Annotated in this window: 36 protein-coding genes and 19 pseudogenes; 26 read left to right on the plus strand and 29 right to left on the minus strand. The window is 71.7% G+C overall.

The genetic code is table 11. The annotated features are described in order from the left end of the window. From UG55_RS29090 to UG55_RS09150, 3 genes and pseudogenes are all read right to left on the minus strand, one after another. Positions 1 to 1,145, minus strand: a 1,145-nt coding sequence (locus UG55_RS29090; protein ID WP_066065744.1) for a hypothetical protein, incomplete at its 3' end; no start/stop codon positions are given. Between the two features lie 1,165 nt (positions 1,146 to 2,310). Next, a partial coding sequence (locus tag UG55_RS45230; protein ID WP_255360454.1) for a hypothetical protein occupies positions 2,311 to 2,399 on the minus strand: 89 nt, incomplete at its 5' end. A 1-nt stretch (position 2,400) separates the two neighbouring features. After that, positions 2,401 to 3,654: pseudogene (locus tag UG55_RS09150) on the minus strand (BadF/BadG/BcrA/BcrD ATPase family protein); the annotation flags it as partial. Between the two features lie 616 nt (positions 3,655 to 4,270). On the opposite strand from UG55_RS09150, the gene UG55_RS09160 reads away from it, so the two are divergent. The 9 genes and pseudogenes from UG55_RS09160 (at position 4,271) to UG55_RS09185 (ending at position 13,810) form a co-directional block, all read left to right on the plus strand. Continuing rightward, positions 4,271 to 5,680 carry a DUF5925 domain-containing protein gene (locus UG55_RS09160; RefSeq protein ID WP_396230849.1) on the plus strand — a complete coding sequence of 470 codons (1,410 nt, stop codon included), beginning with the start codon at positions 4,271 to 4,273 and terminating at the stop codon, positions 5,678 to 5,680. Positions 5,681 to 6,493: 813 nt separating this feature from the next. Next, on the plus strand, positions 6,494 to 7,627 hold the full coding sequence (locus tag UG55_RS09165) for a UDP-glucose/GDP-mannose dehydrogenase family protein (protein WP_066065753.1): 1,134 nt from the start codon (positions 6,494 to 6,496) through the stop codon (positions 7,625 to 7,627). A 347-nt stretch (positions 7,628 to 7,974) separates the two neighbouring features. Then, positions 7,975 to 8,982 (plus strand): glycosyltransferase family 2 protein, encoded by a 1,008-nt coding sequence (locus UG55_RS09170; protein ID WP_242424063.1) that lies wholly within the window; start codon positions 7,975 to 7,977, stop codon positions 8,980 to 8,982. A 728-nt stretch (positions 8,983 to 9,710) separates the two neighbouring features. After that, a pseudogene (locus UG55_RS45235) lies at positions 9,711 to 9,997 on the plus strand (hypothetical protein); the annotation flags it as partial. A gap of 1 nt (position 9,998) precedes the next feature. Further along, positions 9,999 to 10,065 (plus strand): annotated as a pseudogene (locus UG55_RS34390) (hypothetical protein); the annotation flags it as partial. A 1-nt stretch (position 10,066) separates the two neighbouring features. After that, positions 10,067 to 10,181, plus strand: a pseudogene (locus UG55_RS34395) (hypothetical protein); the annotation flags it as partial. 1 nt (position 10,182) lies between these two features. Beyond that, positions 10,183 to 10,604: pseudogene (locus UG55_RS34400) on the plus strand (right-handed parallel beta-helix repeat-containing protein); the annotation flags it as partial. 1 nt (position 10,605) lies between these two features. After that, entirely contained in the window at positions 10,606 to 12,726 is a 2,121-nt protein-coding gene (locus UG55_RS09180; protein WP_066065760.1) for an acyltransferase family protein, read from the plus strand. Between the two features lie 382 nt (positions 12,727 to 13,108). Further along, the gene (locus tag UG55_RS09185; RefSeq protein WP_242424053.1) at positions 13,109 to 13,810 is read left to right on the plus strand and encodes a polysaccharide lyase; all 702 of its coding nucleotides are present in this window, start codon (positions 13,109 to 13,111) and stop codon (positions 13,808 to 13,810) included. A 42-nt stretch (positions 13,811 to 13,852) separates the two neighbouring features. Here the strand turns inward: UG55_RS09185 and UG55_RS09190 are convergent. Beyond that, a partial coding sequence (locus UG55_RS09190) for a Tex family protein (RefSeq protein ID WP_242424054.1) occupies positions 13,853 to 16,317 on the minus strand: 2,465 nt, incomplete at its 5' end. 1 nt (position 16,318) lies between these two features. After that, positions 16,319 to 16,450: pseudogene (locus UG55_RS34405) on the minus strand (Tex-like N-terminal domain-containing protein); the annotation flags it as partial. A gap of 439 nt (positions 16,451 to 16,889) precedes the next feature. On the opposite strand from UG55_RS34405, the gene UG55_RS09195 reads away from it, so the two are divergent. Further along, complete coding sequence (locus UG55_RS09195; RefSeq protein WP_083986609.1) at positions 16,890 to 17,864, plus strand: sensor histidine kinase; 975 nt, start codon at positions 16,890 to 16,892, stop codon at positions 17,862 to 17,864. A gap of 84 nt (positions 17,865 to 17,948) precedes the next feature. Here UG55_RS09195 and UG55_RS09200 read toward each other — a convergent pair whose 3' ends face one another. After that, entirely contained in the window at positions 17,949 to 18,389 is a 441-nt protein-coding gene (locus tag UG55_RS09200; protein ID WP_066065769.1) for an SRPBCC family protein, read from the minus strand. A gap of 241 nt (positions 18,390 to 18,630) precedes the next feature. Here UG55_RS09200 and UG55_RS34410 point away from each other — a divergent pair. After that, positions 18,631 to 19,431 (plus strand): DUF4407 domain-containing protein (locus UG55_RS34410; RefSeq protein ID WP_242424055.1); only part of this gene is annotated, 801 nt, incomplete at its 3' end. A 41-nt stretch (positions 19,432 to 19,472) separates the two neighbouring features. Beyond that, positions 19,473 to 20,043: pseudogene (locus tag UG55_RS34420) on the plus strand (DUF4407 domain-containing protein); the annotation flags it as partial. 2 nt (positions 20,044 to 20,045) lie between these two features. Here UG55_RS34420 and UG55_RS09210 read toward each other — a convergent pair. From UG55_RS09210 to UG55_RS46915, 15 genes and pseudogenes are all read right to left on the minus strand, one after another. Continuing rightward, a partial coding sequence (locus UG55_RS09210) for a DUF3618 domain-containing protein (protein WP_242424056.1) occupies positions 20,046 to 20,380 on the minus strand: 335 nt, incomplete at its 5' end. A gap of 1 nt (position 20,381) precedes the next feature. Beyond that, positions 20,382 to 20,468: pseudogene (locus UG55_RS45240) on the minus strand (hypothetical protein); the annotation flags it as partial. Between the two features lie 46 nt (positions 20,469 to 20,514). Further along, positions 20,515 to 21,129: a phage holin family protein gene (locus UG55_RS09215; RefSeq protein WP_083986610.1), complete on the minus strand. Its 615-nt coding sequence runs from the start codon at positions 21,127 to 21,129 to the stop codon at positions 20,515 to 20,517. A gap of 103 nt (positions 21,130 to 21,232) precedes the next feature. After that, positions 21,233 to 22,117 (minus strand): alpha/beta fold hydrolase, encoded by an 885-nt coding sequence (locus tag UG55_RS09220; protein WP_066065777.1) that lies wholly within the window; start codon positions 22,115 to 22,117, stop codon positions 21,233 to 21,235. Then, positions 22,110 to 23,387 (minus strand): MSMEG_0565 family glycosyltransferase, encoded by a 1,278-nt coding sequence (locus UG55_RS09225; protein ID WP_083986611.1) that lies wholly within the window; start codon positions 23,385 to 23,387, stop codon positions 22,110 to 22,112. Before UG55_RS09225 ends, UG55_RS09220 begins: the two co-directional genes overlap by 8 nt. Further along, the gene (locus UG55_RS09230; RefSeq protein WP_066065780.1) at positions 23,384 to 24,961 is read right to left on the minus strand and encodes an NAD(P)/FAD-dependent oxidoreductase; all 1,578 of its coding nucleotides are present in this window, start codon (positions 24,959 to 24,961) and stop codon (positions 23,384 to 23,386) included. Before UG55_RS09230 ends, UG55_RS09225 begins: the two co-directional genes overlap by 4 nt. Further along, a partial coding sequence (locus UG55_RS34425) for a nitrilase-related carbon-nitrogen hydrolase (RefSeq protein WP_396230850.1) occupies positions 24,961 to 25,366 on the minus strand: 406 nt, incomplete at its 5' end. The genes UG55_RS09230 and UG55_RS34425, both read right to left, overlap by 1 nt. A gap of 1 nt (position 25,367) precedes the next feature. Continuing rightward, a pseudogene (locus UG55_RS34430) lies at positions 25,368 to 25,884 on the minus strand (carbon-nitrogen hydrolase family protein); the annotation flags it as partial. 56 nt (positions 25,885 to 25,940) lie between these two features. Beyond that, a partial coding sequence (locus UG55_RS09240) for an MSMEG_0567/sll0787 family protein (protein WP_242424057.1) occupies positions 25,941 to 27,268 on the minus strand: 1,328 nt, incomplete at its 5' end. Between the two features lies 1 nt (position 27,269). Next, positions 27,270 to 27,410, minus strand: a pseudogene (locus UG55_RS45245) (hypothetical protein); the annotation flags it as partial. Then, positions 27,407 to 28,525, minus strand: a complete 1,119-nt coding sequence (locus UG55_RS09245) for an MSMEG_0568 family radical SAM protein (RefSeq protein ID WP_066065788.1) — start codon at positions 28,523 to 28,525, stop codon at positions 27,407 to 27,409. The pseudogene UG55_RS45245 and the gene UG55_RS09245, both read right to left, overlap by 4 nt. 246 nt (positions 28,526 to 28,771) lie before the next feature. Further along, positions 28,772 to 29,281 carry an MSMEG_0572/Sll0783 family nitrogen starvation response protein gene (locus tag UG55_RS09250; RefSeq protein ID WP_066065791.1) on the minus strand — a complete coding sequence of 170 codons (510 nt, stop codon included), beginning with the start codon at positions 29,279 to 29,281 and terminating at the stop codon, positions 28,772 to 28,774. A 78-nt stretch (positions 29,282 to 29,359) separates the two neighbouring features. Then, positions 29,360 to 29,667 (minus strand): annotated as a pseudogene (locus tag UG55_RS34435) (amidohydrolase); the annotation flags it as partial. Between the two features lies 1 nt (position 29,668). Beyond that, positions 29,669 to 29,807 (minus strand): annotated as a pseudogene (locus UG55_RS34440) (amidohydrolase); the annotation flags it as partial. A 1-nt stretch (position 29,808) separates the two neighbouring features. Further along, positions 29,809 to 30,223, minus strand: a pseudogene (locus tag UG55_RS46915) (amidohydrolase); the annotation flags it as partial. A gap of 204 nt (positions 30,224 to 30,427) precedes the next feature. Between UG55_RS46915 and UG55_RS34450 the strand changes: the two are divergent. The 9 genes and pseudogenes from UG55_RS34450 to UG55_RS34480 all read left to right on the plus strand — a co-directional run. Next, a partial coding sequence (locus UG55_RS34450; RefSeq protein WP_242424058.1) for a metallophosphoesterase family protein occupies positions 30,428 to 30,691 on the plus strand: 264 nt, incomplete at its 3' end. Between the two features lie 9 nt (positions 30,692 to 30,700). Continuing rightward, positions 30,701 to 31,153: a hypothetical protein gene (locus UG55_RS34455; protein ID WP_242424066.1), complete on the plus strand. Its 453-nt coding sequence runs from the start codon at positions 30,701 to 30,703 to the stop codon at positions 31,151 to 31,153. A gap of 879 nt (positions 31,154 to 32,032) precedes the next feature. Continuing rightward, a pseudogene (locus tag UG55_RS34460) lies at positions 32,033 to 32,532 on the plus strand (DegT/DnrJ/EryC1/StrS family aminotransferase); the annotation flags it as partial. Position 32,533: 1 nt separating this feature from the next. Then, positions 32,534 to 32,674 (plus strand): annotated as a pseudogene (locus UG55_RS34465) (DegT/DnrJ/EryC1/StrS family aminotransferase); the annotation flags it as partial. Between the two features lies 1 nt (position 32,675). Beyond that, positions 32,676 to 33,103, plus strand: a pseudogene (locus UG55_RS34470) (DegT/DnrJ/EryC1/StrS family aminotransferase); the annotation flags it as partial. Next, positions 33,100 to 34,104 (plus strand): NAD(P)-dependent oxidoreductase, encoded by a 1,005-nt coding sequence (locus UG55_RS09270; protein ID WP_066065803.1) that lies wholly within the window; start codon positions 33,100 to 33,102, stop codon positions 34,102 to 34,104. The pseudogene UG55_RS34470 and the gene UG55_RS09270, both read left to right, overlap by 4 nt. Further along, positions 34,101 to 35,273 (plus strand): glycosyl hydrolase, encoded by a 1,173-nt coding sequence (locus UG55_RS09275; RefSeq protein ID WP_066065806.1) that lies wholly within the window; start codon positions 34,101 to 34,103, stop codon positions 35,271 to 35,273. The genes UG55_RS09270 and UG55_RS09275 overlap by 4 nt, the downstream gene beginning before the upstream one ends. A 67-nt stretch (positions 35,274 to 35,340) precedes the next feature. After that, positions 35,341 to 35,718: EamA family transporter (locus UG55_RS34475; RefSeq protein ID WP_396230851.1), on the plus strand; the 378-nt coding region annotated here is incomplete at its 3' end. A gap of 1 nt (position 35,719) precedes the next feature. After that, positions 35,720 to 36,204: pseudogene (locus UG55_RS34480) on the plus strand (EamA/RhaT family transporter); the annotation flags it as partial. A 1,047-nt stretch (positions 36,205 to 37,251) separates the two neighbouring features. On the opposite strand, the gene UG55_RS29420 reads toward UG55_RS34480, so the two are convergent. The 3 genes from UG55_RS29420 to UG55_RS09295 form a co-directional block, all read right to left on the minus strand. Beyond that, a complete protein-coding gene (locus tag UG55_RS29420) occupies positions 37,252 to 37,419 on the minus strand; it encodes a hypothetical protein (RefSeq protein WP_199865088.1) in 168 nt (55 codons plus the stop codon). A 585-nt stretch (positions 37,420 to 38,004) separates the two neighbouring features. Further along, entirely contained in the window at positions 38,005 to 38,259 is a 255-nt protein-coding gene (locus UG55_RS09290) for a DUF397 domain-containing protein (RefSeq protein WP_066065817.1), read from the minus strand. Further along, positions 38,256 to 39,119: a helix-turn-helix transcriptional regulator gene (locus UG55_RS09295; protein WP_066065820.1), complete on the minus strand. Its 864-nt coding sequence runs from the start codon at positions 39,117 to 39,119 to the stop codon at positions 38,256 to 38,258. Before UG55_RS09295 ends, UG55_RS09290 begins: the two co-directional genes overlap by 4 nt. Positions 39,120 to 39,622: 503 nt before the next feature. On the opposite strand from UG55_RS09295, the gene UG55_RS29425 reads away from it, so the two are divergent. Further along, positions 39,623 to 39,793: a hypothetical protein gene (locus tag UG55_RS29425; RefSeq protein ID WP_199865089.1), complete on the plus strand. Its 171-nt coding sequence runs from the start codon at positions 39,623 to 39,625 to the stop codon at positions 39,791 to 39,793. A gap of 383 nt (positions 39,794 to 40,176) precedes the next feature. Here the strand turns inward: UG55_RS29425 and UG55_RS09305 are convergent. From UG55_RS09305 to UG55_RS09310, 3 genes and pseudogenes are all read right to left on the minus strand, one after another. Then, on the minus strand, positions 40,177 to 40,964 hold a 788-nt coding region (locus tag UG55_RS09305), incomplete at its 5' end, for a glycosyltransferase 87 family protein (protein ID WP_242424059.1). Between the two features lies 1 nt (position 40,965). Beyond that, positions 40,966 to 41,376, minus strand: a pseudogene (locus tag UG55_RS46190) (sugar transporter superfamily protein); the annotation flags it as partial. Between the two features lie 229 nt (positions 41,377 to 41,605). Beyond that, positions 41,606 to 42,088 carry a MarR family transcriptional regulator gene (locus UG55_RS09310; RefSeq protein WP_083986613.1) on the minus strand — a complete coding sequence of 161 codons (483 nt, stop codon included), beginning with the start codon at positions 42,086 to 42,088 and terminating at the stop codon, positions 41,606 to 41,608. A 65-nt stretch (positions 42,089 to 42,153) separates the two neighbouring features. On the opposite strand from UG55_RS09310, the gene UG55_RS34495 reads away from it, so the two are divergent. Continuing rightward, the coding region (locus UG55_RS34495; RefSeq protein WP_242424060.1) for an epoxide hydrolase family protein at positions 42,154 to 42,837 on the plus strand (684 nt) is incomplete at its 3' end. A 1-nt stretch (position 42,838) separates the two neighbouring features. Next, positions 42,839 to 43,242, plus strand: a pseudogene (locus UG55_RS34500) (alpha/beta fold hydrolase); the annotation flags it as partial. A 64-nt stretch (positions 43,243 to 43,306) separates the two neighbouring features. Here the strand turns inward: UG55_RS34500 and UG55_RS09320 are convergent. Together UG55_RS09320 and UG55_RS09325 are read right to left on the minus strand one after the other, a co-directional pair. After that, the gene (locus UG55_RS09320) at positions 43,307 to 43,879 is read right to left on the minus strand and encodes an RNA polymerase sigma factor (RefSeq protein ID WP_066065830.1); all 573 of its coding nucleotides are present in this window, start codon (positions 43,877 to 43,879) and stop codon (positions 43,307 to 43,309) included. Next, on the minus strand, positions 43,876 to 44,463 hold the full coding sequence (locus UG55_RS09325) for a hypothetical protein (protein WP_242424061.1): 588 nt from the start codon (positions 44,461 to 44,463) through the stop codon (positions 43,876 to 43,878). The genes UG55_RS09320 and UG55_RS09325 overlap by 4 nt, the downstream gene beginning before the upstream one ends. A 423-nt stretch (positions 44,464 to 44,886) precedes the next feature. Between UG55_RS09325 and UG55_RS09330 the strand changes: the two genes are divergently transcribed. Both UG55_RS09330 and UG55_RS09335 read left to right on the plus strand, forming a co-directional pair. After that, the gene (locus UG55_RS09330; protein ID WP_066065837.1) at positions 44,887 to 45,222 is read left to right on the plus strand and encodes a helix-turn-helix domain-containing protein; all 336 of its coding nucleotides are present in this window, start codon (positions 44,887 to 44,889) and stop codon (positions 45,220 to 45,222) included. Continuing rightward, on the plus strand, positions 45,219 to 45,608 hold the full coding sequence (locus UG55_RS09335; protein ID WP_066065840.1) for a VOC family protein: 390 nt from the start codon (positions 45,219 to 45,221) through the stop codon (positions 45,606 to 45,608). The genes UG55_RS09330 and UG55_RS09335 overlap by 4 nt, the downstream gene beginning before the upstream one ends. Positions 45,609 to 45,850 lie beyond the last annotated feature (242 nt).

Here is a 45,850-nt window from a genome sequence, read left to right on the forward strand (position 1 = left end):
CCGCCGCCTCCGCCGCCGCCTCCGCCACCGCCGCCTCCGCCACCGCCGGGCACTCCGCCGCCTCCGCCGCCGCCGGGCACTCCGCCTCCGCCGCTGGGTGTGCCGCCGCCGCCTGGCACTCCGCCGCCGCCTGGCACTCCGCCGCCGCCGGGCACTCCGCCGCCGCCGGGCACCCCGCCGCCCGGCACTTCGCCGCCGCCGCCGGGTGTGCCGCCGCCGGTCCCGCCGCCGCCGGGCGCTCCGGTCCCGCCGCCGGAGGTTCCGCCGCCGGTACCCCCGCCGTTACTGGTTCCGCCGCCACCGGCGGTGCCGCCCCCGCCGCCGTTGGAGCCGCCGCCCACCTCGCCGGGAGTGGGCGTTGCGCCGCCGCCGCCGACACCGCCGCCGGAGCCACCGGTTCCGCCGCCTGCCCCGCCCGCCCCGGGTGTGCTCGTGCTGACCCCGCCGCCAGCCGCGCCCCCGACGCCGGACTTCGTCGGTACCGGTAGCCCGCCGCCGCCGGTCCCGCCGGCGCAGTTGGCGATGCCGACCGCCGGCACCGTGACCAGCAGGCGGCCGGTGGACGCGTTCCACGGGGAGGCGATCACGGCGAGTGCGCGGGTCGGAAGGAGCATCGACTCGCCGGGTGCGATGGTGGAGATCCCGGAGCCCTGACTGGTGTCGAACCAGCCGAAGCCGAAGGTCTCGTCCGAGCGGTTCCTGATCTCCCAGAGCGGACCATGGGCGGTACAGGTGTAGCTGAGGGCCAGCGGGTTGGTCTCGAAATCCTCAATGCCGTTGATCTCCCGGTCGAAGGGAATCCTGAACGGCAGCAGAGAAAGAAACTGGTCGAGCGCCGCGTCACCAGTGCCGGTAGGTTTCGCCGCCGGGCTGGTGGTGGCGGCTCGCAGGCTGGGAACCGGGGTCGTCGGCAGTGCGCTCGCGCCGCGGCTGGGCGATGCGCTGGGGGACGCGCTCGGGTCCAGGTCGACGGTGACGCCACTGTCGGCGGGCCAGGTGGCCTCCGGACTCGCAAAAATGCCGCTGGTTATGTCGGTGGTCGCGGTTGCCGTCGGCGTGGGCTCGGCCGAGGCGGGTATCGCCGCCGCGGTCAGCGCCGCACCGAGAACGCCGGCCGTGACGGCCCGCATTCTGTTGATGCGCATGAATCCCTCTCCCTGACTTTGACGAGTCACCGTGGCACGCGCCGACGGCGCCCGTCGGTCCACCTGTCCGTGGAAGGTGGTGGTCGACGCGGGGTGCGGATCAGCGTTTGCCGGTCTGTCTCGACTGACACGGAAAGCTACCAATGTCCGGTTGATGGTGAAGTTTCGGGTACCGGTGGATGAAATCGGTCGAGTGTGGGTGCCGACGGTTCGCGTACTGCCCGATCGGCCCGCGGTCGGGAGGCGGTTCGTGCTGATCGCAGGGCCCGCGTCGATCTACCGAAAGATCGTTCCGGCGGCTTGTCGATCTTTCTCATCGACGGACCAGCAGGCATTTTTGCCGACTCTACGTGGGTGTTCGCCCGAAAATATCCCTTATCGGGGNGGCGCCGATCGGTGACTTGGTGCACCAGATCGACTCCCTCCCGTGAGGCTCGATCTGCCCGGTCCGACTCCCGGCCAGGAGCCGGCCCCTACTGGCGGGTGCGCGCGGAATGCCATTTGTCGACACCTTCGGGTAGGCCAGTTCGGGTAGGAGATGAAAGTGCCGCCACCGCCCTGGAAGCCGGTACGCCCGGGTCGGCCGCGAAACCGCCCGCGCCACCGACGGGCATCCCGTGAACGGGGGTGTCCGGGGTGTCACGATCCGTGTCGGGATTTGTTCGCGGATCATTTGCGGGCCGTTGGCCTGGTCCGATGAGGTGAGGTGCCCGCGCGGCGCTCGCGAAGCGGGTCTTCCGGCCGGTGGCCGCCGGATGCCCGACTCGGCCGGCTTCGAGGGAAAACCCGATTCTCGGCCAGGGAAACCCGCGCGGCTCTGACGGCAGGCCGAGAAGTTGTTCGCAGGTCCGGGCGCGCGGTGGTGCCGGTCCACCGACCCGGCCCGCCGCCTTCGGTGTATGGCGCCCACGGGTCGCGCTCCCGTCGCGCTCCCGTCGCGCTCCCGTCGCGCTCCGGCGGCGCCCGGTCGCCTTCCGCGGACCGAGGCTTTGTTTTCCGATTTCCCCGGGTCGAAATCCGTGGCGTGCCGAGCTCCCCGCCGCCCGTTCTCGGTGGCCGGTGGCCGGCCGGCCCCGGTGGCGGCTGCCCGAATGTCATGGATCGGCTCTGGTGGCGGGTGGCTCCCGGTTATGGCCGGCCGCCGCGAATTCTTACCCGAAATCTTCTACTGATCACCGGAGTCGAGTGCGGCCCAGTCCACCAGGTGCTCCGTGGAGGTGAGCCGGGCAGCGAGCAGAACAGCTCCGGCGGCCGNGGACATCCGTGGCCGGACGAACCGTACGAGTGGGCTGGTCGCCGTGATGTGGCTGGTGAAGGCGTCCAGGAAAGCGGGTCCCGACCGGAAGGCACCGCCGACCATCGAGATCGGGAAGTCGCCGGTCAGACCGGTCCGGCGGATGGCGGTCAGCGCCTGCTCGGCCAGCAACCGGCCGGCCTCCGCCAGGATCTCGCCGGCGACGTCGTCCCCGCCGCCGGCGGCCGCGGCGACCTCGGGGGCGAACGCGGCTATCCCCGGCTTGTCGAGCGTGCCGTAGACCAGATCGTCGACATCCTCGACCCGGTCGAGGCGGTAGAAGCCGAGCAGCCGCGGCACGAGGTCCGACCACGGTGCCCGCCCGTCGCGGAACGCCAACGCCGCCCGGATGCCCTGCAGTCCGATCCAGTAGCCCGAGCCCTCGTCGCCGAGGAGATGCCCCCAGCCGCCACAGCGCCACGTCCTGCCGTCGGCGGCGACGCCCAGGGTGTTGCTGCCCGTGCCGCTGATGACCGCGACTCCCGGCTGGCCCAGGGTGCCGGCGGCCCAGGCCGCGACGACGTCGTTGACGATCAGCAGGTCGCCCACCGGCGCCAGCTCGCCGAGCTCCGCCCGCAGTGCCGCCTGGTTCTCGTCGGTGTCGGCACTGGCGATCGCGAGCACCGCGCCGGCCAGGTCGACGACGGTCGCGCCCGCCGCGTCGAGGGCCCCGCGCACTGCTGCCATGATCGAGGCGGCGGCGGCTCCGACCCCGCCCACGTCGAGATTGCTCGGGCCGGCCGTGAAGGTGGCCAGCCTGCCCCGCCGCGGATCGAGAACCGCGGCGGTGGTCTTGGTGCCGCCACCGTCGACTCCCAGCAGGAGGGTGACTGAGCTGGCCGCCGCCGCATCCCGGCCGGTCGGCCGCAGCGCCGTCGGCAGACTGATCAGCGGCGTCTGGCTCGCTGGCTGTGGGCTGTGCACCCGCTTCCGCCTCTCATCCCGGTCATCCCGTTGCCCGGTCATTCCGTTGTGGTCCGGTGGTATCCCGCGGTGGCCGTGGTCGACACCCGACCGCGCCGGCCGGACGGTGCCAGCCCGCGCGGGCCCGCGCATCGCCGGCCGGTGTCCGGGCACCGCGCGCCCAGCCGGGCGTCCGAGCGCCCTCGCCGCCAGGGTGCCAGCCGCCGGCCTGCGGTGACGCGTCCCGGGCGGGCCGGCGGCCACGGAGCCGGGTGCCTGCCCCGCCCCGTTGTTCCTGCCCCGACGGGACATCTGTCTCCCTGTGCGACCGGACACTCCGCGTCCGGTGCCGGCTTCGCTGAGAGACGGTAGTGGGGTGACCGATGACGACGACGACTGGGCACCGCCGCCCGTGCCCGACGGGGACGGCGATCCGGTGGCCGCCGTGGACGAGGCCTTCACCGAAGCCGAGATCGCGTTGCACGCCGGCGCCTGGCGCCCGGACGCGGACGAGCTTGACGCGGCGGTGACGATCCTGCACCACACCGACCCGGCTCGCCGGCGGCCCGGGACGCCGTTGCGCAGGGTGCTCCACCAGGCGCTCGGTGAGACGTACCCGCAGCTCACCGCCTGGCGGATGCGGCCGCAGTACCTCTACGCGGTGGTGAAGACCATGCACCNGCTCGCCTCCGACCCGGTCGAGGGGGAGAACTCGGTGGCGCTGCTGATCGGATGGGACCGGCTCACCGCTCTGCTGCACGAGATAACCGGTGCGGACGGGGCCGCCGGGCCGGCTGCCTCCCCGGGCGGCGAGGGCCCCGGAGCCNGGTCGTAGGGCGGTCATGACGACCGCGCCGGCAGGTTGCTTCCACGACGGAAAAGAGAAACCAGGTGGTGTCGGGAGCAGTCGTCACCGAGTATCGGACACGTGTCCATTCCACGGCAGGAGTCCACGTCCAAGGGCGATCGTGTGAGGGGTGAGCTGCAGGGGCGCAAAGGCGCCGCCGAGCTTCCCTTCGTCGTCGCCCTCGATGACTCGGACACGCCCTACGACGTCGTCGACGCGCTCGCGCTCGCGCCGTTCACCAGCGGCCATCAGCCCTGGGCCCGCAGTGTCCGGATCGATCGTCTCCGGCCGGGAGCCAGCCTGCTGCCCGTGGGCGCCGAGATCGTGCGGACGGTCGTCGAGGACTCGCGTGACTCGCGCCTGGCCACCGGGGAGGGGTGGACGGTGCGTGCGGTGCGCTGGCGGGGCGGCAGCGCGGAGGTGCTGGTCACCGCGGTCAGTGAGGAACTGGCCCGCACGGTGCTGGACGGTGTGGTGCGCCAGGCGGCGGCGGAGTCCGCCAACGAGGGCACCGTGACCATGGGCTTCTGGTATCTGTCGGCGCAGCGGGGCCCGACGCGGATCATCCGCCGGGCCGCGACGACGGCGTGGCCCTCGATCCGGCGGAACTACCCGTCGACGTCGCTGGAACAACTGGACCGCCTGATGGTGATGCGCCCGGAGGCACTGGTCGGGCGACTGATCCTGCTGCACGGGCCCGCCGGGACGGGTAAGACGACGATCCTGCGCGCGCTGGCGCACGAGTGGCGGCGCTGGTGCCAGGTCGACTGCGTCCTCGACCCGGAGGCGCTCTTCGGCGATCCCGGGTATCTGATGGAGGTCGCGATCGGGTCGGACGACGACAGCGACGACGACGACACGGCGGACACGGGCAGCCTCGCGCTGGAGGTGCCGACCGCCGCCGGTGAGCCCGCCGGCCCCCTGGGCGCGGGCGAGACCGCGAACGGTTCCGGTGGCGTCGGGAGTGGCTCCAACGGCGTCGGGAGTGGCGCCGACAGTCCCGGGAGTGGCGCCGACAGCAAGGAGGCCACGGCGGCCACAGCCGCCACAGCCGCCACAGCCGCCACAGCGGCCACAGCGGCCACAGCGGGCGACCAGGATGCGGAGGAGCGGCCGCGGCGGCGCTGGCGGCTGCTCGTCGTCGAGGACTGCGACGAACTGCTGCGTGGTGATGCCCGCAGCGTGTCCGGCCAGGCGCTGTCCCGGCTGTTGAACCTCACCGACGGCCTGGTCGGCCAGGGCCGGGACGTGCTCGTGGCGCTGACGACCAACGAACCGCTGGCCCGCCTGCACCCGGCGATCGTGCGCCCGGGGCGCTGCCTGGCGCAGGTGGAGGTCGGGCCGCTCCCGCGGGAGGAGGCGGTGGCCTGGCTCGGCACCGGGACAGGTGTCGGCGGTTCCATGACGCTCGCGGAGTTGTTCGCGGCCCGGGACGGCCGCCTGCCCGCGGACCCGCCGGAGCGCGACGGCCACACCGGTCTCTATCTCTGACGGCTGTTCCGGTTGTTCCGGTTGTTCCGGCCGTCTCGGCCGGAGCAGCCGGAACAGGTCGGCCCGGCCTCCTCGCGCCGTGTGTGTCGTGACGTTCTCCCGGCCGCTATCGCGCAATCCTTTGGATGTGTTCACCGTCGTTCTTTTTTCGTAACACGCCTGCGGCCCTGCTTGTGAGACGCGTGGCGGGTGGATCGACTACTCTCCCGGCTTGGGGCGGGCATTTGGGGATGCCCTGTTCTCGTTCAATCATCGATCGATAACAGGCTGGGGGGTTGGTTCCGGGGTCTGACCGAGAACCACATGGGGGAACACATGGTACTGCTTCGCGTGGTGCCGCTTCGTGCCCACGGGCCGGCGTGCCCGGCTGCGGGCGTGCCCAGATGGGGCGGGGCGCAAGCGCGCCGTACGGGGTCGTGCCGTTGGCCGGGCGGGCCGCGCGCAACGAATCCCGGTCATCTGGCCGATAAATCATCTGGCCGATAAATTCGTCCGGCCCCTCGCGATTCATTCGATGAATCGCCGGCCCGGGAGTCAGCCATGCCGGTGTGCCCGGGTGGGGCGCCGGCGGGAGAACCAACGATCCGCAGAGCGGCGCGGCCTGCCGTGGTCTGCCGCGCGTCTTCTGCCGCGCACTGTCCCGGACATCGTCGAATCCGCCTCGGACGTCATCGAATCCGAAGTCACCGAATCGGACGTCACCGATCGGGCGCAGCCCCGTCGGACGCCGCCGATCGGCTTTCATCTGTCCGTCGTCGCTCGAGCGCCGCCGGGTTGTCGAGACCCGGAGCGGGCCCCAAGGAGCTTTAGAAGATGCGAATCTTTGTAGTTGGATCCGGAGTTGTGGGGACGGCCACCGGCCGCGGGTTCCTCGAAGCCGGGAACCAGGTGACGTTCATCGACGTCGCGCCGGAAAGGGTGGCCTTTCTGAAAGGGCTCGGCCTGGACGCCCGGACCGAGCTCGACCTGCACGCCCAGGAGGACTCCTTCATCTTCCTCACCCTGCCGACGCCCAACGTCGGCAGCCGCTACGACCTCTCCGCGTTCGTCGCGGGAACCCGCGGGGTCGGGCGGGCCCTGCGCCTGGCCGCGGGCCGCCACACCGTCGTCGTGCGCAGCACGGTCGACCCGGGTACCACCGAAGGGCTGGTCGGACCCCTGCTGGAGCAGGAATCCGGCCTTCGCCAGGGCGACGGGTTCCTGCTGGCCAGCAACCCGGAGTTCCTGCGGGCGGCCTCGGCGGCCGAGGACTTCCGCTGGCCGTGGATGACCGTCATCGGCGCGCGTAACCGGCGCGTCCAGGAGCGGCTCGCCGAGCTTCTCGCCCCCTTCGGGGGAAGCCTGCGGATCTTCGATGATCCGATGACGGCCGAGTTCGTCAAATGCGCGCACAACATCTTCAACGCGACGAAGATCTCGTTCTGGAACGAGATGCACACCGTCGCCGAGCGGCTCCGCCTCGACCTCGGCGCGATCGCCGACACCGTCTCGCGGTCGGCCGAGGCCTCCTTCAATCCCAGGTACGGAATCCGGGCCGGCGCCCCCTTCGGCGGGGTCTGCCTGCCCAAGGACACGATGGCCTTCCTCGGTTTCGCCGCGGGCGTGGGCGTCGACATGCCGATCCTGCGGTCCGTCATCGAGATGAACGCCAGGTTCGTCGACCGCGCCGCCGCCGCCGGTGCCGGTGGTTTCACCGGTGCGGACGGTTTCACCGTCGCCGGCGTCGACGGACTGGCCGGCCCCGACGGGATCGAGAGCACCGGGCGCGCCGAGACGACCGCCTCGACCGACCGCGGTGGCGGTCAGTACGGCCGACCGCTTGCCACCCGGGCCGCGGTGCTGGCGGCCGGCGCCGGCACGCCGAGCGCGCGCTGGGCGGCGGGCGAGGTTCCCAGACAGCCGACGGACACCTTCGGGCTGGAGCCGACGGAAGGCACACCGCGATGAGGACCCTGCTGCCGTGGCTGCTTCTCGTGGCCTTTCTCCGACCACTGATCGAAATCTTCATCCTGGCTGCCGGCGAATGGTGGTTCCACACGACCTTCCGGCAGAACCGGGACCTGTTCTCCCGCTACATCATCCAGATCACCACCGTCGGCCGGGAACAGGACCGGGTGAACGAGATCATCCGCGAGATCCGTTCGTTCCNGATGACGATGAACTACGAGATCTGGGTGACCAACGAGCCTGGCAACGGCGACATCTACCCGGAGGCCGACCGGGTCATAACCGTGCCCACCGACTTCACCTGCGTCNCCCAGTACAAGGCGCGCGCGCTGGAGTTCAGCCGTATCGTGCGCCAGCATCTCGGGTACGACACGGCGGAGACCAAGATTACCTTCCTGGACGACGACACCTCGCCGACCTGGGAATATCTTGAAACCGCCTACGCGGCCGACTACGACATCTGCCAGGGTGTGACGGCGCCGCGCATCGACTACGGCAGCGGGCCCTTCTCGCACTTCCTGCTGAGCCACATCGATGACCTTCGCTTCCACAACTGCATGACCTACTGCTCGTCGTTCCAGGGAATCCTGGGGCGGCCGCTGTTCGTGCACGGCGAGGGCCTGACCATCACCGGTCACACCGAGCGGACGGTCACCTGGAACTGGCGGATCTTCGCCTCCGAGGACCTCACCTTCGGCTGTAACGCCGCCGCGGCCGGCCTGCGCTGGGGATTCTTCCACGAGTACATCCAGCTGACCTCCCCGTGGACCTGGAAGGCGTACTTCAAGCAGCGCCGCCGGTGGATGTGGGGAAACATCCACGCCATCGTGAACCGGGACGTCCTGCCGCTGGGCGCCGCGATCAGGATCGCGGTGCGGTACTTCCTGAGCCTCTTCACCTTCGTCGCCTCGGGCACGGCGGTCGGGCTGATTCTCACCGACGTGATCGAGGTCTCCGGCTGGGCACACTCGCTCTTCTGGTGCTCGCTGGCGGTCTGGCTGGTGAACTTCGGGCTGAGCGGCTGGGTCAACGCCGGCCTGCGCCGGCCCGGGATGAGCAACGCGAAGTTCTGGACCAACCGCGTTCTGCAGACCCTGGCCGCGATCGTCCTGGCCCCGCTGACCGCCACCTTCACCATCGTCGCGCTCATCACGACGCTCTACATGGGCAACCCGCGCAGCTTCGAGGTCATCGCCAAGACCGCGGCGACGAGCAACCGGCGTGAGCGGGACGGGAACGGCGCAGAGCACGCCGACCAGGCCGGGCAGCCCGCCATTCCGGCGGCCCGGGACGGTTCCGCCCCGGCCGACACGGTCCCGGTACCCGCCTCCACCTTCGGGGAGCCCCCGCGATGACGACGAGATCACCCCGCCCGGCCGACCCGCCCGGCCCGCCCGGCCCGTCCGGACCCGTGACCGGGTTCGGCGGGGCCGCAGCGCGGGCGTCCGCCGGCACGGCCACCACCCACGGGCCGGGGAGCGCGGCGAGCGCCGGCCGTGCCGCCAACGCCGGCAGCGCCGCCAACGCCGGCAGCGCGACGTCCACAATGAGCGCGGCGAGCACCAGGAGCCTCCCGCGGCAGGCCGGCCCACCGGACGCCGCGCTCGTGGCGGCGCTGCGGCGCCGGGAGCTGTCCCGGCGCCGGGGCGTGCACCTGCTCCTCGCGGCGATGACGCTGCTGAGCGCGGTCGCGCTCAGCGTCACCGTCGGCCGGGAGTACCGCGATCTGACGTCCACCACCGAGTACTTCCACCGGCACGCGTACGTGCCGTCCTACGACCCGCTCAGCAACGTGATCCTCGGGCTGCCGCCCAACACCATCGACATCCACAGCAGCGTGCCGTCCCCGGACATCCGGGGCATCGCGTTGCGCTCGTCGGACATCACGCTCATGGCGGGCGGTGAGCTGGTGCGCACCATCCCGCTGGCGGGTCCGGTCGCCGGGCTTCNGGACGTCGTCCGCGCGGTCGACGACCCGTCCTGGATCGATACCGACGGGCGCGGGCGGGTCACCCTGTACGCGGCGCTCGTCGTGTCACCGGGGGCGACGCTGACCATCAGCGAACCGGTCCGGGAACTGGTGATGGCGGTGCGGCGCGGCGTGCTGCTCGGCGCCGACGGCGGGCGGCTCACGGTGGACGGCGTGCTGGTCCGGCCCGACACGATCGGCGGGGACCCGGCGCGGCACGCCGTGGACGAGCGGCGCCCGTTCGTCATCGCCACGAACGGGGCGCGCATGACCATCACCCGCAGCCACCTGACCTATCTGGGCCGGGACTGGAACAGCTCCTACGGTCTCTCCTGGTCGGACGGCGCCAGCGGCAGCCTGGTGCATTCCGAGGTGGACCACAGCTTCATCGGGACGTACACNGACCACGCCCGGGACGTGGCGATCGAGCGGAACTGGTTCCACGACAACACGCTGTACGGCGTCGACCNGCACAGCTACTCCACCAACATCTCCGTGCGGCACAACGTCAGCGAGGGCAACGGCCGGCACGGGATCATCTTCTCGGACTTCGTCACCGGCGGCGTCGTCGAGGGGAACATCACCNGGAACAACCGGCTCAACGGGATCATGATGGACGCGTCCAGCTCCGGAAACCGGATCATCGGCAACACGTCCACCCAGAACCGCGGCGACGGGATCGTGCTCGCCTCCTCGCCGGACAACGTGATCGCGAACAACAAGGTCACCGACAACCGGGTCGGTATCCACGCCCGGGGCGACCGCCGGGGCATCCAGGTTCGCGGCAACACGGTGGCGGACAACCAGCTCGCGGCGCAGGGTCTGGACCTGGGCGGGAACAACGGGAACACGCTGCGTGGCAACGGCGACCAGTGGCGGCTGCGGGTACTGGTCGGGATCTGGAGCTCGGTGCCGATGACCGCGCTGCTGCTGAGTGGCCTCACCGGGCTCGCGCGGCGCCGGCGGGACCGGGTGAGCGGCCGCCCCGTGCCCGGGCTCGGAACCTGACATGACGGCCGGGACAGCCGACGGCGGGCGGCCGCGGAAGTTCCGCCCGGACATCGAGGGCCTCCGCGCGGTCGCGGTGGTCCTGGTCGTCCTCGGGCACTCCGGGCTGGCCCTGCCCGGCGGCTTCGTCGGCGTGGACGTCTTCTTCGTGATCTCGGGCTTCCTCATCACCCGCCAACTGGTGACGGAACGGTCGACCCACGGACGGATCTCGCTGGTCGGCTTCTACGCCCGGCGGGCCCGACGCATCATCCCGGCCGCCACCGTCGTGATCGTGGCGACGATGCTGGCCGCCTGGCGGTGGATGTCGCCGCTGCGCATCCATTCCGCCGGGACGGACGCCGGGCTCGCCGCGGTGTCGCTGATCAACCTCCGGCTCGCCCAGGCGGGCACCGACTACCTGCGGGCGGACGGGCCGCCATCGCCGTTCCAGCACTTTTGGTCGCTGGCGGTCGAGGAGCAGTTCTACGCGGTGTGGCCGCTGCTGCTGGTCGTGGCGGCCGCGCTCGCCGGCCCGGCCCGGCGCAGAAGTGCCGGGCCGGTCGCGGTGCTGCTGGTCGTGGTGGTCGCGGTGTCGCTGGCCCTCAGTGTGATCATCACGCCGCGGTCGGCGCCCTGGGCCTACTTCGGAAGCCACACACGGGCATGGGAACTCGCCCTGGGCGCGCTGGTCGCGCTCGCGGCCCCGCGCCTGGGGCGGATGCCACCGGCGCTGTCGGCCCAGCTGAGCTGGTTGGGCCTGGCCGGGATCATGGTCGCCGCCGTGGTGTTCGGCGAGGCCACGCCGTACCCCGGGCTGGCCGCGGTGCTGCCGGTCGCCGGGTCGGCGCTGGTGGTGGCCGGTGGCTGCGCGTCGCCGCGCCGCGGAGCCGAGCTGCTGCTGGGCCGCCGTCCCTGCCAGCTGCTGGGCCGGGTCAGCTACTCCTGGTACCTGTGGCACTGGCCGGTGCTGATCCTGTGGCCCGAGGCCACCGGGGAGCCGCTCGGCACGGTTGGGAAGTTCGCCGCGATCGGGTTGTCGCTGCTGCTGGCAATGATCAGCTACCACCTGGTCGAGCACCCGGTCCGGAGCCGGCCGGCGCTGGCGCGGCGGCCGGTGCTGGGGCTCGGCCTCGGCGGGTGCGCGGTCGCGGTCTCGGTCGCGGTCGTCGTGGTTGTCACCCAGGTGGCGGCGCTGCCCACCGGCGGTGGGCGGCCGGCAGCCAGCCTGGACACCCTCGCCGGAGCCGGAGCTCCGCGGCTGGGGGAGGGGGCGGGGGCGGGCGGCGGACCGCCGGCTGCGGGCGGGCCGGGCGGCGACCGGGGGGCCTCCGCCGGGCTCACCCGGATGATCGAGCAGTCGCTGGACATCGACGGGCTGCCGGCGGAGCTGCGGCCTTCCCTGGATCAGGCACCGAGTGACTACAAGGCGAACAAGTGCTACGCCTCGATCACCAGCAGCACTCCGACCGACTGCGTCTACGGTGATCCGCACGGCTCGCGGACGGTGGTGCTGTACGGGGACTCGCACGCCAACCAGTGGTTCAACGCGATGAACGAGACGAGTCGCCAGTACGGCTGGCGGCTCGTCCCCTACACCAAGGGCGGCTGCCCGCCGGCCGACTATCCGAACTTCGTGCTGGAAACCCTCCGACGCGTCTACAGCGAGTGCAACACCTGGCGCGCCGACGCCCTGGAGCGGATCAGGGCGCTGTCGCCCGACCTGGTGGTCATCGGCTCGGAGGCGCGGACGGAGGCGATCAGGGTCGGCCCCGGCGGCATGGCGAAGGTGGTGCGCGACCTGCGCTCGACCGGTGCCAAGGTCGTCCTCATCGCGGACACGCCCTATCCGGGGTTCGACGTCCCGGACTGCCTGGCGCGTAATCCGGAGAAGGTTCGGAAATGCGTTGTCTCGGTCTCGGAGGCGAAACTGACCGAGCCACAGCGGGCCATCGAGAACAGGGGCGCGCTGGCCGGCGGAGCGATGATTGTCGATCCGGTGCCGTGGCTGTGCGCGAAGGACCGGTGCCCGCCGATCATCGGGGACACGGTCGTGTACTACGACAAGAGCCATATCACCGGGACGTATTCGGCGGCGCTGGCACCCTATCTCGGGCCGGAGTTGGTCCGGCTCGCCGGTTGACCGGAGAAGCTCGGCGGAGGCCCGCCCGCGTGCGTGGGTCCGGCGTGCGTGGTTGCACGCGGGCGGGCCGGTTCTCAGACCGGTTCTCGGGTCGCCGCGCCGGTTTCGCCGGCGGACCTGGATACCCCGGGGGGCGGCCTAATATCTTCGGGACGGAACGTGGTTCGGGGGGGTCGCGATGGGGGCGACGTCGCGGCGTCGGATTCTTCTCGCTGCGGCGCTGGCCGCGGGGGGTGTGGGGGGCGCGGGCGCGCTGGCCGGCTGTACCGCCGGGTCCCCGGGCCCCGGGGACCCGGCCCGCCCGCCCGCGACGCCCCTGGCAGAGCCGGCCCCGGCCCCGGTGGCCCCGCATCTGCGGAGTTTCTTCGGGCCTGAGCTGGTCATGCGCGGTCGTGGTTCGTTCGGCCTGGCCGATGTGGTGGTGCGGCCGGCCGGCCCGGGCTGCGGGTGGAGATCCGCCCAGGTCTGGTATCCGGCGGGTTCGGCCAGTCAGGCGTCGGTCGAGGCCGACGGTGCCCCCTCCGGCGGGGCGCAGGTGTATCTCCTGCTGCGTGACGGCCCGCGCGACGAACTGCACCTGAGTTACCGGGTCCGTTTCGGCAAGGGCTTCCAGTTTGCCCGGGGAGGTAAACTCCCCGGCCTTTTCGGGGGAACGCACGTAGCCGGCGGGCATACCCCTGACGGTACTAACGGGTTCTCGACCCGTTACATGTGGCGGAGCGGAGGGAAAGGGCAGGTATATGCCTATCTCCCGGCATCCACCCAGTACGGAACAACCCTTGGTCTGGGAACCTGGGAGTTCGTGCCGGGACGCTGGACGGCGGTGCAGCAGCGCGTCCGCCTGAACACGCCGGGCAGAGCCGACGGATCACTGACCGTCTGGATTGATGGCCGGGAGGTGTTCCGCCAGGACGGAATGCTCTACCGGAGCACGCCGGCACTGCGGATAGAAGGTGTCTTCTTCTCCACCTTCTTCGGCGGTGACGATCTGACCTGGGCCAGCCCGGTCGACCAGTACGCCGACTTCGCGACCTTCGTGGTCTCGGACCGCTTCATCTGGGCGGGTCCCGCCGGCCTGTGCTGAGCAGCCCGGCGGGACCGTGCCCTGTCGTTCGTGACCTCCAGGTCAGCGGCGACCGCGGCGCCGGCTTTCCCGGCCGTCGCCGCCGGTGCTACCGAGAGTCACCTCATCGCCGCTGACCAGCCCGGCCCGGCGCAGCGCGTCGGCGATCGCACCGTCGGTCCGCCCGCCGCGCTGGCCGCCACCGCTGCGCTGGCCGCCACCGCCACCGCGCTGGCCGCCACCGCCACCACCGCTGCCGCCGCGCTGGCCACCGCCGCCACCCGGGCCACCACCGCGGCGCTGGCCGCCGACCCGTCCCCCGGAGCCGTCACCTGACGGCCCGCCGGCAGCCTGCCCGCTTTCCCGGCCGGCACCGCCGCGGTTCTGCCCACCGCGGGCACCTCGGCCGCCGCGGCGCTCACCCTGGCCACCGCCGGCCTCGCCGGTGCCGGGCTCGTCGTCCAGCCGCAGCGTGAGGGAGATCCGCTTGCGCGGGATGTCGACGTCCAGAACCTTCACCCGCACGATGTCGCCGGGCTTGGCGACCTCGCGGGGGTCACTGACGAAGTTCTTCGACATCGCCGAGACGTGCACGAGCCCATCCTGGTGGACACCGATGTCGACGAAGGCCCCGAAGGCGGCGACGTTGGTCACCACGCCCTCCAGCACCATGCCCGGAACCAGGTCGGCGAGCTTCTCCACGCCCTCGGTGAACTCGGCGGTCCGGAACGCCGGTCGCGGGTCGCGCCCGGGCTTCTCCAGCTCGGCGAGAATGTCCGTCACGGTCGGCAGGCCGAAGGTGTCGTCCACGAAGTCGGTGGGGCGCAGGCTTCGCAGGGTCTTCGCGTCACCGATCAGCGCACTCAGGTCACCACCGGTCACCGTCAGGATGCGCCGGACGACCGGGTAGGACTCCGGGTGCACGCTGGAGCTGTCGAGCGGGTCGTCACCGCCGCGGATCCGCAGGAAGCCGGCGCACTGCTCGAACGCCTTCGGCCCCAGCCGCGGCACGTCGAGCAGGCCCGTCCGGGAGCGGAACGGCCCGTTGGTGTCCCGGTGGCGGATGATGTTGTCGGCGAGGCCGCCGCTGATGCCGGAGACCCGGGCGAGCAGCGGGGCCGAGGCGGTGTTGACGTCCACGCCGACCGCGTTCACGCAGTCCTCGACGACGGCGTCCAGCGAGGAGGAGAGCCGGGCCTCGGACAGATCGTGCTGGTACTGCCCGACCCCGATCGACTTCGGGTCGATCTTCACGAGTTCGGCCAGCGGATCCTGCAACCGCCGCGCGATGGACACCGCGCCGCGCAGTGAGACGTCCAGTGTGGGCAGTTCCTGGGAGGCGTAGGCCGACGCGGAATACACCGAGGCACCGGCCTCGGAGACCATGACCTTGGTCAGCTTCAGCTCGGGGTGCCGGCGGATCAGGTCCTCGGCGAGCTTGTCGGTCTCCCGGGACGCCGTGCCGTTGCCGATGGCGATCAGATCGACGCCGTGCTCGGCGGCGAGGCGGGCCAGGGTCGCGATCGACTCGTCCCAGCGGCGGGCCGGCACATGCGGGTAGATCGTGTCGGTCGCGACGGCCTTGCCGGTGGCGTCGACCACCGCCACCTTCACACCGGTGCGGAAGCCCGGGTCGAGGCCCATCGTGCGCCGTTCCCCGGCCGGAGCGGCGAGCAGCAGGTCGCGCAGGTTCGCGGCGAAGACCCGCACCGCGGTTTCCTCGGCGGACGTCCACAGCCGCATCCGCAGGTCCACACCGAGGTGGACGAGGATGCGCGTGCGCCAGGCCCACCGGACGGCGTCGAGCAGCCAGCGGTCGGCCGGGCGCCCTTCGTCGGCGATGCCGAAGTGCTCGGCGATGCGCCGCTCGTAGTCACTGGGACCGGGCGCGGGCGGCTCCGCCGGGTCGACCGGCGCCTCGGGGTCCAGGGTGAGGTCGAGCACCTCCTCCTTCTCGCCGCGGAACATCGCGAGGATGCGGTGGGACGGCAGTCTGGTGAAGGGCTCGGCGAAGTCGAAGTAGTCGGCGAACTTCGCGCCGTCGGCATCCTTGCCCTCGCGCACCCGGCTGACGAGGAAACCGCGAGACCACATCTGCTCCCGCAGCCCGCCGATCAGGTCCGCGTCCTCGGCGAACCGCTCGACCAGGATGGCGCGGGCGCCTTCCAGCGCCGCCGCGACGTCGGCGACGCCCTTCTCCCCGTCGACGTAGGCCGCCGCCGCCTCGCGCGGGTCGAGTGACCGGTCGGTGAGCAGGGCGTCGGCGAGCGGCTCCAGGCCGGCCTCACGCGCGATCTGGGCCTTGGTCCGGCGCTTCGGCTTGTAGGGGAGGTAGATGTCCTCCAGCCGGGCCTTCGTCTCCGCCGCCCTGATCTGGGCCTCGAGGGCGTCGTCGAGCTTGCCCTGGCTCCGGATGGAGTCCAGGATCGCGGCCCGGCGTTCCTCCAGCTCCCGCAGATAACCCAGCCGCTCCTCAAGGGCGCGCAGATGCGCGTCGTCCAGCGTGCCGGTTGCCTCCTTGCGGTACCNGGCGATGAACGGCACGGTCGCCCCGCCGTCGAGCAGGTCGATCGCCGAGGCCACCTGGCTCTCGCGCACGCCCAGCTCCGCGGCGATCCGCGCCTGGACAGTCACCGTCTCCGGGACGGACACCGTCGTCACGATCCGTAACCGCCTTTGCCTGTGTCCTCGTCGTCCCCGCCGGTTCCTCCCCGGGGGTTGGTACCTCAGATAATCCCTCCCGGCGGATCCCTCGCGGCGTTCGGGGTGAGCCTGGTGTCAGGGGAGCGGCGGGCGGACGGGCCGATGGCGGCCCTGCCGGGCGGCTCGCGGCGGGGCCGGCCAGGCGCGGATGCGCCTTCCGTCGCATTGTGTACGGATCGTGACGTCGTTCCGCGAGCCTGGCTGCCAGCCGGCCGAGGTGTGCCCGCCCGAGCGGAATACTGTGTGCGTCCGTTGACATAGGATGTCGGCGAAATTCGAGGGACCTGTCACGTTCGGCTCCGGAACCGCGACGCCGATCTCACCGGGGGTCCGGTGTGGTGTCGTCCGGGTTCCGTGCGGGCCGCCGGCGGTTTGGTGATCGAATGCGGAGGGAGCTGTGGGCGACCTGCACGGTGCAGCTGGCGACGCGGTCTCGTCTTTCGTGCACGAGGCGTTCGTCTACCGTGGGCCGGCAGGTTTCCGGTCGGAGGCCGCCGGTTTCGTCCGGGCCGGGGTCGAGCGCGGTGAGGCTGTCCTGGTGGCGGTCACGCCGAGCAATGCCGAGACGTTGCGCTCCGAACTGGGCCCGATCGCCTCGCGGGTTTCGTTCGTGGACATCACCGAGGTCGGCCGAAACCCCGGGCGGGTCATTCCCGCCTGGGTGGAGTTCCTTGAGGAGGCCCACGCACGCGGGGCCGGGGCCCGCGGCCTCGGCGAGCTCGTCTGGGCTGGGCGCAGTGCGGCGGAGATCGCCGAGTGCGCCCGCTGTGAATCCCTGGTGAACCTGGCCTTCGGTGCCTCGTCGGGGCTCCGTCTGCGCTGCGCCTATGACGCCTCCGCGTTGCCCGCGGCCGTGGTCGACGGGGTCTGGCGGACGCATCCGCGGGTGCTGGGGGCGCCTTCGGCGCCCGCGCGGGAGCGGCGCGCCGCGGATGATGATGCGCTGTGGCCGGATCTGCCACCACCCGCCGTGCCCGGCGACGAGATCACCGCCCTGCCGTTCACGGCGGGCACCCTGCTGGCGGCCCGGCAGCAGGTGCTCCTGTACGCCACCAAGTCCGGTGTGCCCGCCGACCGGGTCAGCGACCTGGAACTGGCCATCCACGAGATTCTCACGAACAGTGTGCGCCACGGCGGCGGCGCCGGGCTGCTGCGCGTGTGGACGGAGCAGGCCACGCTGGTCTGCGAGGTCTCCGACCGCGGCCAGGTGCGCGACGCGTTGGCCGGGCACCGCGCCCCCGCGCTCGACGCGGAGGGCGGGCGCGGGCTGTGGCTGGCCCACCAGCTCTGTGACCTCGTCCAGCTGCGGTCGTCACCGGCCGGCACCGTCGTCCGGCTGCACTGCGGTCCGGCGGCCTCCGACCAGGGCTAAGGGCTGGGTCGGGCTGAGCTGGGCTGGGTCGGGCTGGGTCGGGCTGCGCCGCCGCCGTCGCCGGCGGCAGCCCAGCGCAGCCGGTCAGCGCAGCCGGGCCTCCAGGCTGTCCAGGACGCCGCTGTTCAGCCGCCGGATGCCGATCGGCGCGAAGGTCTTCTCGAAGAAGCCGCCGATGCCGCCCGCGCCATCCCAGGTCGTGTGGGCCGAAACGGTGCTGCCGCCCGCCCCGGCGGCCCGTACCGTCCACTGGACGCGCAGCGAGGAATTCTGGTCGCTTTCCAGCAGTGTGCCGGCCTTCGGGGCACTCACCACCGCGTCGACGTCGCGCACGCGCTTACGGGTGGCGTGCAGCCGGTAGGTGATGCGGGTGCCGGCACCCACCCCGCCCTCGACCACCTTGTAGTCGGTGATCATGTCGGGCCACAGCTGCCCCCGGGTGTCCGCGTAGTCGGCCAGCAGGTCCAGCACCCGCTCCGGCGGTCCCGCGACGATCCGTTCCACCTCGACACTGATGCGCGCCATTCGCCAACTCCATCCGTTCGGCTCGGCCTGGTGGCCGCCGTCCCGTGAATGCCGAGACTATCCCCACCGACGACAAATACGCCGGCCGGGCGCCTCGCCACCGGGATCCGCCGGCGAATTGTGGGAACGCGGGCCGGTCGATAATGTGACCGCGCGGCCGGGCAGTGAAACCTCGGCAGGTGATCCGCACGGCAGCGGGAAAGACCGCATGCGGGTGACATGCCGGTTGGACGGAGGTCCTGTGCAACATTCTCCGCAGACTTCCCCGGAATCCGGCGGGCCGGGCCCCCGGCGCGCGCCGCTGCGGGCGGTCGGCGACACGCTGGTCTGTTTCGCGGGTGGGCAGGCCAGATTCCTGCCGCCGGCCGATCGGGCCCGGTTCGTCACCGCCGGTGTGCTGATGCTGCTGACCGCGGCCCTCGCCACCTATGCCGGGGCGATGGTGGTCTCCGTCGGGTTCGGCACCGGTCTGGGGCAGGCACTTCCCTACGGGCTCTTCTACGCCCTGTTCATATTCTTCATCGATCGCTCCGTACTGTTGACACAGCCCTCCTACCGATATGGCGCGGACGGCGGGGTGGAAACCGGTGGCCCGGGCCTTTCGGTCGCGGTCCGGGTGTTCATCGCGGTCTGCGGAGCGATCATCGTCGGCGAGGCCGTCCTGCTGCGGATCTTCGAGTCGTCGATCGCGACCAATGTCACCGAGATCCAGCAGGAGGAGACCGGCCGGATGCTGGCGGCCTGGGACGGGAACCAGGAGAGCGAGCTCGCGGCCCGCACCGCCGACCTGGCGGCGAAACAGAAAAGCCTCGACGCGGCCAACGCGCTCGTCGAGGCGAAGACCGCCGAGGTGAACTGCCAGCTGACCGGCGGCCCGACCTGTCTCGGTGGTGCCGGCCCTGTCTATCAGGTCAAGATGGCCGAGCTCGCCGCGGCCACGACCGCCGTCACGAACGCGACCAGCCTGCGCGACGCCGCCCAGCGGAACCTCGACGAGTACCGCTCCGGCCAGGGGAAGAGCCGCTCCGACTTCGCCCGGACGNCCGCCGGCACGAGTGGCGCGGCGAACGACCTGCTCATGCNGGAGAAGGCGTTCTGGCGTCTCACCATGCGGGACGGGTCGGTGCTTGCCTGGCGGCTGCTGCTGACCCTGCTGCTGCTCGGGGTCGACCTGGCACCGCTGCTGTCGAAACGCAGCCTGGACGCGACCTCCTACCGGCGCCGGGAACGGCTCGCCCGCTGGCGGGACGAGACGGACGTCGATGTGGAGGCCCTGCAGGTCGGGCACACCGCCCGAGAACGGCGTGACCTGGCGCCGGCGGCGGCGGCGCGGCTCGCTGCCCGCTGGGAGGACTACCTGCTCCGCCGGGACGGCGTCGAGTCGGCCGTCCGGTGGACGGCGGACACGGCCGACGCACGCCTCGCGGAGGAGGAGATCGGGGCGGACCGGGAGGCCCGGGCACGGGAGCTTCGGAGCCGGCACGGGATCCTGGCGGTTCCGCGTTCGCCCTCGAACGGCGCTGTCGCGACCGGAGCCGTGACCCCGGCGACGCCGGGTTCGGAAATCACCGCGGCAGACGGCCTGGCCGTGTCCTCAGCGTCAGTGGGCCCGCCGACGGCGCCGAGGCCACCGGCGGACCCACCGGACAGGTGATCTCAGCAGTCCCCCCGGCACCCCGGCAGCCCCGGTGCCGCGGCGCCCTGGCCCCGCCGCCGCCGGCGGCTGACCAGCACCGTCAGGAAGCCCAGCGCGGCCAGGCCGCCCGCGGCGGAACCGACCGCACGCGGGTTCTCCCGCGCCTTGTCCCGGCCCGCGGTGGTGAGCGACGCCGCCTTCGCCCGGCCGACCGCGGCCTCTTCGGCGATCTTCGGCTTCAGCGCGCTGCCAGCATCTGACACCTTGGCCTTCACACCGTGGACGGTGCGCCCGGCGACCTTCTGCGGGCTGAGCCGGTCGGAGAGCTCGTCGAGGTCGTAGCCGAGCTGCTCACNGGTCATCTCGATCTCAGAGCGGATCTCGTCGGATTTCGTGCTGGTCACGCGCGCCTTCCTTTCGAGGTCGACGGTGCGGCGCCCCATCCGGGCGATCCCAACCGGCCGAATGGTCCCAGCCGGCCGAATGATCTCAGCGTCGGCGGTTCTGGGCCCACTGGATGTCCTCGCGGAGCGTCTCCACCGTCCGGGTCGGCGCGGGGTGCACGGTCCTGACCGTCCGGCGGCCGAGCAGGGCGAGTGCGCCCGCCGCGGCGGCGAGCAGGACGCCCACGATGAGTGCCGCCCAGCCCAGCGCCATGACCGAGCTGAGCCCGAACATGAACGCGAGCAGGAGGAAGACCAGCGCGAAGAAACCGGCGCCGCCGGCCCCGGCGAACATGCCGGCTCCCTTGCCGGCCTTCGTCGCCTCCTCGCGCAGTTCGGCCTTCGCGAGGGCGATCTCCTGCCGGAACAGGGTCGACACGTCCGTCGCCACCTCCGCGACGAGATGCCCCGTCGAGGCGCCACGCTGCCGGGAGTCGGAATCCGGCCGGAGCGCCCCGGCCGAGTCCTGGCCGGTCACGGTGGATCCGGGCGCCGCCGTGGAGGTGGCCGCGCGGCCGTCGTGGGTGTGCACGAGGATCTCCGCGTCGGCCGGGACTCCGGTGCGGTCCACCGTGGGCGGGTGCGGCCGTGGCGTGTCGGCTGTGGGCGTGTCCGGCGCGGTGGTCGGTGTTGTCGGCTGGCGGGCGAGAGTGCTGGTCATGCCGTCTCCTTCTCGACCGGACCTGACCCGCCCTCCGGCGGTGTCCATTCGGATCGGTGTAGACCCGGATGCCCGCCCGTCGACGGATAAACCCCGCCCGGGGTCAGTCGGCGCGCTCCTGCGGTGACGAGTGCTCCCAGTCGGCCAGGATGGTGCGGATCCCGGTGACCAGTGACAACGGCTGGTCGAGCATGACGTGGTGCCCGGCGAGCGGAATCTCGATCACGGGCGCAACCCGGCCCAGCAGGTTGTACATGAGATGGCCGATGTCCGGAGTGACCAGGCCGTTCTCGGCGCGGAAGAGCGCGACCCGGCAGTGCACCTTGCGCAGGACCTCCGGGGAGGGTGTCCGGTTGCCGAACACGTTGGGGTCGAACTTCCAGGCCCAACCGCCGAGCATCGCCCCCATCGAGTTCCGGGCGATGTGGTCGATGATGTAGGGAAGGCTGCTGGGCTGCTCGGGAACGGTGCGGAACCGTGCCAGCGCGTCGGTCGCGGCCGCGTACACCCGCAGCGGTCCGAAGGCGGTCCGTTCCCGGGCCGCCCGCTCCTCCGGCGTGGACTCCTTCACCGGCGAGTCGATGAGGACGATACCGGCCACCCGGTCCGGGTACTCGGCCGCGGTCGTGATGGTCACCCAGCCGCCCATGCTGTGGCCGATGACGATCGGCGGCGAGGTGATCCCCGCGTGGTCGATCACCGCGACGACCTCGGAGGCCCACGTGCTCAGCGAGTACTCGTCCCGCCGTCCGCTGTCGCCGTGACCGGACAGGTCGAGCGCGAGGACCCGGTACTCGGCCGGAACCAGCGGCGCGATGTGGTCCCACCAGCCGGCGTGGGCCGCGCCGCCGTGCACCAGCACTATCGCGGGCCCGTCGGCCGGCCCCCAGCACCGGTAGCTGATGGTCGTCCCGTCGACCTCGGTCTCCAGCCGCTCGGGACGGGTGTCGATCGCGGCCTCGAACCAGGCCGGTGCTTCCTCATACATCCATGTCTGCCGTTCGGCTCGTCGTTGTGGTTCTCGGCGACCGCCGCATCCCTGATGAAACACCGTGGACGCGCTGCCGCAGGTCGGATCGCCCGTTGATCAGGCCACGGTAGAGCGACACATGGCGGGCGGCCGCGGCCTCCCAGGTGAACCGCCGGGCAACGGCCCGCCCGGCTGCGACCCGCGCCGGATCCCGTGACGGCGCCGGCCACGGCTCGGCGGCGTCGAGGAAGTCGTCGAGCGCGGCGGCGAAGCCCGCCGGTGTGCCGGCGAAACGCACCGCGCTTCCGGCCGCGGCCAGCACCTCGCGGAGCACGGGCAGGTCACGGGTCACGACCGGCACGCCGGCCGCCAGCGCCTCCAGCGCGGCGAGCCCGAAGCCCTCCTTGGCGGAGGGAAAGGCGAAGACGTCCGCCGCGGCGACCAGGGCGGGCAGTTCCCCGTGCGGCACCGGCCCGAGGATGACCGGCTCGACCCCGAGGTCGGCCGCGCGGGCCAGCACATGATCACGGTAGCCACGGTAGTCGAACAGGGTTTCGCCGCCCGCGAGCACCAGTGACACCGGCGTCGATCGGCCGCGCAGCAGCGCGACGGCTTCGATGAGCTCCGCGGTGCCCTTACGTGGCTCGATGCCGCCGACAGCGAGCACGTACCGGCCGAGTTGCGACCGCCGGCGCTCCCGGGCCTCCCGGGCGCTGCCCGCCGCTGCCTCGAAGCGGGCGGTGTCCACTCCGTTGGGGATCACGGTGGCGTTGATGCCCCAGCCGTCGGCCAGTTCGGCGGCGACGGCCGCGGAGACACAGATGTGCGCCCACGGGCGGCGCAGGGCACGCTCGTGGCAGGCGACCAGCTCGGGCGTGGTGAAGGTGTCGAGGTGGTGGACGGTGCGGATGCAGTCGACCGCCGCGTTCGCGGAGATGCAGTCCTGCGCGTGCACGATGTCGTAGGCCGCGCCGCTTCGGCGGTGCGTTTCGAATGCCCCGGCCAGGAGGGCGATCGAACGCAGGATGCGCTGCCCGACGGACTCCTGCTCGACGTCGGGGAACGGCACGGCGCGGATGCGGACGGCGGGGTCGACGGGGCGGAAGAAGCCGGTGTCCCCGCCGCGGGCAAGCGTCCACAGATCGACCTGATGCCCCGCCCGGGCCAGCGCCTCGGCGAGCGCGAGGGTGGCCACCACACCACCGCGCGGCCGGGTCGAGTAGGTGAGCAGAGCCACCGCGAGCGGCCCGTGGCCGGCCGCGGACCCGGCCGCGGGGCTGCCGGTCACCGGCGCTCCGGCGGGAGTGGGCGGTCCGCGAGGGCCGCGGAGGCGAGTCCGACCAGGTCGCCGTGGCTGGGCCCCGGTATCGGCGCCGGTCGCCAGCCGGCCGCCAGGACGGCCCGCACCCGCGCGACGAACTCGGGTTCGGTCAGTACGGCGGAGGGCGGCAGCAGGGCGTTCTGCAGACGGGTGAACCTGTCCCAGACCCAGGGGTCGCGACGGGCGGCCAGGTACGCCTCTCCGTTGGTGACACCGTCCGCGGGCGCTCCCGGAGCCCCCGCTCCCGCTCCCACCTCCGCTGCCACTCCTGCCACCGGGGCCGCCGGCCAGGGTGTGAAGCCGGTGGGTGGTGCCCCCTGCGCGGGCAGCGTGCCCGGCGCCCGCGGGGTGCCCGCGGCCGCCGGCCGCCACCGCAGCAGCCGGGCCGCGTCCTGGGCACACGAGTCCTCGAACCAGGGGGCGAACTCGGCGCGCAACGACTCGTCGAGGGCGTGCGCCCAGCCGGCGGGGTCGCGGACCGCTCCTACCGCCTCCGCCAGCCGGACCGCGCCCAGCACGGCGAGTGTCACCCCCCGGGTGTGCGCGGGGTTCGTGATGACCGCCGCGTCGCCGACCTGGAGCAGCCCCAGCACCGCCGGACGGCCGTCCGACACCAGCGGCCGCAGCCGATTCGTCAGATGGGACATCGCGGTCACTGGCGACACCGGCTCGACCTGCTCCGGGTCGAGCCACGGGTCGAACATCGCGATGGAGCGCGCCGCCGCGTCGAACGCGTCGCCGTGGCGCAGCACCCGGATGGCGGTGTCCTCGGGCAGGACCCCGAAGGTCATCGAGAAGATGTCACCGTCGGCGGGGAACATCAGGCAGGAGTAGCGGTCGAAGGAGGCCCCGGCGGTGTGGCCGCGGTTGAGCGGGACGTCCGGTGCCGGGCCGCGGCGTCGGTAGAACCGCGAGTAGTAGGCGATGCCGCAGTCGACCTCGGCCTGCGGCGGCAGTTCCGCTCCCGCGGCGGCGAGCCAGCGACGGACCGGTGACAGCCGCCCGGCCGCGTCGATGACCAGGTCGGCCGCCCGGCTGGAACCGTTGGCCAGCCGCACCCCGTGAACCAGTAGCGGATCCCCGGACAGGCCGGTGGGTGCCGGCCCGGTCAGCAGGCCGGTGACCCGGGCCCCCGAATGGATGGTCACACCTGGCTCTCGCTCCACCACGACGCGCAGCGCCCAGTCCAGCACGGCCCGCCGGCAGCCGATCACGACGAGTTCGCCGTCGGCCGGCGGTGGGCCGCTCAGCGTGGGTGGGGCGTGTTCGTCCAGCCGGGTCTCCATGGCCCCGGCGGCGCGCACGGCGTCGAGTACCTCCGGGGCGTGCTCGGCGAGCAGTGACCGGCCCCGGGCGAGGAAGGCATGCGAGTGCCAGGTCTGGGTCGCGCCCGGGCGCCGCCAGCCGGCCACGTCGGCGAGGTTCGCGGGCCGGTCGTCGAGGTCACGTTCGACGATGTCGACCCGCCAGCCCTGCCGGGCCAGGAGCAGGCCCGTGGCGAGGCCCGCCGCCCCGGCGCCGAGGACGATCGCGTCCGGCATCAGCGGGTGACCTCGCCGGCCCGCGGTGGTGTGGCGGTCTCCGCCCGGCGCGCGGAACGCCGCGGGTCGAACGGCTCGCCGGCGAGCAGGCACTGCGGCTGGTAGCTCGCCGCGCGCCGGTCGCGCAGCAGGTTCAGCCCGCCGCGCGCGGCCGCCAGCGCGCCCGCCACGTCGACGGTCGCGACCGCCTGGCCGCTGGCTGCCCCGGTGGTGGCCAGCACCGACCCGTCCGGGTGGACGACCTTCGCATTGCCCACGAAGCGCAGCGAGCCGAAGGAGCCCGTCTGGTTGGACGAGACCCAGACCACCTGGTTCTCCAGCGCGCGGACCTGGTCGTAGAGGTTGAAACGCTGCGACGAGCGGTCCTGGGCGATGTCGGGCGCCGGCCGGGTGCTGGAGACGGGCNAGGCTGACAGACAGGCGACGATCCCGGCGTCGGCGAGGGCGAGGCTGCGCCCGGCCTCCGGGAACGCCTTGTCGTAGCAGATCATCATTCCCATTCGGCCGAGCGGGCTGTCGAACGCGGTGAAGGTACGCCCAGCCTCGTAGAAGAGGCCTTCACCCAGCGGCTGGTGGACCTTGCGGTGACGGCCGAGAACGCCGTCACCGTGTACACAGACCGCGCTGTTGTACCGGTAACGACCGTCACGCTCGGTATACCCCGCGCAGACCACCATATCTCCGGCCAGCGCCGCGAGCCGGGCGATCTCGGGGCCGTCCGGCTCGATCGCGGGCGGCCCGCCACCGGCGTCGAGATCCGTCTCGGCGGGCGGCAGGGAGTGCAGGTATCCGCCGAGCGCCCCCTCCGGCAGGACGAGCAGATCCGCCCCGCGCTCCCGGGCAGCCGCCACGTGCCGGCTGATCGCGGCAAAGCATTCGTCCAGGTCACGGCCGAAGGGGGCGGCGACGGCGGCGAAGGTCACCGGAGCGCCGGCGGGCCCGGGCCGACCGCCGCCCGGCTGCCCGGGCCGGGTGCCCCTCACGCGTGGCCCAGCCCCGTCACATGCCCCGACAACGCCGGGGTGCGCACTCCGTCCGGCCAGCGCAGCGTCACCCCGGTACCGCTGAGCAGCCGCCCGCAGCGCGCTGCGGTGGCCGGCTCCGGTGCGGGCACAGGTCGGTCGTCCACGTCCGTCGTCAACATCGCGTAACCGGGGAAGCAGGTCAGCCAGTCGCCGACCGTCGCGCTGGCCGGCCGGGGGACCGCGGCGACGTCAAGCTCGGCTGCGCATCCGCTCGCCTCCGCGAGCATTCCCAGTGTGCCGACGATGCCGACCATGCTGACATCCTTGGCGGCGCAGGGCCGGTGCCGCCGCGGCAGGTCCAGCAGTGCCCGCAGCTCCGCGGTGCGCCGGCCCGAGGTCGAGTCCCACTGCCGGCCGGAGTAGCCGGGCCGCCACTGGCCGCCCAGGTCGGCGGTGAGAGTGACGGCATGCCCGGGGAGTCCGCCGCCGGCGGGAATCGGTCGGTCGGAACGCCCCAGCGCCGTCACCGACAGCGCCGCCGCCACACCGAGCTGGGTGTGGCCGCCCAGGATCGGCACGCCATAGCGGTCGGCAGCGGCCCGCAGCCCGCCGATCACCCGGGCCACCCGGGACGCCGTGGGCCCGGCGACCGCGTCGAGCATCCCGACGGGCCGGGCGCCCATCGCCGCGAGATCGTTCAGGTTGACCAGCACCCCGCACCAGCCCGCCCAGTAGGGGTCGCGTTCGACCATGGAGGGCAGGATCGCGTCGCAGGCGGCGACCATGTCGGTGCCCGGTACCGGGGCGCCGTCGTCGCCGACGAAGCCGGGGCCGCCGGGGCGCATCCCGGCCAGCAGGTTCGCCAGCGGTGCCTTGATCGAGGCGGCGACCGCGGCCAGTCGGTTGATCGGCCAGCGCATGAGCACGTGCGCGCGGCCGGCGATGGCGGTCGTGCCCGCGATCATCCAGCCGAGCCGGCCGAAGAAGCGGACGCGGTCGGGCTGCACCGCCGCGTCGAAACGCAGCACGCCCTCGTTCTCGGCCCGGGCGCACGCCGCCCGCACCAGCGCGGCGCCGACCCCGGCGTAGCGGCCGCGGGCCGCCGCGGCGACCACGAGCCGGCCGCCCTGCCAGGCGCCGATGTCCTCGCCGCGCCAGATCGGCGCCAGCCGCACCCCGCCGATCACCACCCCGTCGTCGGCACCGCCGACCACCCGGGCGACCAGGACGATGCTGCGTGGGTCGCTGTCGACCTCGTCCAGATCACCGGCGACGTTGGCGGGGAACAGGCCCTGTTCGTGCACGAACACCTCGCGCCGCAGGCGGGCGTAGGCGGTGAAGGNGGCGAGGTCGTCGGCCTGGTCGATCCGGTAGGGCGGCTGCCCGGCGAGCGCGCGACGGTCCCCCCAGACAGCCAGCGTGTCCACCGTCCGGTTGTGGCTCGGAATGTGTTCTCCCGGAAGCAGCCCGTACATACTGATCATCCCCCTGCCTGGGGCAGGGCCGAGCACGCCCCGCAGGCCGCGCAGCCGGCGCCCTGGTCCGCACCGGTCATGCCGGCGGCCGTCAGCGCCGCCGCGACGCGGGCGGTCACGTCCGAGACGAGCTCGGGTTCCGGCGCGCGCGCCCCGTCCCGCGCGGCGAGTGTGCCCGCCAGCGGCCGGAACGGCACGACGAACGGGTACACGCCCATCGCGATGAGCCGGCGCGCGCCCGCGACCAGTTCGTCCGGATCCTCGCCGAGGCCGATCAGCAGATAGGTCGACACCCGGTTCCACCCGAAGACCCGGACCGCCTCCGACCAGGCCCGTTCGTATTCCGCCAGTGGCACGGTCGCCTTGCCCGGTGTCCAGCGGCGCCGGACCTCCGGGTCCAGTGACTCGATGTGCATGCCGATCGTGCTCGCGCCGGCGGCGCGCAGTTCGGCGAGCACGGAAAGGTCCGCGGGCGGCTCGCACTGCACCTGGACGGGCAGGCCGGGGACGGCCGCGACGACGGCGCGGACGCACTCGGCCAGCAGCCCGGCGCCCCGGTCCGGCCCCGCGGTGCTGCCCGTGGTCATGACCATCTGGCGGACGCCGTCGAGCCGCACGGCGGCCCGGGCCACCTCGGCGAGCTGCTCCGGGGTCTTCAGCCGGGTCGTCGCGCCGGCGCGCAGCGATTCCTCGATCGCGCAGAAACGGCAGCGCTCCGGCTCGCGGTAGCGGACACAGGTCTGCAGCACGGTGGTGGCCAGGACGTCCGTGCTGTGCAGCCGCGCGAGCTGGGAATAGGGCACGCCGTCCGCGGTGGCCAGGTCGTAGAAGCGCGGCCGGCTCACCGGAGTGGCCGCCACGCCCAGGTCCGTCCCGTCGAACAGCAGCCGGCCGGCGGCGACGGAGTACGGGCTGGTGGGGACGATCGGCAGGGCCAGGCCCCGGCCCGCGACGACGACATGGCCGTCGTCGCTCGGCCCGGCGCCGCTGCGACGCTGGACCGGGGCGTCGACCCGCACTCCGTGGACGGCGACGGCGCTGCGGACCGCAAGGTCGACCTCGTCCCGCTGCCGGTCGCCCGATGCGTGGTCAGGCCGGCGATCAGTCGCCAGTCCGTTCTTCATGTGTGGCCTCCCGTCGGGAGTCCGCGCCCGGCCCCGTCAGCACGCCGCGGCGTGCGCCCGAGAGCCTGGGCGGGAGATCGGGGTGGAGATATGAGGTCGCGCGCCCGCATCGGGCATGGGTCCGGTGCGGGCACGCGTCACGCCTGGTGGTGCGGTGGCCTTTCAGCCGGAGTCGTGACCGCTCGCCGCGCCGCGCCGCACCGATCCGAGCCGGGCTGGCCGGCGGGCCAGCCCGGTCGCGGGGCGTCAGATCATGTACGTCGAGTTCACGATCGCGCCCTTGCGGGTGTAATGGATCACACAGTCCTGGATGTCCAGCGGATGCGCGGGAATCACGCCCTCGATCAGGTCCTCCTCGCGCAGGCCGTGCAGCGAGAGGCCGAAGCGGCAGACGTAGACCTTCCCGCCCTCCTTGATGAAGGTCTCGATCTGGTTGTTGATGTTGTGCTCGCCGGCGAACGCGGAGTCGCCGGTGTGCGGGAAGCCCCGGGTGGCCATGCAGTTCATCGCCCCGGGACCGTAGAAGTAGATGACCGTCTCGAAGCCCTTACGCAGCGCCCGGGTCGCCTGCAGGATCGCGACGAAGCTCACGGATGACTCATGCGCGATGCCGTGGACGAGGGTCAGGTAGGACTCGCCGTCTTCCGCCTGGTAGTCGGGGAAGAGCTTCGTCGAGCCGTACAGGTTGCTTCCCGGGGGAAGCGAGGGATGCGGGACCTCGGTGAGGCTCTGGCGCTCGAGCTCCGTCAGCTCCATAGGTTCTCCTGTCTCGGTCGGGCGGTCTGGCTGACCTGGCGTGATCGACTGTTCACATCTTCACCGTGAACGGACGCTTCAAATAGCTGTCGGGTGTGGTCGTCCTGTCCCCTTTCGGAGGTAGAGGTCCTGGAAGTTCGTCGACAGGACCCTCCTGGCGAGCTCCGGGTCGCTGATCGCGCCGGTCAGCCGGGCGAGCTCGCCGCGGTGGTCGCTCCACGGCTCGTCGCTGGCGAAGAGCAGGCGGTCGTGGCCGATGCCGCGCCGCGCCACCTCCGCCGCGAACCAGCGGGGCGCGAAGCCGACCGCCCAACTGGCGTCGGTGTAGACCCGCCGCCCGGCGGCGATCCAGTCGAAGAACCGCCCGCCGATCAGCTTGATGTGCCNGCTCACCCCGCCGCCGAGGTGCACCAGGTGGATGGCCACCCGCCCGGCGTAGTCATCGACCAGCCGCCCCATCCGATCGATGTCGGACGGCCCGCCGGGCGAGGTGTGGACGTGGACCACCAGATCGTGTGCGTCCGCCNCCGAGAAGATCCGGTCCAGCCGCTCCCGGCACGCCGGGTCGTCCACGTCGCCGCCCAGCAGGAAGCTGAGCTTGAGCGCGGCCACCCCCGGTTCACCGGCGAGTGCCAGCGCCCGGTCGGTTTCCTCGGTGTCCTCGGGGCGTGCCGAGACCCAGAGCCCGGCGAGGATCCGCTCGTCCGCCTGGGCGGCTTCCAGGCAGAGCGGATTGAGCCCGAACGGGACCGCGGGGTCGGGGACGCCGTAGTTGGGGATCACCAGCGCCGCCGAGGTGCGCTCGGCGTCCAGGTCCGCGCGCAGTTCGGCGATGGTCTCGCGGGCGCCTGTCGCGGGGAGAACCGGCGGTCCGCCGTAGAAGGGATAGGCCGGCAGCCCCCCGAGATGTCGATGCCCGTCGTGTACGTCCGGTCGCGGCACGGTGGCAGTGAAGCACCCTGGTGTTTCCCATGTGTGGCCAACGTGACAATCCGGTCGCGCCAGTGGCCCCTTTGGTCCGTGCGTTGTCGAGATCTGGTCTTCGGGTGACCCCTGTGGGTAGTCGGCGAGCTGTCTCCGTCGCTTGCTGTGATCTTTCTGTTGATCTTCCGGTCCGACTCCTCGTCGCGGGCGCAAGCTGGAGTCATGCGGTACGCGGTGATGGCAGACCTGCATGGAAAACGCAAGGCACTGCGCCGGGTCCTCGCGGCCGCCGACAGGGTCGGGGTCGACGAGGTGGTCTGCCTTGGCGACTACCTGGAGGCGAAGGTGCCGATGCGCAGACACGATCCGGCCCGGTTCTGGCCGCTCGACGAGGTCGTCGATCCGGACCCGGAACTCTGGGCCCAGCTCGCGGACGTCCGGCGCGTCCTCGGCAACCAGGAGGAGCGGATCCGGGACCTCCTCGCCNCGGAGCAGGTGCCGAACCTGCTCGGTCCGTTGCTGTCCGGCGCCTCCATGACCCACGTCGACTTCGCGCTGGGGATGCACGGGCATCAGATCGGCTGGGATTTCGCCGAGGAGACCGACTCCTTCGCTCCGCTCGTCCGCGATGTTCCGGCCGTCCCGCTCGTCCTGGTGGGGCACACGCACCGGCGGGCTGTCTTCGAGGTCCGCCGGAGTGGCGAGCGGGGGGAGGGAGGATGCGGCGTGCCGGGCACCGCGCGGGGGCGCGTTCCCGGGGAGGGCGACCAGCTGGGCACGGTCAGATCGGTGCCGGTGGTGCCCGGGGTTCCGGTCGCGGTTCCGGTCCGGTCTGCCGGGCCCGAGCTGGTGACCACCGTCGTCAACGTGGGCCCGGCGGTCGGGCGTCCCTCGAACTGGCTGTTTTTTGATGCGGACCGTGGTGAGGTGGTCTTCCAGGAGGCCTGAATCCTGATCACCAAGATGACTTTGGGCCCGAAGTCTCGGGACTTTGGTCCTGTCGCCTCCGACATCTGGGGGTCGTAGGGTGGCAATACGTCCCGGCGAGATCCGCGCAGAGCCTACGTTCCCCCCGTACGTCAGGAGCTGTTCGGCCCCCGCCGGGGCACTTCTTTTTCCGCCTGGTCGCGGCGAGGCCACGAGCGGGCTGGATCCCGTTGGCCCACTGGTGTTGGCCCGATCGTGTCAGCATTTGCTCAGGTGAAATCCCGTCTCGGCGTTGTCGAAACGCGTCGGGACGGTTGATGTGCCGAGTCGCAGTTCTGTCCAGAAGCTCGCAGTTCTGTCCAGAAGCAAGGTCGGCACCGTGACGATCGTCGGGTGTGCGACACCCTCTGGGCGCCCCCGAACGGTGATCTGCCCCCATCATGTGAATCACGATCTGAATGCGGACGGCGCTGTTAGGTAGCACTCAGAGGTTCCCGCCCGATGTTCATCGCATAGGTGGTGCGTGTCGTTACTCAGGGCTGGAAATCGGCCCGGCGGCGGGGCGCGGGCGGTCGGGCCGACCAAGGCCGGACTGGCCTGGCGGCGGTGGTGGCGCTCGGCTCCGCTGTGAGGTCTGTAGCCTGCCAACAGAAGGTTCGGGGCAAATCGACGTCATCCGGATGGGGCCGGACTATTGGTTTCGATCAGTCGGATGGTCTGGTTTCGCGACGGTGCGAGCCGGCCTGGGCGCGACCCGGTAGCGTGCGAAGCCGATCGCATTGCGTATGCGATCGACTACAGAATCTGGGTTCGTTGACCTAGGGGGTTGAACCGGTGCAGGTCCCCGCAGCACGCATCGTCTTCTCGCAGGAAGACCGGGCAGAGGTAGCCTCCGTCGCNGCCGATGTGCTCACAACGGGCGCGATGACGCTCGGCGCGCACACCCAGGAATTCGAGGCGGCCTTCGCTGCCGCGCATGATGCTCCGTACGCCGTCGCTGTGAACAGTGGAACGGCCGCGCTGGAGATCATCCTCAGAAGTGTCGGCGTGGACGGATTCGACGTCGTCGTGCCGACGAACACCTTTGCGGCCACCGCGTTCGCCGTCCTGCGGGCCGGCGGTAACCCCGTCTTCGCGGATGTCAACGCGGACACGTTCGCGCTGAGCCCGGAGACCGTCGCGGCCGCGGTGACACCTCGGACGAAGGCTGTCGTGGTCGTGCACATCGGTGGGATGATTCCGCCGGACATCGACGAACTCCGCGCCGTTCTCGACGAGCGCGGGATCGTGCTTGTCGAGGATGCGGCGCACGCGCACGGCTCGAGCCTCGCCGGTCGGTACGCCGGTTCCTTCGGCGTCGCGGGCGCGTTCTCCTTCTACCCGACCAAGCTGATCACCAGNGGTGAGGGCGGGATGATCGTCACGGCTGACCAGCGGCTGCGGGACGAGGCTCGCCTGTACCGGGACCAGGGGAAGGCCGGATTCCTCGGCAACATTCACATCAGGCAGGGATACGCCTGGCGGATGAGTGAGGTCCATGCCNCCACCGGACGTGTTCATCTGCGTCACCTGGATGCTTTTCTGAAGCACCGGCGTGCCGTCGCGGCCCACTACGACCTGGCGATCGACGAGATGGGAGTGGAGCGGCCCCGCGGGGTGGAGGGCGGCGTGACGAACTACTACAAGTATCCGGTTCTTCTGGCTCCGGGCGCGGATCGCTCCCAGGTGAAGAAGGAACTGAGGGAAGGCCACGGAGTGTCCCTGGCGGGTGAGGTGTACGAGGTCCCGCTGCACCAGCAACCAGTCTTCGAGCAGTACGCCCGATCCTGTCTTCCGGTGGCCGAGGACATCTGTGCCCGGCATGTGTGCCTGCCGTTGCATTCCGACATGACCGACGCGGAGGCCGAGCACGTGCTCGGGTCGTTCCGCGCCGTGGTCCGCGGCCTGGAACTGGATGGTGCGTTGCGATGAGAATTGCCGTCACCGGCGGGTCCGGATTCATCGGCGGTCACGTCGTGGACCGCCTGCTCGACGCCGGCCACGACGTCCTGTCCCTCGATGTCGCCTCCTGCCCCCGACCGGACCCCAGGGCCGCCTACCGCGAACTCGACGTCCTGGACCTGGATGCGCTCACCGACACGTTCAGCGGGATCGACGTCGTCTTCCACATCGCCGGGATGTCCAACGTCGACTTCGCCTTCGCCGACCCGGTGCGTACCGTTCGCCTCAATGTGGAGGGGACGGGCAAGGTGTGCGAGGCGGCCCGCGGCGCCGGGGTGCGGCGGGTGGTCTTCGCCAGCACGGTCTGGGTCTACGGCGCCATGGCGGACCCGGTGGCCCCGGCGCAGCCGCCCGCTCCGGCACCGCCGCCGCTCACCGAGGAGGCCGAGATCGTGCTCGGCCGGGCGGGGCATGTCTACACCTCGACCAAACTCGCGGCCGAGCTGCTCCTGCAGAGTTACCAGCAGACCTACGGGCTGGCGTTCACAATTCTGCGCTACGGCATTCCCTACGGGCCCGGCATGCGCGATGAGCTCGTCCTCGCGCGCTTCGTCCAGAATGCCATGGCCGGGCGGCCGCTGACCGTCGCCGGTGACGGTCAGCAGTACCGGAAGTACGTGTACGTCCGTGATCTCGCGGACGCCCATGTGCTCGCCCTGACGGATACCGCACAGAACACGACGATCGCGCTTGAGGGCAACGAACGGGTCAGCGTTCTGGAGATGGCACAGGCGGTCCAGGCGTACTTCCCCGACGTGGCGATAGAGCACGTGCCGGCCAGGCCCGGGGACTTCCGCGGCCGGGAGATCTCCACCCAGCGGGCGGCGGGCCTGCTCAACTGGCGGCCGACCACACCATTCCGGGACGGCGTCCGGCAGTACATCGAGTGGTACCAGGCGAATCGGCAGCCGCCTGCGGTGGCTGCGCCATCTGTCGGGGATCTCGGCGTCTCCGCAGCCTCATCGGAGTGAGTGTGACGAAGATGGACGGGATCGAGGGCACTGTGAACGAGGTTCCCGCGGTGGGCGGTGCCGAGCCCCGGAGAGGCAACGTGCTGTTGCTGTCCGGCTCGCTCGGGATGGGGCACGACGTGATGGCCGAGGCCTGCGCGACGTCGCTGGAACGCCGCGGCTTCACCACCCGCACGGCCGACAGCCTGCGCATGACGGACGGCCGCGACGGCGCCCTCGGGCAGAACGTCTTCCGTGGTCTGATCGCCATCCCCGGTCTGTACGACGCGCTGCACTTCTCCCAGCTGCGGACCGGGGGCCGGGCAGCCCGCGCGATCGAGCGGACGTCCAGCAGGTTTCTCGTGCCGCGGCTGCGCGAGGATCTGCGCGCGCAGCCGGCCGACATGGTCGTCTCCATCTTCGCCTCCGCCGCCGCGGCGGTGAGCCGGCTGAAGCCGGAGTTCCCGGGGCTGGTCACCGCGGTGTTCTCCTCCGACTGCTGCGTGCACCGCATCTGGGTGCAGGAGAACACCGACCTCTTCCTCGTGACGTCCCAGACGGCTGCCCGCTATGTGCGCAGGTTCGCGCCGCAGGCCCGGGTGGCGGTCGTGCCGACTCCGGTGCGCATGCCGTTCTACGATCCGCCCACCCAGGAGGAGGCCCGGGCCAGCCTGGGCATTCCGCTGGAGAGCCGGTGTGTGCTGCTCATGTCCGGCTCCTGGGGGCTGGGCCCGTTGGTGGAGGCGGCCGAGTCGCTGGCCGCGGCCGGCGTCTGGGTGCTCGCCGTCGCCGGGCGCAACGAGAAGCTCGCCGCCCGGCTGACCGCACTCGCCGCCCGGGACCACCGGGTGATCCCGTTCGGGTTCACCACCCGGATTCCGGAACTTATGGCGGCCAGCAATCTGGTGGTCACCTCGTCGGGGGACACCTGCAGCGAGGCCAGGGTGATCGGCCGCGACCTGCTGCTGATGGACGTCGTCCCCGGCCATGGGCGGGACAATCTGCAGAAGGAGCTCGACCGTGGCCACGCCGAGGTGACGAGTACGGACCCGCGGTCCCTGACCCGGTCGGCCCTGGCCTGCCTCGATCGGGTCAAGCCGCCGTCGCAGCGGGTCGCCGCCACCCCCCAGGCATGGGAGCAGGCGTTCGGCGCGGCTCTCGCACAGGTGGGTCTGGGCGCCAACTGGTGAATCACTTCAGACACCCCGGCTCGTCGACTTTCCCGGCTGGATGGGACGCTGCGGGGGTGAGCCGCGTATGAACACGGCGCTCGTTCTCGGGCTGCCCACGACAGTTGTCTCGGCGGCGTTGTACGGGGTCGCCCCGCTGCTGCAGGCGATGGCCGCCCGCCGGGAGGAAGCCGGCAGCGGGCTCGGCCTGGGCCTGCTCGCCCGCCTGGTCACCCGGCCCCTCTGGCTGATCGGCCTGGGCGTGGAGGCGGGGTCGTTCCTGCTGGAGGTCTACGCGCTGTCAGTGGCACCGGTCGCTCTGGTGGCGCCGGTGATGGCCCTGGATATGATCGTTTTCACTCTGCTGGCCCGCCGGCTCCTGGGGGAGCAGATCAGCCGGGTCGGCTGGAGCGGTGTGGGCCTGATGGTGGCGGGGGTCGGGCTGCTGGCCTACGCGTTCCACCGCNACGCGGAGGTCGGCAGCCCCGCCGAGCGCAATGTGCTGTTCGCCTTCCTCGTCCTGGGGCTGGTGTTCTCCCTGCTGTGCGCGTTCGGCGCGAATCTGGCCGCGGCCAGGCGGCAGATTGCGGGCGCCGCCCTGGGATTCGGGCTCGCGGCCGGCGTCAGCTACGCCATCGCGACTCTGGCCACCAGGCAGATCGGGCTCGCGGTGCACGAGCGCCGCAACGGCGACTCGACGTTGCTGGATCTGCTGTCCACACCGACCCCCTACATCCTGGTGCTGTTCTCGGTGCTGGCGCTCGGCCTGGAACAACGGGGCCTTCAGGGGCGCGCGGCGGTCATCGCCTTCCCGGTCACCAGCGGGGTCTCGGCGTTCCTGCCGGTGACGCTTGGCCTGACACTCTTCGACGAGCCCACCCCGGACGGCCCGCGGATGGTGGCTCTCATCATCTCACTGATCATGGTCGCCGCCGGCATCGCCGCTCTCGGGNGGGACCGGATGGCGGCCAACCGTTCGGTTGAGGACGAGCTCGAACTCGGCGGCCTGCCGCCGGGTGGCCTGCCACCGGACGACGCGGCTCCCCGGCCCGCACACCCGGGAGCGGGCCGGGAGGGTGACTACGGGCGCCTCACCCATTCCGACGAGGAGTGGGCCGCTCCCGAAACCGGGTCGGGCACCGGGTCGGGACCCGGCTCGGGCATCGCCGGGGGCCCGGCTTCGGGCGGTGCCTCGGCGCGGCGTTCCGGCGACAGCTTCGGCCTCGTCACAGACCCATTGCGGAGTGCGCAGAGCTGAGTAAAGATGGATCTCGTGGGTGAAATGTCCGGTACCCCCGTCGGTTGGTGAGGGCGTCGCCTCGGGTGTTCCGCGTGCGGCACCGCTCGGCCGGGATTGGTGGCTCGCATGTACACGGACGACTCGGGGTTCGACAGCGCGGGCCATCAGGAGCCGGGATATCGGGTCGTCTCCGTGNGCCTGCCGAGCGACCTGTTGGACGTCGTGCTGCGCCGCGTGGGTCCGNACGGTCTCTCCGCATACGTCACGCAGGCGCTGTGGCGGCAGGAGCCGCGGGCCTCTCTCGTCGACTTCCACCGTTGGACGGCCGCGCTCAGCCGGGCGGCGCTGGAGCAGGATCCGTCGCGGGTCGAACCGCCCGCGCTGCACTGACCGCTGAGGCCCCGCCAACCGCTGAGGCCCCGCCAACCACAGGGTTCCCGCCAACCACAGGCGGCCGCCTGCCCCGCGCCGAGCTCGCCGGCGACGACTTCGCCGGCACCTCCGGGAGGAATCCGAGGTGGACGGCCGGGCGCCCGGGCGATCGGGGGGTGAACCCGGGCGGCCGGCCACAGCAACTATCTCACGCACTGCACATGGAGAGTTACCAAGAGTTCTTGGATGTGTGCATCGCGTGAGCAGCTCAACCGCTCTGGACCCATTCGCCGCGCCCGTCCCGTCTGAGGATTCTGGCCGGCCGCCGGCCGCCGGCCGTTGGCCGCGGGCCAGAACGAACCAGTAGCGGGCACCGGGCGCGGACGGCTACCGAGGCTCAGGGGTGAAGCGGTCGATGGCCTTGCGGACGCGGGAGTTCGCCTGCGCGAAGGTGATCTTCCCGTCCACGTACGCGGCCAGGGCCGTGCGGCGGACCCGTTCCACGCGTGGATCGGGCAGCGGAGTGTTCAGCAGGTTGGTCGTGGCGGTGGCCACGGCGATCACCTCCCGGTACCAGGGGAACAGGTGGACTACTGCAAAGCCGTGCCGGAACGGCGGCAGCCCGGCTCCCGGCGCGGCCGGGAACCCGGACGCGGTGCGGCGGGACCGCGGCGGGTGAATACGGCCGGCGGAGGGCCGAATGGGCGGCCGGCGCTGAACCAGGGACGTACCGGGCCGCGCGCCGTGGCGACCGCACCAGCGGGTGCGGTCGGCCGGCTGCGGCGCCGGCGCGGCGACTGGTCGCGGCGCTAGGCCCGGACCGGTGCTCGCTTGATGGCACTCACGACGTGGCTCCTCCGCTACGGAACGGGGCGGGACCACGGGATCCGGGCCCGCCCTCGAACACTATCCAGCCAAAACGGATGTCGCTTTCGGTCAATGTTGACCGGGTGAACATCTACAGAGTGCGTGACAGGGGCTGGTTTCGCAAGGGGCGGAGGGCAGTACGGTCACCGTGCTCGCGGTGCGGACGACGCCCGCGTCGCCCGCGGCTCCGTTCCGGTCCGCGGCAGGGTCCCCGCAGGTCAACGCGATCAGAACCGGCGCGCGCCCGNCGCGCCGGATGGCTCGGTGCGGCAGCTATCCGGCCGTCACGGAGCGCGAAGGGTGCGGGCTGTCGAACTGGCCGTCGCGAACTCCGGCGAGGAAAGCTCCCCACTCCGGGCCGCTGAAGAGGAGGACCGCGCCGAACGGCGCGGTCGAGTCGCGGACGGCGACGCCGCCGTCGACGTGGGCCACCTCGACGCACATGCCGCCGTCGCCGCCGCTGTAGCTGCTCCGGCGCCAGGCCAGCGCTGCCGGATCCACCACGACAGGCTTTCTCGACGTCTTCATCGAAAACCCTCCGAAACCTCGGCAATCAGGGCCACGGAGTCCGCCGGGCTGAGCGCGGACGCCATCAGATGATCGAGCCTGACTCTATAGCGCCGAATTTCCGCGGGACGTTCGAGGTAGAGGCTTCCGGCTCCTTTCTCTATATAGACCACATCGTGATCCGTCTCGTCCGCAAATCCGAGGACGGAGAATGTGCTGCCGAGTCCGGCATGTGCCCCGACGGAGAAGGGAAGCACCTGAACGGTGACATTCGGGAGCTGCGCCGAGCGGACGATCTGCTCCAGCTGGGCGCGCATGGCCGCGGCCCCGCCGACGGGCCGGCGCAGCACCGCCTCGTCGAGGATGACCCAGAGCCGGGGCGGACCCTCGCCGCGCAGCCGTGTCTGCCGGTCGAGCCGGAGCGTCACCCGGCGCTCGATCTCGTCGTCGGGTGCCTCGGGCAGGCTCGCCCGCATCACGGCCCGCGCGTAGTCGGCTGTCTGTAGCAGTCCGTGGACGAGTTGCGGCTCGTAGACGCTGATCGAGGAGGCGTCGGCCTCCAGCCCGATGTAGATCTCGAACCAGGCGGGGACGACATCGGAGTACGCCTGCCACCAGCCGTGCCGCCGGGATTCACGGGCCAGGGCGAGCAGCGCCTCGCGATGCTCGCCGTCCACCACCCCGTACAGTCCCAGCAGGTCGGAGACGTCCCTGGTGCGGACGGGGATGCGCCCGTTCTCCAGCCTGCTCATCTTGGACGCGGAGCAGCGCAGCACCTCGCACGCCTGCTCCACCTCGACGCCCGCCGCCTCGCGTAGCCGCCGCAGCTCGGCGCCGAGTCGCCGCCGGCGCACGGTCGGGCTGCTGTTCCTCGCTGTCACCGGGCCCTCCTGGGGCAGGCGTCCGGGCGGGGCCCGGGATGCGGACCAAGCCAACGCTCTCCGTCACGCATTCATCATCTGATCGCATAGATAGTCCGCAATCTGTAGCGAAACCACTACACATGGCCTTGCATATGCGTGGTGCAACCTCCATGCTGCAGAAGCAGTGCTCACCTTGAGTGGCGAAAGCGAGCTCCTGGGTGAGATGTTGTCGACGATTAGACCTACCAAGACGATTAGACCTACCAAGGGGAGCGTCGGTGGTGGTCGGGACGGTGCGGGGCAGCCGCGGCTCGACGTCGTCAGGCGTCCCCGGTGGGCTCGCGGGGCCGTCCGCTGGTCTGATCGTCCCAGCGATCGTGACCGGTGTCCTCCGGTATGGACGCCCCAGCGGATCTGGAGTCCGGATGAATCGACATGTGCGTGGCAGAGCATCCTGCGGCAGGCGGCTACGGCCGGCCTCGCTCCGGTCGGGGGAGCGAGATGACCCCGAGCCATCCTCGATGTTCGGCGTGATTCTCTTCGCCGGCGGCCCGCGGCGGGCCCGCAGGATCGTCCTCGCCTTTGATTCCGCGTCCGACGCCGATGCGTTTGCCGTGGAGAACCACTATGTGGACTATCTGGTCGCGCCGCTGTCGTTCCTGGCGCCGACCGGTGTACGGCGGATTCGATGAAGCGCGTCGCTGGACCGTCCGAGCGGCGNGGGGNAGCGGGGNTGGGATCACGATGAGCAGAAGATTCCTGGTCTTCGACGGGGACGGCGAACTGGTCGCCACCTTCGCCGGGTGGGAGGACGCCCACTCCTGGGCCCACCTGCGCTCGACCGAGCCGGCGAGCATCGGCCCGGTGCAGGTGGAGGACCGGGCCGAGCGCCGGACCTGGACGGTGGACGGGCCGCAGTGCCGGCTGACCGTCTGGCGGCGTCAGGTCGAGTACGGCTATTGCGCACCGCCGGAGCCGGACCCGGGGCCGGAACGGTCGCTGTCGTTCGACCCGCCCTCGGCACCCCCGCCGGGCACGGTCGGCCCGCGTCCGCGCAGCAGGCCGCGCCGGCAGGTCACGGCGTCCTGACGCCGCCGCGCGGCCGGCTGTACCACAGCAGGGCGGCCAGCAGAGCGGTCGCCGCCGCCGCATAGCTGTTCGCGCAGGCGATCTGCCAGGCATCGTGGCCGAACTCGGCGTTGTCCCCATGGGGTGCCCACCAGATCGGGGCGAGTACGGCCAGCGCCGCTCCGGCCAGCGCGACGGGTCTTCCCCAACGTGGCCGCGCCCCGTCGAGACCGAGGCACAGCAGCAGCGGAACGAGCCAGACCCAGTGGTGGCTCCACGAGATCGGTGAGACGATCAGGCCGGTCAGCGCGCAGGCGGAGCCCGCGAGCAGCGTCTCACCGCGCCGGTGCAGGCGTACCGCCGCGATCAGCCCGGCGATGAGCACCAGCCCGGCGATCGGCAGGTACAGCGGCCTGGCCTCGTCCGGGCCGGACATCAGCCGGGAAAGCACCCCCAGCACGGACTGGTTGGCGACATAGGGGATGCCACCGATGTGCTCGGCGTCGAAGAAGGTGTGCGTCCAGTAGGTGGCCGACGGGCCGTAGCTCACCGCGAAACCGACAGCCACCGTGGCACCGAACGAGATCGCGGCGGTCGCGGCTTCGCGCCACCTGCCGACCCACACGAGATAGAGCAGGAATACCAGCGGGGTCAGTTTGACGCCGGCCGCGACGCCGATGAGGACACCGCGCGGGAGGAGACGGCGGCGGCCGAAGAGATCCAGCGCGACCAGCAGGGCCAGGAAGATGTTGATCTGGCCGAAGCTGAAGGTGCTCCGTACAGGCTCAAGCGTCANGGCGAAGCCGGTGACGGCGCAGGTGGCCAGAGCCCGGGCCCGCCGGTCGGGTAACGAGAGGACGGCCGCCGTCGGGAGCGCGCAGAAGAAGTAGAGCGCGACCAGCAGGGCCGCGCTCCAGAGAAACTGGGCGAGGTGGACCGGCGGCAGCGAGACCGGGGCGAAGACGGCCGCGGCGAACGGCGTATAGGTGAACGGGAGCCCGGACTCGTCGTTGACCTGCGCATACGGATCCGCGCCGTGCAGGATGGCCGTGCCACCCATGCGGTATACGTCGAGGTCAACCAGCCGGCTCGTGAGAGCGAAGAAGAGGAAGACGGCCGCGAACACGAGCCCAAGGGTGATTCCGGCCACGCGCAACAGGTTCCCGGAATCAGTTTTTCGGATGGCGGTCGTCAACGCATCTTCCATCCGTGACCCGGGGGCAGTGGGCGGCGTGAATATCTCGGTGTTCCCGCAGGATCCTATTGTGAGGTGCGCCCGGCGGGCGTGGCCGGGACGGATTCATGGGGCGGCGGTGGTTTTCGGTCGCACCCGTCCAACGGACGGGAACGGCCAACGCAATCGTTCGTGAATCCGGGCGCCGGGACCGCCCGTGGGCCGCCGTGGACCGCGCGCGTGGTCTTCGGCGCGCGGCGGGTCAGCGTGCCGAGTGGTGGTCGTCTATTCGTTGCAGCAGGCGGATGAGCTCGGCGCGTTCGGTCGGGGTCAGCGGGGCGAGCAGTTCGTCCTGGGCCTCGTCCACGAGCTGGTCCAGGGCGTGCAGCCGGGAGAGCCCGGCCGGAGTCAGGGTGACGATGTTGCGGCGCCGGTCGGTGGGATCGGGGGCGCGGGCGACCTCCGCCCGCTCGGTCAGGCCGGCCAGGACGGCCACCATGTCGCTGCGGTGGATGCCGGTGCGTTCGCTGAGTGTGGCCTGACTCGCGGGGCCGCCATCGCGGAGCGTGACCAGTGTGGCGTACTGCCAGCGGGTCGCCTCCACCGCGCCGAGGTGCGCGTTCGAGATCCGTTCCGCGTGCATCGCGGCGCGGCCGAGGAGCCGGCTGGCCATTGACCGCAGGCGCGCGGGAGCCGCGGAGGGGTCGGTCGGCCTGTGGTGGTCGCGCTCCGGCATGAGCGACATCCTAGCGCCTTGCGTTAGTCGCACTAACGAATTACGTTAGTGGACGAACGTTAGGAGCGCCAACGATGCAAATTGATCCATTTCGCGCCGCCGTGCCGCAGGCCGACCTCGACGACCTCCACGCCCGCCTCGACCGCACCCGCTGGCCGGACGAACTGCCGGGCAGCGGCGACGAGTTCGGCGTGCCGCTGGCCAGAGTGCGAGAACTGGCCGACCACTGGCGCCACCGGTACGACTGGCGGGCGGCGGAAGCCGAGCTGAACGGCCATCCACAGTTCGTGACCGAGATCGACGGCCAGCGGATCCACTTCCTGCACCTGCGCAGCCCGCGGCCGGCGGCCCTCCCGCTGCTGCTCACCCATGGCTGGCCGGGGTCGGTCGTGGAGTTCCTCGACGTGATCGGTCCGCTCTCCGCCGACTTCCACCTGGTCGTCCCGTCGATTCCAGGCTGGGGCTTCTCCGGCCCGACCCGCGAGCGCGGCTGGGACGTCGACCGGGTGGCCCGGGCCTGGGCGGAGCTGATGCGCAGGCTGGGCTACCGGCGGTACGGCGCGCACGGCGGTGACTGGGGGGCGGCGGTCTCCCGGGCGCTGTCACAGCACGACGCCGAGCACGTCGTCGGGATCCATCTCAACTATCTGCCGACCCCGGCGCTGCCCGGTGACCCGGACCGCGCGGCGCTGACACCGCGGGACCGGGAGCGCCTCGCCCGGACGGAGGCCTACCAGCGCGCCCAGCCGGGGGTCCGGNTCATCAACGGCACCCGGCCGCAGACACCGGCGTACGCCCTCAACGACTCGCCGGTCGGGCTGCTCGCCTGGCTGCTCGACCCGATGACGATGTGGGCCGCCGCCGACTTCCCGATCAGCGTCGAGCGGGTGCTCACCAACGTGACGCTGTTCTGGCTCACCGGCACCGGCGGCACGGCCGCGCGCCTGCACCGGGAGACCGGCGGCCCGCCCTCGTGGCGGACCGTCCAACCGGTCGGTGTCCTCGTCCTGCCCGAGGACATCACCCTCCCGATCCGGCCGTATGCCGAGCGGCGGATGCCGATCACCCGGTGGACGGAGGCCGACCGCGGCGGCCACTTCCCCGGGCTGGAGGTGCCCGAACTGCTTACCGCCGACCTCCGCGCGTTCTTCCTGAGCCTGTAGAGCCCCCGGATTCGTACCGTGATCGCTCGCGGGTTACTCGCCTCGGGATGGGGATACGACGAGATCACCTCTCGGCCGCTGAGGGCTGGACGGCCAGCGCCTGACGCAGTCGCTCCCGGGCGCGGCGCAGGCGCTGCCTGACAGCCGACGGCGTGATCCCCAGGATTGCGGCCATCTCGTCGGCGGTCAGGCCGTCCCAGCCGGAAAGTGTGAGAACCGCCTGGTCGGAGTCGGTGAGCTGTGCCAGTGCGGCCCGGATCTCGACAGCGTGTTCGGGTAGTGCTTCGTGGGCCGGGCCGACTGTGGCGAGACGGGCGCGAAGACGGTCGGCCAGCGCCGCCTGCCGGATCTGGCCGCGGCGGTGGTTGGCGAGCGTGTGCCGGGCGATGCCGAACAGCCAGGCAGTGGCCGCCTCGCCGTCGGCCGGCAGGTCGGAGACCCGGCGCCAGGCAGTGGTCAGAACCTCGGCGAGCAGGTCGGCGGCATCGGTCGGCGGGTCGACCCGGCGGGCGAGAAAGGCCAGAAGCCGCGGGCCGACCGTGCTGGCGAGAGAGGTGAACCATTCCGCGGTCCTGGTCCCCTCGGTGTCGGCGTGCGAGGCCGCATCAACGGCGGAACCGACCGGCCTGGTGGTCACTCGCCGCCACCGATCCAGGCGGCGTCGCAGTTCGCCGTGATGTGTTGCCGAGCCGGGCCTTCGTCACCGCGGGCGGCGGCTTCGGCGATGCCACGAAGGCTGTCCCGGATTCCGCCCCCGTCGACCTCGGCGATGATTGGCCAGGAGGGCATACCGCGCATGACCGCCACAGCCTGCGCGGCCCGGTCGGTGTCGCCCGCCTGGCGGGCGGTGAGCCATTCGCCGTCCCAGACGCAGACCGCGTAGAAGGCGAACCTCGCCCGGACGCCGGTGACCTGCGTCAGCGCGGCTTCCCGCTGGCCGTTGGCAACCTGCTGGTCGATGGAGGGCTGCCAGCCGCGGCCGGCTGGCAGCGGGATGTCGGCCGGCCGCAGCGACTCCACGACGTCGCGGAAATCCGGTGCGCCGGTGTTGAGCCACTCACTGGTGTCGTTCTCGGTGTCTCCGGCCGAGCCGAACAGGCCTGTCCGGGCGAGGCCCTCACCGAAGGTGAACGCTGCGGTCCCCAGCAGCGCCGCGGCCGCCAGCCCGGCCACCGCGAGACGTCGTCTGGTGCTGTGGCGCCCTGACTGGCGCTCTGGCATACCGCGCTCCGGCATGCCGCGCGCTGCCATCCCGCGTGCTGCCATCCCGCGTGCTGCCATCCCGCGTGCTGCCATCCCGCGCTCCGGCGAGAGTCGTGGCCGCCCGGGACGGTTCGGCCGTGCCGTCGGCGCGCTGTTCGGGGCAACCTCGCCGACGGGCCCGGCGTGCGTAACCGCCGTCGCAAGCTCGCTGACCAGGCGGGCGATGTCCTGGTCAGTCGCCAGGTCTGCCCCGATCGGGTCCGCGGACCGAAGGCGGCGGTCGAACTCTTCCGCTGACAGCATGGCTCTGATCAACCTCCGGTGTCGATGTGGATCGGCTGACCAGAACATGTCCGGGACACCGGTCGACGTGACAGCCGTGCGTCGCGGAACCGCCCGCGGCGGGCGGGTCGTCGTTGACAGGCAAGTATCTGCTTGCCTATGGTTCCGGTGGTGGGCGAGGTCAGCGGAGTGACTGATCCCGGGGGAGAGATGCTCCGGGCGCTGGCGGATCTCACCCGCCGGCGGATCCTTGACGAACTGGTCCAGCGCGACGGGCAGACCCTCTTCGAGATCTGCGCCCGGCTCGCCACGAAATACCAGCTCGCCTCGACCCGACAGGCGGTCTCGCAGCACCTGGCCGTACTTGAGGGAGCCGGGCTGGTCGTGACGCGCCGTGAGGGCCGGTACAAATTCCATTACCTTGACACGTCGCCGCTGGATCAGATCGCGCTGCGATGGCCGCCGCGCCGGCAGACAGGAGCCGAAGACCGGTGAAGATCAACCTGACGAGCATCCTGGTCGACGACCAGGACAAGGCCCTGCGCTTTTACACGGAGATCCTCGGTTTCGTGAAGAAGACCGAGATCCCGCTGGGCGAGCACCGCTGGCTCACCGTCGTCTCCCCGGAGGATCCGGACGGCGTCGAACTGGTGCTGGAGCCGGACGCGCACCCGGCGGCCCGCCCGTTCAAGGACGCGCTTACCGCCGACGGTATTCCGTACACCTCGTTCGCCGTCGAGGACGTCCACAAGGAAGCCGAGCGCCTGCGCGCCCTCGGGGTCCGTTTCACCCAGGAGCCGACTGAGATGGGGCCGATCACCACAGCTGTCCTCGACGACACCTGCGGCAACCTCATCCAGATCACGCATGGCGGTGGCTGACCCGAGGTCGGGGTGGCGGTGGGTGGTCCGGGGTGGCGGTGGGTGGTCCGAGGTGGCGGTGGCTGGTCCGGGTGGCGGTAGCCGGTCCGGGGTCGGGGGGGCTGGTTCGGGTTCGGGGTGCGGCCGGCTCGGGGTTGGGGTGCGGCTGGCTCGGGGTTGGGGTGACAGACCTGTCTGATTGGACGGGGCGCCCCGGTGGCGGGGCGGGTCGGCCGGCCCGTGGTGCGACGGTCCCGGGCCGG

Source organism: Frankia sp. EI5c (assembly GCF_001636565.1).
In the GTDB taxonomy this organism is placed as follows: Bacteria; Actinomycetota; Actinomycetes; order Frankiales; family Frankiaceae; genus Parafrankia.

What these genes read in the sequence shown, in the direction of transcription:
- UG55_RS09165 (WP_066065753.1), top strand. Translation starts at nt 6,494, where the DNA reads ATGCGAATCTTTGTAGTTGGATCCGGAGTTGTGGGGACGGCCACCGGC.
- UG55_RS09180 (WP_066065760.1), top strand. Translation starts at nt 10,606, where the DNA reads ATGACGGCCGGGACAGCCGACGGCGGGCGGCCGCGGAAGTTCCGCCCG.
- UG55_RS09185 (WP_242424053.1), top strand. Translation starts at nt 13,109, where the DNA reads ATGCGCGGTCGTGGTTCGTTCGGCCTGGCCGATGTGGTGGTGCGGCCG.
- UG55_RS09200 (WP_066065769.1), bottom strand. Translation starts at nt 18,389, where the DNA reads ATGGCGCGCATCAGTGTCGAGGTGGAACGGATCGTCGCGGGACCGCCG.
- UG55_RS09215 (WP_083986610.1), bottom strand. Translation starts at nt 21,129, where the DNA reads ATGACCAGCACTCTCGCCCGCCAGCCGACAACACCGACCACCGCGCCG.
- UG55_RS09220 (WP_066065777.1), bottom strand. Translation starts at nt 22,117, where the DNA reads ATGTATGAGGAAGCACCGGCCTGGTTCGAGGCCGCGATCGACACCCGT.
- UG55_RS09230 (WP_066065780.1), bottom strand. Translation starts at nt 24,961, where the DNA reads ATGCCGGACGCGATCGTCCTCGGCGCCGGGGCGGCGGGCCTCGCCACG.
- UG55_RS09245 (WP_066065788.1), bottom strand. Translation starts at nt 28,525, where the DNA reads ATGAAGAACGGACTGGCGACTGATCGCCGGCCTGACCACGCATCGGGC.
- UG55_RS09250 (WP_066065791.1), bottom strand. Translation starts at nt 29,281, where the DNA reads ATGGAGCTGACGGAGCTCGAGCGCCAGAGCCTCACCGAGGTCCCGCAT.
- UG55_RS09270 (WP_066065803.1), top strand. Translation starts at nt 33,100, where the DNA reads ATGAGAATTGCCGTCACCGGCGGGTCCGGATTCATCGGCGGTCACGTC.
- UG55_RS09290 (WP_066065817.1), bottom strand. Translation starts at nt 38,259, where the DNA reads ATGAAGACGTCGAGAAAGCCTGTCGTGGTGGATCCGGCAGCGCTGGCC.
- UG55_RS29425 (WP_199865089.1), top strand. Translation starts at nt 39,623, where the DNA reads ATGTTCGGCGTGATTCTCTTCGCCGGCGGCCCGCGGCGGGCCCGCAGG.
- UG55_RS09310 (WP_083986613.1), bottom strand. Translation starts at nt 42,088, where the DNA reads ATGTCGCTCATGCCGGAGCGCGACCACCACAGGCCGACCGACCCCTCC.
- UG55_RS09325 (WP_242424061.1), bottom strand. Translation starts at nt 44,463, where the DNA reads ATGCCAGAGCGCCAGTCAGGGCGCCACAGCACCAGACGACGTCTCGCG.
- UG55_RS09330 (WP_066065837.1), top strand. Translation starts at nt 44,887, where the DNA reads ATGGTTCCGGTGGTGGGCGAGGTCAGCGGAGTGACTGATCCCGGGGGA.